General features: G+C 72.0%; 54 protein-coding genes (1 of these 54 only partly in view). 21 read left to right on the top strand and 33 right to left on the bottom strand.

Features of this window, described 5'->3' with window-relative positions:
• The 11 genes from gcl to ACWIX7_RS03770 form a co-directional block, all read left to right on the top strand.
• Positions 1-307 carry the final stretch of a glyoxylate carboligase gene (gcl, locus tag ACWIX7_RS03720; protein ID WP_448620273.1) on the top strand. It extends 1484 nt beyond the left edge of the window, so the window shows 307 of its 1791 coding nt (coding positions 1485-1791); its start codon lies beyond the left edge, outside the window; its stop codon occupies positions 305-307.
• Positions 308-385: 78 nt separating this feature from the next.
• Positions 386-808: an allophanate hydrolase-related protein gene (locus tag ACWIX7_RS03725; RefSeq protein WP_448620274.1), complete on the top strand. Its 423-nt coding sequence runs from the start codon at positions 386-388 to the stop codon at positions 806-808.
• Between the two features lie 57 nt (positions 809-865).
• Entirely contained in the window at positions 866-1543 is a 678-nt protein-coding gene (locus ACWIX7_RS03730; RefSeq protein WP_448620275.1) for a GntR family transcriptional regulator, read from the top strand.
• A 321-nt stretch (positions 1544-1864) separates the two neighbouring features.
• Complete coding sequence (gene rox / locus ACWIX7_RS03735) at positions 1865-3289, top strand: rifampin monooxygenase (RefSeq protein WP_448620276.1); 1425 nt, start codon at positions 1865-1867, stop codon at positions 3287-3289.
• Between the two features lie 749 nt (positions 3290-4038).
• Positions 4039-4815 (top strand): DUF899 family protein, encoded by a 777-nt coding sequence (locus ACWIX7_RS03740; protein WP_448620277.1) that lies wholly within the window; start codon positions 4039-4041, stop codon positions 4813-4815.
• A 168-nt stretch (positions 4816-4983) separates the two neighbouring features.
• The gene (locus ACWIX7_RS03745) at positions 4984-6084 is read left to right on the top strand and encodes a sensor histidine kinase (RefSeq protein ID WP_448620278.1); all 1101 of its coding nucleotides are present in this window, start codon (positions 4984-4986) and stop codon (positions 6082-6084) included.
• On the top strand, positions 6081-6734 hold the full coding sequence (locus tag ACWIX7_RS03750; protein WP_448620279.1) for a response regulator: 654 nt from the start codon (positions 6081-6083) through the stop codon (positions 6732-6734). Before ACWIX7_RS03745 ends, ACWIX7_RS03750 begins: the two co-directional genes overlap by 4 nt.
• 163 nt (positions 6735-6897) lie before the next feature.
• Positions 6898-7431, top strand: coding sequence for a hypothetical protein (locus ACWIX7_RS03755; protein ID WP_448620280.1), 534 nt, complete (start codon positions 6898-6900; stop codon positions 7429-7431).
• 102 nt (positions 7432-7533) lie between these two features.
• Positions 7534-8220: a class I SAM-dependent methyltransferase gene (locus tag ACWIX7_RS03760; protein WP_448620281.1), complete on the top strand. Its 687-nt coding sequence runs from the start codon at positions 7534-7536 to the stop codon at positions 8218-8220.
• Positions 8221-8590: 370 nt separating this feature from the next.
• A complete protein-coding gene (locus tag ACWIX7_RS03765) occupies positions 8591-9067 on the top strand; it encodes a DoxX family protein (protein ID WP_448620282.1) in 477 nt (158 codons plus the stop codon).
• 308 nt (positions 9068-9375) lie between these two features.
• A complete protein-coding gene (locus tag ACWIX7_RS03770; protein WP_448620283.1) occupies positions 9376-10416 on the top strand; it encodes a GlxA family transcriptional regulator in 1041 nt (346 codons plus the stop codon).
• Between the two features lie 442 nt (positions 10417-10858).
• Here the strand turns inward: ACWIX7_RS03770 and ACWIX7_RS03775 are convergent, their stop codons facing one another.
• The 18 genes from ACWIX7_RS03775 to ACWIX7_RS03860 all read right to left on the bottom strand — a co-directional run bounded on the left by ACWIX7_RS03775 (position 10859) and on the right by ACWIX7_RS03860 (position 29388).
• Positions 10859-11755 (bottom strand): mycofactocin-coupled SDR family oxidoreductase, encoded by an 897-nt coding sequence (locus tag ACWIX7_RS03775; RefSeq protein WP_448620284.1) that lies wholly within the window; start codon positions 11753-11755, stop codon positions 10859-10861.
• A gap of 82 nt (positions 11756-11837) precedes the next feature.
• Positions 11838-12224 carry a nuclear transport factor 2 family protein gene (locus tag ACWIX7_RS03780; RefSeq protein WP_448620285.1) on the bottom strand — a complete coding sequence of 129 codons (387 nt, stop codon included), beginning with the start codon at positions 12222-12224 and terminating at the stop codon, positions 11838-11840.
• Entirely contained in the window at positions 12221-13111 is an 891-nt protein-coding gene (locus tag ACWIX7_RS03785; RefSeq protein WP_448620286.1) for an NAD(P)-dependent oxidoreductase, read from the bottom strand. The genes ACWIX7_RS03780 and ACWIX7_RS03785 overlap by 4 nt, the downstream gene beginning before the upstream one ends.
• A 135-nt stretch (positions 13112-13246) precedes the next feature.
• On the bottom strand, positions 13247-14335 hold the full coding sequence (locus ACWIX7_RS03790; RefSeq protein ID WP_448620287.1) for a maleylacetate reductase: 1089 nt from the start codon (positions 14333-14335) through the stop codon (positions 13247-13249).
• Positions 14332-15270 (bottom strand): intradiol ring-cleavage dioxygenase, encoded by a 939-nt coding sequence (locus ACWIX7_RS03795; protein ID WP_448620288.1) that lies wholly within the window; start codon positions 15268-15270, stop codon positions 14332-14334. Before ACWIX7_RS03795 ends, ACWIX7_RS03790 begins: the two co-directional genes overlap by 4 nt.
• Positions 15267-16334: a zinc-dependent alcohol dehydrogenase gene (locus tag ACWIX7_RS03800; RefSeq protein WP_448620289.1), complete on the bottom strand. Its 1068-nt coding sequence runs from the start codon at positions 16332-16334 to the stop codon at positions 15267-15269. Before ACWIX7_RS03800 ends, ACWIX7_RS03795 begins: the two co-directional genes overlap by 4 nt.
• Positions 16331-17311 (bottom strand): zinc-dependent alcohol dehydrogenase, encoded by a 981-nt coding sequence (locus ACWIX7_RS03805; protein ID WP_448620290.1) that lies wholly within the window; start codon positions 17309-17311, stop codon positions 16331-16333. The genes ACWIX7_RS03800 and ACWIX7_RS03805 overlap by 4 nt, the downstream gene beginning before the upstream one ends.
• Positions 17312-17366: 55 nt before the next feature.
• On the bottom strand, positions 17367-18080 hold the full coding sequence (locus tag ACWIX7_RS03810; RefSeq protein ID WP_448620291.1) for an SDR family NAD(P)-dependent oxidoreductase: 714 nt from the start codon (positions 18078-18080) through the stop codon (positions 17367-17369).
• Positions 18077-18508: a hypothetical protein gene (locus tag ACWIX7_RS03815; protein WP_448620292.1), complete on the bottom strand. Its 432-nt coding sequence runs from the start codon at positions 18506-18508 to the stop codon at positions 18077-18079. Before ACWIX7_RS03815 ends, ACWIX7_RS03810 begins: the two co-directional genes overlap by 4 nt.
• 14 nt (positions 18509-18522) lie before the next feature.
• Positions 18523-19725 carry a sugar ABC transporter permease gene (locus ACWIX7_RS03820; protein ID WP_448620293.1) on the bottom strand — a complete coding sequence of 401 codons (1203 nt, stop codon included), beginning with the start codon at positions 19723-19725 and terminating at the stop codon, positions 18523-18525.
• On the bottom strand, positions 19722-20552 hold the full coding sequence (locus ACWIX7_RS03825) for an ATP-binding cassette domain-containing protein (protein WP_448620294.1): 831 nt from the start codon (positions 20550-20552) through the stop codon (positions 19722-19724). Before ACWIX7_RS03825 ends, ACWIX7_RS03820 begins: the two co-directional genes overlap by 4 nt.
• A complete protein-coding gene (locus ACWIX7_RS03830; protein WP_448620295.1) occupies positions 20545-21693 on the bottom strand; it encodes a sugar ABC transporter substrate-binding protein in 1149 nt (382 codons plus the stop codon). The genes ACWIX7_RS03825 and ACWIX7_RS03830 overlap by 8 nt, the downstream gene beginning before the upstream one ends.
• Before the next feature lie 153 nt (positions 21694-21846).
• Positions 21847-22935, bottom strand: a complete 1089-nt coding sequence (locus ACWIX7_RS03835; protein ID WP_448620296.1) for an SDR family oxidoreductase — start codon at positions 22933-22935, stop codon at positions 21847-21849.
• Between the two features lie 65 nt (positions 22936-23000).
• Complete coding sequence (locus tag ACWIX7_RS03840) at positions 23001-23456, bottom strand: VOC family protein (RefSeq protein ID WP_448620297.1); 456 nt, start codon at positions 23454-23456, stop codon at positions 23001-23003.
• Between the two features lie 24 nt (positions 23457-23480).
• Complete coding sequence (locus ACWIX7_RS03845; RefSeq protein WP_448620298.1) at positions 23481-24545, bottom strand: alcohol dehydrogenase catalytic domain-containing protein; 1065 nt, start codon at positions 24543-24545, stop codon at positions 23481-23483.
• Between the two features lie 46 nt (positions 24546-24591).
• Complete coding sequence (locus ACWIX7_RS03850) at positions 24592-27111, bottom strand: ATP-binding cassette domain-containing protein (RefSeq protein WP_448620299.1); 2520 nt, start codon at positions 27109-27111, stop codon at positions 24592-24594.
• A gap of 100 nt (positions 27112-27211) precedes the next feature.
• Entirely contained in the window at positions 27212-28318 is a 1107-nt protein-coding gene (locus tag ACWIX7_RS03855) for a substrate-binding domain-containing protein (RefSeq protein ID WP_448620300.1), read from the bottom strand.
• A gap of 50 nt (positions 28319-28368) precedes the next feature.
• Positions 28369-29388 (bottom strand): ABC transporter permease, encoded by a 1020-nt coding sequence (locus tag ACWIX7_RS03860; RefSeq protein WP_448620301.1) that lies wholly within the window; start codon positions 29386-29388, stop codon positions 28369-28371.
• A gap of 680 nt (positions 29389-30068) precedes the next feature.
• Here ACWIX7_RS03860 and ACWIX7_RS03865 point away from each other — a divergent pair.
• On the top strand, positions 30069-30785 hold the full coding sequence (locus ACWIX7_RS03865) for a helix-turn-helix domain-containing protein (RefSeq protein ID WP_448622128.1): 717 nt from the start codon (positions 30069-30071) through the stop codon (positions 30783-30785).
• A 210-nt stretch (positions 30786-30995) separates the two neighbouring features.
• Positions 30996-31778, top strand: a complete 783-nt coding sequence (locus ACWIX7_RS03870) for an SDR family NAD(P)-dependent oxidoreductase (RefSeq protein WP_448620302.1) — start codon at positions 30996-30998, stop codon at positions 31776-31778.
• 59 nt (positions 31779-31837) lie between these two features.
• Here the strand turns inward: ACWIX7_RS03870 and ACWIX7_RS03875 are convergent, their stop codons facing one another.
• Entirely contained in the window at positions 31838-32692 is an 855-nt protein-coding gene (locus ACWIX7_RS03875) for a fumarylacetoacetate hydrolase family protein (RefSeq protein WP_448620303.1), read from the bottom strand.
• A 59-nt stretch (positions 32693-32751) separates the two neighbouring features.
• Between ACWIX7_RS03875 and ACWIX7_RS03880 the strand changes: the two genes are divergently transcribed.
• Both ACWIX7_RS03880 and ACWIX7_RS03885 read left to right on the top strand, forming a co-directional pair.
• A complete protein-coding gene (locus ACWIX7_RS03880; RefSeq protein WP_448620304.1) occupies positions 32752-33492 on the top strand; it encodes a FadR/GntR family transcriptional regulator in 741 nt (246 codons plus the stop codon).
• Positions 33493-33510: 18 nt separating this feature from the next.
• Complete coding sequence (locus tag ACWIX7_RS03885) at positions 33511-34758, top strand: DUF3500 domain-containing protein (RefSeq protein ID WP_448620305.1); 1248 nt, start codon at positions 33511-33513, stop codon at positions 34756-34758.
• Positions 34759-34911: 153 nt separating this feature from the next.
• On the opposite strand, the gene ACWIX7_RS03890 is transcribed toward ACWIX7_RS03885, so the two are convergent.
• From ACWIX7_RS03890 to ACWIX7_RS03910, 5 genes are all read right to left on the bottom strand, one after another.
• Positions 34912-36273, bottom strand: coding sequence for an FAD-binding oxidoreductase (locus ACWIX7_RS03890; RefSeq protein WP_448620306.1), 1362 nt, complete (start codon positions 36271-36273; stop codon positions 34912-34914).
• Positions 36274-36913: 640 nt separating this feature from the next.
• The gene (locus ACWIX7_RS03895; RefSeq protein WP_448620307.1) at positions 36914-37495 is read right to left on the bottom strand and encodes a hypothetical protein; all 582 of its coding nucleotides are present in this window, start codon (positions 37493-37495) and stop codon (positions 36914-36916) included.
• Positions 37492-39996: a caspase family protein gene (locus ACWIX7_RS03900; protein ID WP_448620308.1), complete on the bottom strand. Its 2505-nt coding sequence runs from the start codon at positions 39994-39996 to the stop codon at positions 37492-37494. Before ACWIX7_RS03900 ends, ACWIX7_RS03895 begins: the two co-directional genes overlap by 4 nt.
• Positions 39993-40679, bottom strand: coding sequence for a hypothetical protein (locus tag ACWIX7_RS03905; RefSeq protein WP_448620309.1), 687 nt, complete (start codon positions 40677-40679; stop codon positions 39993-39995). The genes ACWIX7_RS03900 and ACWIX7_RS03905 overlap by 4 nt, the downstream gene beginning before the upstream one ends.
• A gap of 381 nt (positions 40680-41060) precedes the next feature.
• Positions 41061-41189, bottom strand: coding sequence for a hypothetical protein (locus ACWIX7_RS03910; protein WP_448620310.1), 129 nt, complete (start codon positions 41187-41189; stop codon positions 41061-41063).
• 310 nt (positions 41190-41499) lie between these two features.
• Between ACWIX7_RS03910 and ACWIX7_RS03915 the strand changes: the two genes are divergently transcribed.
• Both ACWIX7_RS03915 and ACWIX7_RS03920 read left to right on the top strand, forming a co-directional pair.
• Positions 41500-42264, top strand: a complete 765-nt coding sequence (locus tag ACWIX7_RS03915; protein WP_448620311.1) for a hypothetical protein — start codon at positions 41500-41502, stop codon at positions 42262-42264.
• A gap of 722 nt (positions 42265-42986) precedes the next feature.
• Positions 42987-43715, top strand: coding sequence for an enoyl-CoA hydratase/isomerase family protein (locus ACWIX7_RS03920; RefSeq protein WP_448620312.1), 729 nt, complete (start codon positions 42987-42989; stop codon positions 43713-43715).
• On the opposite strand, the gene ACWIX7_RS03925 is transcribed toward ACWIX7_RS03920, so the two are convergent.
• Positions 43712-44635, bottom strand: coding sequence for an IS5 family transposase (locus ACWIX7_RS03925; protein ID WP_448620313.1), 924 nt, complete (start codon positions 44633-44635; stop codon positions 43712-43714). The two genes, ACWIX7_RS03920 and ACWIX7_RS03925, sit on opposite strands and share 4 nt — an antisense overlap.
• Before the next feature lie 513 nt (positions 44636-45148).
• Between ACWIX7_RS03925 and ACWIX7_RS03930 the strand changes: the two genes are divergently transcribed.
• Together ACWIX7_RS03930 and ACWIX7_RS03935 are read left to right on the top strand one after the other, a co-directional pair.
• Positions 45149-45352: a hypothetical protein gene (locus ACWIX7_RS03930; RefSeq protein WP_448620314.1), complete on the top strand. Its 204-nt coding sequence runs from the start codon at positions 45149-45151 to the stop codon at positions 45350-45352.
• A gap of 518 nt (positions 45353-45870) precedes the next feature.
• The gene (locus tag ACWIX7_RS03935; RefSeq protein WP_448620315.1) at positions 45871-46116 is read left to right on the top strand and encodes a tetratricopeptide repeat protein; all 246 of its coding nucleotides are present in this window, start codon (positions 45871-45873) and stop codon (positions 46114-46116) included.
• 391 nt (positions 46117-46507) lie between these two features.
• Here the strand turns inward: ACWIX7_RS03935 and ACWIX7_RS03940 are convergent.
• A protein-coding gene (locus ACWIX7_RS03940; RefSeq protein ID WP_448620316.1) for an IS5 family transposase occupies positions 46508-47319 on the bottom strand; the annotation gives its coding sequence in 2 pieces (ribosomal slippage) (positions 46508-46980 and positions 46980-47319; 813 coding nt in all).
• Between the two features lie 1129 nt (positions 47320-48448).
• Here ACWIX7_RS03940 and ACWIX7_RS03945 point away from each other — a divergent pair.
• Complete coding sequence (locus ACWIX7_RS03945; RefSeq protein ID WP_448620317.1) at positions 48449-48955, top strand: hypothetical protein; 507 nt, start codon at positions 48449-48451, stop codon at positions 48953-48955.
• Between the two features lie 1115 nt (positions 48956-50070).
• Here ACWIX7_RS03945 and ACWIX7_RS03950 read toward each other — a convergent pair.
• The 7 genes from ACWIX7_RS03950 to ACWIX7_RS03980 form a co-directional block, all read right to left on the bottom strand.
• Complete coding sequence (locus tag ACWIX7_RS03950; RefSeq protein WP_448620318.1) at positions 50071-50463, bottom strand: tautomerase family protein; 393 nt, start codon at positions 50461-50463, stop codon at positions 50071-50073.
• Between the two features lie 89 nt (positions 50464-50552).
• Entirely contained in the window at positions 50553-52046 is a 1494-nt protein-coding gene (locus tag ACWIX7_RS03955) for a CoA-acylating methylmalonate-semialdehyde dehydrogenase (protein WP_448619379.1), read from the bottom strand.
• A 28-nt stretch (positions 52047-52074) separates the two neighbouring features.
• Positions 52075-53028, bottom strand: a complete 954-nt coding sequence (locus tag ACWIX7_RS03960) for a sugar phosphate isomerase/epimerase family protein (protein ID WP_448619378.1) — start codon at positions 53026-53028, stop codon at positions 52075-52077.
• Positions 53025-53288, bottom strand: a complete 264-nt coding sequence (locus tag ACWIX7_RS03965; RefSeq protein WP_448620319.1) for a Gfo/Idh/MocA family oxidoreductase — start codon at positions 53286-53288, stop codon at positions 53025-53027. Before ACWIX7_RS03965 ends, ACWIX7_RS03960 begins: the two co-directional genes overlap by 4 nt.
• Positions 53289-53334: 46 nt before the next feature.
• Entirely contained in the window at positions 53335-54810 is a 1476-nt protein-coding gene (locus ACWIX7_RS03970; protein ID WP_448620320.1) for a sugar porter family MFS transporter, read from the bottom strand.
• A gap of 241 nt (positions 54811-55051) precedes the next feature.
• Positions 55052-55834, bottom strand: coding sequence for a DeoR/GlpR family DNA-binding transcription regulator (locus tag ACWIX7_RS03975; RefSeq protein ID WP_448620321.1), 783 nt, complete (start codon positions 55832-55834; stop codon positions 55052-55054).
• On the bottom strand, positions 55831-56733 hold the full coding sequence (locus ACWIX7_RS03980) for a LacI family DNA-binding transcriptional regulator (RefSeq protein WP_448620322.1): 903 nt from the start codon (positions 56731-56733) through the stop codon (positions 55831-55833). Before ACWIX7_RS03980 ends, ACWIX7_RS03975 begins: the two co-directional genes overlap by 4 nt.
• A 196-nt stretch (positions 56734-56929) precedes the next feature.
• On the opposite strand from ACWIX7_RS03980, the gene ACWIX7_RS03985 reads away from it, so the two are divergent.
• The gene (locus tag ACWIX7_RS03985) at positions 56930-57472 is read left to right on the top strand and encodes a hypothetical protein (RefSeq protein ID WP_446766019.1); all 543 of its coding nucleotides are present in this window, start codon (positions 56930-56932) and stop codon (positions 57470-57472) included.
• The last annotated feature ends 199 nt before the right edge of the window (positions 57473-57671 follow it).

Raw genomic sequence — 57671 nt, forward strand, 5'->3', positions numbered from 1 at the left:
CGTCAACTCCCCCGAGCTCGGCGGCTACGGCGTGGACCACGTCAAGGTCGCCGAGGGGCTGGGCTGCAAGGCGCTGAGGGTGCACGAGCCGGACCAGATCGGCCCCGCCCTGGAGGAGGCCAGGAAGCTGCTGGTCGAGCACCGCGTGCCGGTGGTCGTGGAGATCATCCTCGAGCGCGTCACCAACATCTCGATGGGCACCGAGCTGGACAAGGTCGTGGAGTTCGAGGAGCTGGCCAGCACGGGTGAGCACGCGCCCACCGCCGTCTCCGCGCTCGACCTCGAGGAGATGCAACTGCTCGACTGAAGGAGGCCCCTGCCGCTCAGCGGCCGGCCGTGCGAGTCGCCGCCGACTGGGTGGCCGACGACGAGGAGGAACCACCACGTGACAGCACCAGCTCGGTCCCAGGGGACCGTTCCCGTCCCCCTCTTCCTCAACGGTGAGGGCATGCGCGGTGGTCGCGTGCACCCCAGCATCGCGCAGTACACGTTCCTCGGTGAGGTGCGGACCGCTCCGCGCTACCGCTTCTACGCCTGCGAGGGCGGCTTCCCGGCCCTGTGGCCGGTCGCCGAGGGTGGGGTCTCCGTTCCCGGCGAGCTGTACGCGCTGCCCCTGGAGGCCGTCCGCGACGAGTTCATGCCCGTGGAGCCCCCCGAGCTGGAACTCGCCGTGATCGAGCTCGCCGACGGGTCGGCCAGCCTGGCCGTCGCGCTGCGTCCCGAGGTGCACGCCCGGGGGGAAGGGCTCGTCGACATCTCCGACTGCGGTGGCTGGCGCGCCCACCAGGCGAATCCAGGGCATCACTGACGACCCGGAGGAGGGACACTACCTGCCACGTACGCCAGCAGAGCGAGGTGGCAGGTGGTGACCACGTTCCGACCGCAGACCATGCAGGAGGCCGTCCTCCAGGAGCTGCGGCGCCGGATCAACGACGGAGAGCTGCCGCCGGGGACCGTGATCCGGGTCGACGCAGTGGCGGCGGCCCTGGGAGTCAGCCGGATCCCGGTCCGCGAGGCCCTCATGATCCTCGAGGGCGAGGGGCTGGTGACGCATCGACCCCACGTGGGCTTCGCCGTCCCGAGCCTGACCGCTGAGGAGCTCGAGGAGATCTACTACCTGCGCGCGCTGCTGGAGGACGAGGCCCTGCGGCGAGCGGTGGCGAGCGCCACGGACGCCGACCGCGCGGCGGCCCACGAGGCCTGCGCGGCGGCCGAGGACGCGCTCGCCCGGGGACAGGTCAACGCCTTCAGCGACAACGGCCGGCGGTTCCACGCCGTCGTCCTCGCCGCCTGCGGCATGCCGCGCCTCATCCGTCTGCTCGACGGCCTGTGGGACGCCACCGAGACCTACCGTGCGGCGAACAGGCTGGACGAGACCGGGCAGAAGGCCCTGCAGGCGGAGCACCAACTCATGCTCGACGCCTTCCTCGCCGGGGACGAGCAGCAGCTGATCGAAGCAGCAGAGCTGCACCGGCAGCACCTCCTCGCCGGAGCCCTCCTCGGCACGTCCGCCACAGCCGACCCGCCCGCCGGCCGACCCTGAGGGCACGGCGCAGACGCAGCACCGGCGCGCGCACCGGAGGACTGTCGCCGCCGCCCGAACCCACTCCCACGGCGAGTCCTGAGGTGGCGTGCGGTTCGGGACCGATCCGCCACGGACGACGAGGCGAGGAGGTCCGCCCTCCCTGCCACTTCCAAGCTATAGCGCGCCCCGGGGCTTGCGGCAAGACCCGGGGCGGGCCGCAGGATCGCACGGCCGAGGTCGACTCCTGCAGGAGTGCCCGTCGCGGGGTGCCGGTCTCGCGAGCCGGCGATCCGCCGGACTGCACGCGGGCCGAGACGCACCTCGTCGGAGGGGGATCCCATGATCGACGTGGTCATCGCCGGCGGCGGACCGACCGGTGTGATGCTGGCCTGCGAGTTGCGGTTGCAGGGCGTGCACGCGCTCGTCCTGGAGAGGGACGCGGAGCCGACCCGGGTCGTCCGAGCCCTCGGCCTGCACGCCCGCAGCATCGAGGTGCTGGACCAGCGGGGGCTGCTGGACCGGTTCCTCGCCTCCGGCACGCAGTACCCGATCGGGGGCTTCGCCGGCATCAGCAAGCCCGCGCCGGACCGGCTGGACACCGCCCATCCGTACGTCCTCGGCATCCCGCAGCCCACCACGGAACGCCTGCTGACCGAGCACGCCGTCGAGCTCGGCGTCGAGATCCGGCGCGGCTGCGAACTGGTCGGACTGAGCCAGGACGACCACGGGGTGACCGCCGAGCTGGCCGACGGCACGCAGCTGCGCTCGCGCCATCTCGTCGGCTGCGACGGGGGCCGCAGCACGGTGCGCGGACTCCTCGGGGTCCCCTTCCCCGGCGAGCCGGCCACGCGCGAGTGGCTGTCGGGCGAGGTGGAGGTCACCGCGCCGCCGGAGGAGGTGACTGCCGTGGTGACCGAGGTCCGCAGGACCCAGAAGGGGTTCGGTGTCGGCCCCTCGGGAGAGGGCCTGTACCGCGTCGTCGTGCCGGCCGAGAGGGTGACCGAGGACCGCTCGGTCCCCCCGACCCTCGAGGAGGTCCGGCAGCGCCTGCAGGTGGTCGCCGGCACCGACTTCGGCGTGCACTCCCCGCGCTGGCTGTCCCGCTTCGGGGATGCCACCCGGCTGGCCGAGCGGTACCGGACCGGCCACGTGCTGCTCGCCGGCGACGCTGCACACGTCCACCCGCCGACCGGCGGCCAGGGCCTCAACCTCGGGCTCCAGGACGCGTTCAACCTGGGCTGGAAACTGGCCGCCGAAGTCAACGGCTGGGCCCCGGAGGGGCTGCTGGACAGCTACCACACCGAACGGCACCCGGTGGCCGCCGACGTGCTGGACACCACCCGGGCGCAGGCCGAGCTCCTGTCCACCGAGCCGGGGCCCCAGGCGGTGCGCCGGCTGGTGTCGGAACTGATGGACCTCGAGGAGGTGAACCGGTACCTGATCGAGAAGACCACCGCGATCGGGATCCGCTACGACTTCGGCGGCGGCCACGAACTGCTCGGCCGCCGGATGCCGGACGTGGGGCTGGGGCAGGGGCGCCTCTACGAGCTGCTGCACGGCGGCCGCGGACTGCTCCTCGACCAGGCCGGCCGGCTCTCGGTGGCGGGGTGGGCAGATCGGGTCGACCACGTCGTCGGCGTCAGCGAGGAACTGGACGTGCCCGCCGTGCTGCTGCGGCCGGACGGCCACGCGGCGTGGGTCGGCGAGGATCAGACGGACCTGCTCGACCAGCTGCCCACGTGGTTCGGCGCTGCCACCGGCTGAGCGCGCAGGTGTGGCTCGGAAGGGAGGACCCGTCCCCGACCGGGTTCGGCGCCGTGGTCCTCCTCCACGGAGGCCGACGTCGGGTCGAGGCCGGCAGCGACGCCACCGGAGCCGGGCGGGTGGCGTCCGGCGGACAGGGATCCCAGGGAATCGGACGACGTGACGGCGGCCGGCTCGGTGCACGCAGCGACCGGCGGCACGCTCGTTCCGTGTTGCCGACCACCCACCCCGCTCCGGCGATGACGCGTCCCCGCGGAGCAGCCTGCGTCCACGGGACCGGGCAGACCTGGGTGCAGACCCGCGGCGCCGAGGCCACCGCGACCACACAGGCCGAACGACCCACTGTTCCTCGACAGGCAGTGGCCGAGCACCTCGCCGACCTCGACGCCGCCGGCCTCGTGAGCAGCAGCGGGGCCGGGCGCGAGGGGAGGTACACGGTCCGGTCCCCGGGCTGGACGCGACTGCGTGCCGGACGGCCGCGCGCGCCGCCGACCGGGACCGGCGGCTGGCGGACGTCGAGCGCATCGCTGAGGCGCCCGCCGGGAGCCGACCCGAGGATCCCGTCGGCGTCGACCGGACCCTCACCTCGGCGCTACGCCTCGACGCATCGACAGGCCCTGACTCGATCGACAGGACACGACCAGGATCAACCGAACCCTCCAGGCCGCCGACGTCACCCACCTGCACGACCGGATCCCACCTGCAAGACGGACACGTCGACGACGCCGGGACGACGAGAGGAGACAGCCATGGAGGATCGAGCACCGGAACCCGGCGGGCCGGCGGCCGGCGCCACCCGCGCACCGGGCGTGCCCGCGGCCGTCGACCGGGCCACCTTCCAGGCCGAACTGGACGAGCTGCGGGTCCGGGAGAAGGCGCACACCCGGGAGGGCGACGCGATCGCCGCGGCCCGACGGCGCCTGCCCATGGTCGAGGTCGACGCCGACACCGAGCTGATCGGGCCCTCCGGACCGGTCACCCTGCTCGATGCGTTCGAAGGGCGCCGCCAGCTCATCGCCTACTACTCCATGTGGTACTCCGGCCACCCCGCGGCCGAGCAGTGCGAGGGCTGCACCTGGGTCACCACCCAGGTCGCGGAGCTGTCCTACCTGCACTCCCGCGACATCACCTACGCGGTCTTCTGTCAGGGGCCCTACGAGGAGAGCAGCCGGTACCGCGACTTCATGGGCTGGGACATCCCGTGGTACTCGGCACAGGGCTCCCTCGACACGCTCCTCGTCGGGCGACGCATCGGCCTGATGCACCTCGTGTGCTACCTGCGCGACGGCGACCGCGTCTTCGAGACCTACTGGACGACCCACCGCGGCGTCGAGGCCATGGACTACAGCTACGCGCTCATGGACCTCACCGTGTACGGACGCCAGGAGCCGTGGGAGGACTCGCCTCCCGGTTGGCCACGGCCGTGGCGGGACGACAGTTCCTACACGCGCACCGACGGACGCCCGATCGCCCAGTGGTCGCGCCTCGAAGCCGGCCGCTCGGACGACATCACCGTCGGACCGTGACCGTCAGGGGAACCGTCCGAGTGGCCACCGCTCGTCCAGGCACCCCACCCGCCGGGACGCCGGACCCCTCGCTCGGGGTCACGGGCTGAGCAGCTACGCCCGCCGACGTACGGCATGCGCCGCGCGCTGTCCGACGCCACTGTGGTGCGGAGCGGTGATCATGAGCCGGTGGGATCTCGTCGCTCGCACGACGTGGGCGTGGCCGTCGGCGTCGGCGTCCTGGTGCTGGTGTGGACGTGGGCGGCGGGCCGGGAGGTGCCCGCCGACCGGCAGCTGGACGCGGGTGGCTACCTGCTCGTCGCCACGTGCGCGGGCGCCCTGGGATGGCGCCGCCACAGGCCGCTGCCCGTGCTGGCCGCGACCACCGTCGGCACGACCGCCTACCTGGCCATCGGCTATCCCTATGGTCCGGTGCTGGTGCCGATGGCGATCGCCGTCCACACGGTCGCCCGGCACGTGCCCTGGCGCGCCGCGGTGCCCGCCGCCCTGCTCGCCCTGGGCGTCCTGCTGCTGCACGTGTTCGTCAACAGCGCCGCCCTCCCCGGAGCGCTCGCCCTCATCCCGGCGTCGGCCTGGGTCGCCGTGCCCTTCGCCGTCGGCAGCACCGCCGCCTCGATCGACGCCGGCCGGCGCGCGGCGGTCGAACGCGGCATCGCCGACGAGCGCCTGAGGGTCGCCCAGGAGGTGCACGACGTCGTGGGGCACGGCCTGGCGGCGATCAAGATGCAGGCAGACGTCGCCCTGCACGTGCTGACCAAGCGGCCCGAGCAGGCCCGCCTCGCCCTGGAAGCGGTGAGCCGGACCAGCGCGCAGGCCCTCGACGAGCTGCGCTCGACACTGGGCATGGTCCGCGGGGCGCCCGTGAGGTCGGCCGGCCCCGGGATCGGCGACCTCGAGGCGCTCTACCAGCGGATGCGCGAAGCGGGCCTGCGGGTGCGCGTCCACGTCCGCGGCACTCCCTCGCCCCTGCCCCCCGCGGTGGACCTGGCCGCCTACCGGGTCGTGCAGGAGGCCATGACCAACGTGCTCAAGCACGCGGACCGCAAGGAGGCGACCGTCGTGGTCGACCACCGGGCCGACGGCACCCACCTGGAGATCTCCAGTCCGCACACCGACCGCGTGCCCACGCCGCCTGTCCCCGACGCGGCCGGCCTGGGGCTGACCGGGATGCGGGAGCGGGTGCTCGCCCAGCGGGGTCGGTTCAGCGCCGGTCCCGAGCCCGACGGCCGCTTCGTGGTGCGCGCCTGGCTGCCCCGAGGTGACCGGTGATCTCGGTGCTGCTCGTCGACGACCAGGACCTCGTCCGGCTCGGGCTGCGCACCCTGCTGGAGAGCGAGGACGGCTTCACCGTCGCCGGGGAGGCCCGCGACGGCCTCGAGGCGGTCACCCTCGCCCGCGTCCTGGCACCGGACGTGGTCCTCATGGACATCCGGATGCCCGGCATCGACGGCCTGGAGGCCACCCGGCGGATCACCGGCACCGAGGGCCTGGACCACACCCGGATCATCGTGCTCACCACCTTCGAGCGCGACGAGTACGTCTTCGACGCGCTGCGGATGGGCGCCAGCGGGTTCCTGCTCAAGGACACCCCGCCCGAGCAGCTGCTCCAGGCGATCACCACGGTCGCCGAGGGTGGCGCCCTGCTCGCCCCGGCCGCCACCCGGGCGCTGATCCGGGAGTTCGTCGAGAAGGGTCCCCGGCGCACCGTTCCGCACCCCCGGCTGGGCCAGCTCACCGAACGGGAACGCGAGGTGGTGTCCCTGGCCGCCGAGGGGTTGAACAACGCCGAGATCGCCGAACGGCTGGTGGTCAGCCCGGCGACCGCGCGCACCCACGTCAGCCGGGCGATGGTCAAGCTGGGCGCCCGCGACCGCGCGCAGCTGGTGGTCTTCGCCTTCCAGTCCGGACTCGCCGGCTGACCGGACCCCCACCGCGCACCCGACGAGCCCCGTCATCGTGGCAGCGCTGTACGCCGCGGGACGTAGACCCGGTGTCGCCCGGCGGCCGACGACGTCCCCGCGCGTGGCGAGCACCGTGACCGGGACGGACTGAGCAGCCGACGCAGGAGGCCCAGTGGTGGACGTGGCGACGAGACCGGTACGGGGGCCGGCGTTCCGGTTGGGCCGGCGGGCCCGCAGGGCCGTCCTCCTCACGCACATCGCCGCGGCCGGCGCGTGGCTGGGCATCGACGTCGTCCTGGGGGTCGTGGTGGGCACCGCGCTGGTGACCGACGACGGGCAGCGGGCGGGCGTGGCGCTGCAGTCCCTCGGCCTGTTCGCCGTCGGGCCCCTGGTCGTCGTCGGGCTGCTCTGCCTGGCCAGCGGCATCCTGCTCGGGTCCGGCTCCAGGTACGGGCTCGTCCGCTACTGGTGGGTCGCCGTCAAGCTGGTCCTCAACGTCGTGCTGGTCGTCCTCGTGCTGGTCCTGCTGCGTCCCGGGGTCGGCGAGGTGTCCGAGGCGGCTCGCGCGGGCCTGCTGGCCGGCACCGGACCTCCCGCGGTCGGGGACCTGGTCTTCCCGCCCCTCGTGTCGGGCACCCTGGTCCTCGTCGCGATGGCCCTGTCGGTCGCCAAGCCGTGGGGCACGATCCGGCGCTCGAGCGACCGCCGCTCGTGACCGCGGCCCAGGGCGCCGAGGTCCTCCTGCCGGTGGCACGACCGCCACACCCACCAGCGCGAGGGACGACCCGTGGACTCGGAGGACCGGCAGGCTCCACAGGTGAACGTGCCGTGCGACTACGACACCGACCCGGAGCGCTACCGGCTGGGGATGCGGACCGCGCGGGCGCACACCGGTGCCGACCTGTACGGCCGAGTGGCGCGGCTGCTCGGCGAACTCGGCGCGGGCACCGTCCTCGACGTGGGGTGCGCGGACGGCGCGCTGCGCGCCGCCCTGCCCGCGCCCGGTCCCTGGCTGGTCGGCCTGGACGCGTCGGAGACGCTGCTGCGCGACCACCCGCCGCCGGTGCTGCGGGCCGACGCGCGCCGGCTGCCGGTGCGCGACCGCGCCGTCGACGCCGTCACCGCGCTCAACGTGCTCTACCACCTGCCCGACCCGATGCCCGCCCTGCGCGAGGCGCGCCGCGTGCTGCGTGCCGGCGGGCACCTGCTGGCGGCGACGATCGCCCGCACCGACTCACCGGAGTTCTCGGCGTACTGGAGCCGGTCGGCGACGAGCTTCGACGCCGAGGACGCGCCCGGGCTGCTCGCCCGGGTCTTCGACTCGGTGACCGTGTCCGCCTGGGACGCGCCCCTGGTGACGCTCCCCGACGCGGCCGCGATCCGCCACTACCTGATCGGCCGCCAGGTGCGGGCCGAGATCGCCGTCGCGGCGGCCGACGAGCTGCCCACACCCCTGAGCGTCACCAAGCGCGGAGCGCTGATCGTGGCCGGCCGCGACCGGTAGCCACCCGCCCCCGTGCCGACCGTGCCGCGGGCCCGGAGGCGGACCAGCGGTGGCGTACGTCGCCGGGCGTAGCGCAGGAGCCGCCCGGTGGCCGACGCGCCAGGACGCATCCGGCAGCAGCCTGACCCGATGAGTCCGGGCCCGCCACGGAGTCCTACCGAGGACCGGCTCCATCGACCTGGTGCGCCAGCGGCGACCGCCCTGGAGCCCTACACCCGGGAGGGGACGACATGCCACCGCACCCGACCGCCCACGCACCGCGCCGGCGCCACACCCCTCATCACCAGACCCGCTCGCTCACGACCGGGACCTGGCTCAGCCCGGTCCCACACGCACCGGACCGGCTCGACGCCACGAAGGGAGAAGGACCATGACCACCGTCGACCGCACCGCGCCCACCCGGCACACCGGCCCCGCCCAGACCACCCGCGACCTCGTCCTGCTCGTCGCACGGGTCGGGCTCGGCGTGCTCATGATCGCGCACGCCAAGCTCGAGTACGACTTCGGCGGCGGCCTCGCCGGGGTGGGACGGCTCTTCGCCGAGGCCGGCGTCCCCCTGCCCACCCTCACCGGGCCGGCCAACGTGCTCTTCGAACTCGTCGGCGGGATCGCGATGATCGTCGGCGTCGCGGTCCCCGTCGTCGGCGTGCTGATGGCGCTGAACATGATCGGAGCCTGGGTCTTCGTGCACACCAGCGGACTGTTCGCCATGGACCACAACGGCCCCGAGCTCGTCATCGCGCTGGGCCTGCTCAGCCTCGTCCTCGCCGTGACCGGCTCCGGCCGCCTCGGGCTCGACCACCTGATCGCCCGGCGCCTCCACCGGGCGTCACGGACCGCGGCCTGACAACCGCTCGACGGCGGGTGCACCGCCCGCTCGTGGTGTCCCTCCTGCGCCGGGCGGTCCCCGGAGGCGCGCAGCCGACCCGTCCACCGGCACGGTGACCGTCGCCGTCGACTCCGCCGTCGACCGGACCGACATCGCCGCTGCCGTGGATGCGCCGGCCACGTCCTCGTCCCCGGAACCGTTGTCTCGTGATCCAGGAGTCCGCCGTGTCCACCGTGCTCCCGACCGTGACGCGCAGATCGCGGCCCGCTCCACGCACCGCACGTGCCCGAGAGGTCCGGAGCCGGCCGCAGACCGAGGGACGTGACATGCAGACCTCCCGGCCGGTCCCGGCCGACCCCACCCACGGTCACGCGGTGGAGGTGCGGCCGGTCGTGGTGGTCGGCTACCCGGTGGCCGAACTGCTCGACATCGCCTGCCTGACCACGACCTTCGACTACGCGAACCGGATCGGGGCCCGGCCGGTCTACCGGCCGCTCGTGGTGTCCCGCGGGGCCGCACCCATCGCCTGCCAGTCCGGGTTGACCCTCCAGGCCCAGGGCGCCCTCGAACGGCAGCACGGCCCACTCGACACCCTGATCGTCTCGGGCGGGGAGGGCCACGAGGCCGCCGCGCGCGACCCCGGCCTGGTGGCACACGTGCGGCGGCTGGCGCGGGAGAGCCGCCGAGTCGCCTCCGTGTGCACCGGCGCCACGGTGCTGGCCGCTGCCGGCCTGCTCGACGGTCGTCGAGCGACCACGCACTGGCTGTGGGCCGACCGGCTGGCCACCAGCTATCCCGCGGTGCAGGTCGACCCCGCACCGATCTGGATCCGGGACGGCGCCGTCACGACCGCCGCCGGGGTCACCTGCGCCCTGGACCTGGCGATGGCGTTCATCGAGGAGGACCACGGCGCGGCGCTGGCCCGCAAGGTCGCCCGCGGCCTGGTGACCTACCTGCAGCGCCCGGGCAACCAGGCGCAGATCAGCATGTTCGTCGCCGCGCCGGCGCCCGACGACCACCTCGTCCGGGACCTGGTCGCCACGATCGCCGGGTCCCTGGACGCCGACCTCAGCGTCACGGCGCTCGCACGGCGTGCCGGGGTGAGCGAGCGGCACCTGACCCGGCTGTTCGTCACCCACCTGGGGCAGACGCCGGCCCGGTACGTGCGCCAGGTCCGCACCGAGGCCGCCACGCACCTGCTGACCTCGACCGACCTGCCCGTGGACCGGATCGCCGCGCGCTGCGGGTTCTCCTCGGCGGAGGGGCTGCGCCAGGCGTTCACCGACCGGTACGGCATCGCCCCGTCGCTCTTCCGCGCGACGCAGTCCAGGACGCAGCCGGGTCTCGCCGCGGCCTCCGGTGCATGAGATCGACCGGCGTCGGTCCAGCGGGCTCGGTGGAGACCAGGATCCCGCAGGAGGGCGTCCTCCTCATCGCGTCCGGCCCGGTCGACAGCGGCCGCTCGCACCAGCCGCCAGGCGCGACCCGACCGGTGGTGCCGCACCTCCCGGAGGACGCCGCCGACGGACACGGACCCGAGGATCCCGGGCCGGTGGACATCGGCGCGGTCGGGGTCGCGGTCGCCGGGACCGTCCTGCTGGGGGAACGGGCCACTCCCGGGCGACTGCTCTTCCTCGGGTTGATCGTCGTCGGCGTGGTCGGCCTCCGAGCGATCGAAGCCTGGACCCTGGCGCCGACGCGACCCTCGGGCAGTTCCATGGCGCCGACGTCATCGGGGTGGTGCCGCCCGCGGTGCCGCCCCGGCGCTCGGACCGACCCCGCGGCCTGGTCGTGCCCGTCGGAGCCGTGTCAGCGGGCGTCCGAGGTGCGGGGCGACCAGGACAGCGGCTCGCGGACAGGGGCGGTGTTGAAGCTCGGCAGGACCGTGTGGCCGCCGTCGACGGGCAGGGCGACGCCGGTGATGTCGGCCGCGTCGTCCGAGGCCAGGAACACGACGGCCCGGCTGATCGTCTCCGGCGTCAGCATGGCCCGTCCGGCCAGCGCACTCCAGTTGCGGCTGCTCTCCACGCGGTCCTCCGGAGTGCCGCCGGGGTGGCCGGCCATCATGTCGTAGCACCCCTGCCAGTCGTTCATCTTCGTGTCCACGAAGCCGGGACAGATGGCGTTGCACCGCACGCCGTACGGCGCCATCTCCACGGCGAGGCTCTTCATCAGCCCGATGACGCCGTGCTTGGCCGCGGTGTAGTGCGCGAAGTTCGGACCGGCCTCGAGTCCGTTGACCGACGACGTGAGGACCACCGATCCGCTGCCCTGGGCCAGCAGGTGGGGCGCGGCCGCCTTCACCGTCCGCCACGGGCCGGCCAGGACGACGTCGACCATCTCGGCCCACTGCTGCTCGGTGATCTCCCACGCCGGGGTGAGGCCCCAGATGCCGGCATTGGCCAGCACGATGTCCAGTCGGCCGAGCTCGCTGACTGCACGCTCGACGGCGGCGTCGAGATCCTCCTGCCGGCGCACATCCCCGTGCACGGCGATGGCCCGCCGGTCCAGGGCCTCGACGGCGGCGACCGTCTCCTCGAGGTCCTCCGCCGTCCCCGGGGAGTAGGGCAGCGTCTCCAGGCTGCCCGGGACGTCCAGGCAGACGACGTCGGCACCCTCACGGGCCAGCGCGATGGCATGCGCTCTCCCCTGCCCCCGCGCGGCGCCGGTGATGAACGCGACGCGACCTGAGAGTCGACCGCTCATGTTCGCTCCCTCTCGAGATCGGGTCCCCCGGAGCTGGGTGTCGGCCGGGACGACGGGCGCAGCGTGCGGTGGGTCCTGCGGATCACGCGGGGATGGGGGTGGGCTGGAACGCCAGCAGCCGCCACCGTCCGTCCTCGGCGACCCAGACGGCGGCGACCCGGCTGTTGAGCGTCTTCGCGGCCCCGTTCATGTGGATGGAGCCCGACATCGTGCCGCCGACGACCACCACCCCGGGTCGGCTCACGACTGCTTCGGTCGTGTGCTCCAGGCTGTGGTAGACGAGCGTCCCGTTGCGCAGCATCTCCAGGTAGGAGGCCTTGCTGTCGACCGACGCGTTGGAGTGGGCGTACCTCACGTCGTCGCTGAGCAGCTCGTCCAGGGCGTCGAGGTCGGCGTCGACCATCGCCGCGTAGCGACGGTCCTCGAGGTCGTCGATCTGGCTGGTCGTGAGCGTGTCGGACAGGGTCATCGTTCCTCCAACTGGTTGTCGTTGCGGAGCAGGCGCAGGACCTCGGCCATGTCCCGGTCGGCCAGGCCGGCTCGCCGGGCGTCCTCGAGGACGCGACCGACCGTGGTCGCGACCGGCAGGTCCAGGTGGTGCTCGCGGGCGAGCTCCAGACCCAGACCGACGTCCTTGTGCAGCAGGGAGACCGGGAACGCGACGTCGACGCTCTCCGGTCGCAGGAACGTCTCGCGCTTGTAGGAGACGTAGGGCGCGGCCACGGCGCTGGCCTGGAGGACGTCGTAGAACACCTCGGGGTCGATCCCGTCGGCCCGGGCGACGACGAGCGCCTCCGCGACGGCCTGGTTCAAGGACGCCAGCGCGAGGTTCACGGCGAGTTTGGCGGCCGACCCGGACCCGACCGGCCCGGTGTGGAACTGGGCCCGGGTCATCGCGGCGAGGAGGGGCCGCACGGCGGCGAACACCTCCGGCTCCGCGCCGACCATCGCCGTGATGGCGGCGGTCTCGGCCATGCTCACGCTGCCGGACACCGGAGCGTCGGCGAGCGCGACGCCTGCCGCGCGTGCCTCGTCCGCGAGCGCCCGGACCGCGGCGGCACCCACGGTCCCCATGACCACGTGCACGTGGGAGGGTCCGCAGTGCGCCAGGATCCCGCGCTCGCCGAGGAGCAGGCTCCCGGTGGCCGCGGCGTCCGGCAGCATGCTCACCGAGACCTCGGTCGCGGCGAGCCGGGACGCGTCCTCGACCACCTCGACGCCGGCGACCTCCAGCTCGGGGGGCACGGCGCCGGCGGGGACCGCGGGGTCGTACCCGACGACCCGGTGACCGGCGAGCGCCAGATGGCGCGCCATGGGGCGCCCCATCCGGCCCAGACCGGCAAACCCGACCTGCATGACTGACCTCCTGGACCTTGGGTTCCGTCTCGCTGCGGCCAGCGAGACGCTGAGACGAGAGGCGACCGGCCTGCACGTCCGCTGGAGACCGGTCTCGGGCAACCGGCCGGGCGTCGCCCGGTCGGTGCCGCCGTGCTAGCGCCGCAGGGCGTCCGGCGGTTCTCCCGCCCACGCGGCACGGAGCAGGGACTCCACCCCGTCCCGGGTGACCGGGCGTGGATTGCGATAGCCCGCCCCGGCCCCCCCGGCGACGGCCAGCTCGGCGATCCGCGGGATGTCGTCCTCGGTCATGCCCAGCTCGGCCAGCGAGCGGGGGGCGCCCAGCCGGCCCGCGAGCTGCCACAGCTCCCGCGCCGGGTCGGGCACGCCGCCGAGCGCCCGGGAGAGCGCGGCGACCGCGCCGGGTGCGGCGGGCTGGTTGTAGGCCAGCGCGTGCGGGAGGACGACGGTGTGGGTCTGGGCGTGCGGCAGGTCCAGGGTGCCGCCCAACGTGTGGCACAGCTTGTGGTGCAGCGACATCGTGGTCGCGGCCAGCACCGCGCCGCACAGCCACGCCCCGTACTGCGCCTCCCCACGCCCGTCGAGGTCGGACCCGTCGGCGACCACCGCCGGCAGCGCGGCGGCCAGTGCCCGGGTGCCCTCCTCGGCCATCAGCGAGACGATCGGCGTCGCGTCGGGCGCGTACAGGCCCTCCACGGCGTGCGCGATCGCGTTCATCCCGCTGGTGGCCGACAGCCCCGCCGGCAGGGTGAGGGTGAGCTCGGGGTCGTAGAGCACGCTCTTGGGCAGCACCCGGAGATCCCGCCCCGTCCGCTTCTGACCGCCCTCCGTGAGCCCCCAGACCGGGGTCATCTCCGAGCCGGCGTAGGTGGTGGGGACGGCGATCACCGGCAGGTCGTGCTCCAGCGCGATCGCCTTGCCCAGCCCGACCGCCGACCCGCCGCCCACGGCCACGCAGCCGTCGGCGCCCAGCTCGCGGGCCAGGTCCCGGGCACGACCCGCCACCTCGATCGGCACGTGCATGCGCGCCTCGGGCAGCACGCCGGCCGCGCGGTCGCCGAGCGCGCCGGCGACCTGCCTGCCGGTGTCCTCCTGCTCGGGAGAGCAGAGCACCAGCACCCGGGTCAGCCCGAGCGCGGCGACCTCGTCGGGCAACGAGGCCAGGGAGCCGGCGCCGAACACCACTCGCATGGGCAGCGCCTGATAGGTGAACGGGGCGATCACGACGGCGCCCCCCGCACCACGGTCGGCTGCACCTCGGCCGGCTGAGCGGCCGGCGGGGCGTCGCCGGCCCGCAGCAGCGTCAGGTCGAACGTGAGCGTCCGGAACGGGTTGGGCAGCCCCAGCTCCGCGGCCCGGGCCGGGTCGTCGACCTCCGACACCTCGCGGATCAGGCTCTCCTTGACCCCGAACACCGCATCGGAGTCCAGATAGGGGGAATCGGCGACGAACACGTGCGTGGTCACCGGCCGATAGCCCGGGGCGGCGACGATGAAGTGCAGGTGCGCCGGCCGGTTGGGGTGCCGTCCGGTCGCGGCCAGCAGCTGCCCGACCGGACCGTCGTCGGGGATCGGGTAGAAGCGCGGCACCACCGAGCGGAACCAGAACCGGCCCTGCTCGTCGGCGGTGAACAACCCGCGCAGGTTCCCGGCCGGCTGGATGCCCGGCTGCTGGACGTCGTAGAAGCCGTCCTCGTTGGTCTGCCACACGTCCACCGACGCCCCGGCCAGCGGCTCGCCGTCCGGGCCGGTGACCTGCCCCGACACCAGGCACGGGGTGCCCTTGCGGTCGAGGTTGATGTCGTCGCCCAGCTCCCTCGCCGGGGACGCCACCATGTGGAACGGCCCGAGCACGGTGGACTCGGTCGACGTGCCGCCGGTGCGGTGGTTGATCGTCTCCACCAGCATCGACACGCCCAGCACGTCGGAGAGCAGGATGAACTCCTGCCGCACGTCGTTGCTCATGTGCCCGGTGCGGGTGAGGAAGTCGATCGCGACGCCCCACTCCTCCTCGGTCAGCTCCACGTCCTTGACGAACGCGTGCAGGTGGTGCACCAGCGAGGTCAGCACCTGCTCGAGCCGCGGATCCGGGGTGCTGGCGAAGCTGGCGGCCACGACCTCGGCCGACCGCTCCTCGCTGAACAGCTGCCGTTCGCTCATGCCGTCACCTCGGTGTCCACCAGGAGCTTCCCCCGCGCGGCCCCCTCGGCCATGGGCACGAGGGCGTCCTCCACGGCGTGATCCAGGGGAACGACCTTCTCGACCAGCAGGGAGGCCAGGTCGCGCTGGGCCAGCAGGTCCAGCGCCGCGGGCAGGTTCGTGTCGCACACGTGCGCGACCGTCGTCATCACGTCGATCTCGCGCAGGATCAGGTCGACGGCGTTGAAGGACACCTCCTTCTTGGGCAGGCCGACGAGCAGCACCGTGCCGCCACGTCGGGTGAGCCGCTGCACCCGGGACATGCCGTCGGCCAGCCCGCTGGCCTCGACGGTGACATCGGCCAACGCGGGCCCGGTCAGCTCGCGCACGACCTCCAGGGGGTCGGCCTCCCGGGCGTCGACGGTGTGGGTGGCGCCCAGTCGGGTCGCGACCTCCAGGCGGCCGGGGTCCACGTCGACGGCGACCACTGCGCCTGCGCCGGCCGCCACGGCGCCGGCGACGACGAAGGAGCCGATCGCGCCGGCCCCGTGGACCACGACGACGTCCCCCTGCCGGATGCGGCTGCGGTCCACGGCGTGGAAGCCGACGGCGAGGGGCTGGGCCAGGGCGGCGTTGTCGTCGGAGACGTGCGGTGCGATCGGGTGCAGCATCGCGGCGGGGACCGTGATGCGTTCGGTGAGGCCACCGTCGGCGGACAGGCCGAAGGTCCAGTAGGACGCGCAGAGGTTCGTCTGCCCGCGGCGGCACCAGTCGCAGCGGCCGCACCACACACCGGCGCCGGCGGCCACGCGGTCGCCGACGGCGAACCGGTCCACCGCGGACCCGGCCTCCTCGACGACGCCGATGAACTCGTGCCCGAGGACGACCGGCCCCTGCGCGCCGCTGGCCGGGTGGCGCCGCTGCAGCGGGGTCATCACCGGGCCGGCCGCGAACTCGGTGGCGTCCGTGCCGCACAACCCGGCCCGCACCACCCTGAGCCGCACGTCGCCGGGACCCGGGGCCGGCGGTTCGGGACGCTCCTCGATCCGGGCGTCCCCCGCGGCGTGCAGGACGAGCGCCTTCACCGCGTGCTCCGGTTCTCGATGTGCACCTTGATGTTCTCCCCGGTCTGCCGGGCGGCGGCGTAGGCGTCGGGAGCCTCGTCGAGAGCGAACCGGCGGGTCACCATCGGCGCGAGGTCCAGACCGGTGCGGGCGAGGAAGCGCAGCGTCTGCGGCCACACCCCCGGTGAGCCGATGCTGCCGCGGACCTGCAGCTGCTTGGACTGGATCAGACCCAGCTGCGCCGGCGCGCTGCGGCCGACGTCGATGCCGATGTTGACCAGCCGCGCGTTCAAGCCGGCCACCTCCAGGGTCGCGGCCATGGCGGCCGGTTGCCCCGAGGCCTCCAGCACCACGTCCGCCCCCCGCCCCCGGGTCAGCTCCATCACCGTGTCGAGGAAGCCGTCGGCCGTCGGGTCCACGACCTCCTCGGCACCCAGCTGCCGTGCCAGGTCCGCCCGCGAGGCGTTGGGCTCAGCGGCGATGACCCGGGCACCCAGGGTGGAGGCCACGGCCACGCAGCTGAGCCCGATCGGGCCGGCGCCGAACACCACGGCCGTGTCACTGGCGTTGAGGTTGTCCGCCCGCATGGCCGCGAAGTAGGCGCAGCTGAACGGCTCGACGAGCGCGGCCTGGGTGTCGGTGAGCTGCTCCGGCACGCGGTGCAGCCACTCCGGCCGCGCGACGAAGTACTCGGCCGCGGCACCGGAGATCGAGAACCCGAAGTGGTCCTCCCCGATGACGCACTCCCCCACCACGCGGTCGCCGGGCTTGAAGTCGGTGACGTCGCGGCCGACCTCCACGATCTCCCCGGCCCACTCGTGGCCCGGGATGATCGGGTAGTCGAACGGGATGATGTAGCGGCCTTCGAGCAGCTCGAAGTCGGAGTGGCAGATGCCGACCGACCGCGAGGCCACGAGCACCTCGTCGTCCTTGATGGACGGGGTGTCGATCTCCGCGAGCGCGAGCTCGTCGACGTCCTGGAACTGAACGGCCTTCATGGGTTGGTTCCTCTCGATGAGAGCAGGGATCAGTTGGCGGTCCTGCCGCGTCGGCTCAGTGCAGGACCTCGCCCCCGGTGACTGCGGCGACGATGCAGGAGGAGGTCGTCAGCCCCGCCAGCCAGACGGCGGCAGCGCCCAGTTCAGCGGGGCGACCCAGACGGCCGCCCGGTATCGCGGCCTCCCGCGTACCGAGGACCTCCTCGTAGGACGTCCCCGCACTGTCGGCCATGCCTTGGAAGGCATCGACCAACAGGCGTGTCTCGGTGGCCCCCGGGCACAGCAGCCGGAGGCGTGGCGCCGCACCTGCGTCGGCACGGGCCTGTGCCCGTGCCCAGCCCACGAGTGCGAACTTGGACGCGCAGTAGACGCCGTTGTTCGCCTCACCCACGAGTCCGGCCTGGCTCGCGACCACCACGAAGGCCCCGGAACGCTCACGCAGCACGGGCGCCACAGCCTCGTACAGCTTGAGGACCGAGACGGTGTTGGCGGTCATCACGAACCGGGTCCGCTCCGCCGAGATGTTGCGGAGGTCCACGGCGCCGGCAACGCCGTGGGCGGCGACCACGCAGTCGATCTGCTCGGTCTCGACGCGCCGGGTGAGCTCAGCCAGGACGTCGTTGTCGGCCAGGTTCCCCACGACGAACTCCTCGGGCCCGTCGGCTGGTGCACGCAGGTCCTGGCGCAGGACCCCGTGACCGCCGTTCTCGAACGCCTCGGCGACAGCAGAGCCGATACCGCCTGCTGCTCCGGTGACCAGGGCTCTCACGAGGTCACCTCCCGCAGGTCGTAGGTGGCGCCCCGCGAGAATGAGCCGGTTGCGCCAGCAAGGTAGTCCCACGTGATCTGACGGTCGTGGTCCTGGTCTGCGCGACTGACCACGACGTTGACGGGCCCGATGTCCTGTCGGCGCTCGAGGACGTACGACTGGACGAGCCCCCGGGTGGCTTCGACGAAGCCCTCCAGCGGGGGAACGCCGTCGTGCCCGTCGCCGAACCGCAGATCCACCACAACCGGGGCCGGGGTGCCCTCGGTGGCCCGGACCAGGTGGCTGACCACGTCCACGACCCCCTGGGTCATGAGGTGGTCCCGGTCGACCGGCTCGCGCGGTGGCTCCAGCTGCACGGTCACGAGTCGCAGTCCGGCCCCGGTCGTGTCGTCGGAGACCGCGTAGCACGGGGTTGCGCTCGTCTGCATCGTCTCCCCCTCCATCACTGACGCGGCCAGCGGAGGGAGCCGCGGCTGATGACGACGTCGGAGAGCGTGGCCAGCACGAGGATCGCGCCCGTGGCGGCCAGCTTGGCTTCGGTCGGGTAGCCGAGGAGGTCCATCCCGTTCGAGATGCTGCCGATGACGAGCGCCCCCAGGAGCGCAGACCAGACGGTGCCGCGACCGCCGAAGAGGCTCGTTCCGCCGATGACGGCGGCAGCGATGGCCTCCAGGAGCAGGCTGCCGCCGCCGGACTGGTTGGAGACTCCCAGGAGGCGGGAAGCCGCGAAGATGCCGCCGAGGGCCGCGAAGAAGCCGGCGGCCGCGAAGCACCACAACAGCGTCCGGGTCACGGGGATCCCGGCCCGTTGAGCCGCCTCCCGGTTGCCGCCCACTGCGTAGATGCGCAGCCCCCACCGGGTCTGCGTCGACAGGTACGAGAGCAGGACCAGCAACGCCATGAGGATGGCCACGACCACCGGTACACCCCGGTAGTTGTTGAGCACGTAGACGGCGACCAGCGTCCCAACCGCCACCGTGGCGATCGGCAGGACCAGGTGCGTGGGCACGCTCGCGTCGAGCCCGACCCGACGGCGAGCCCGGTACTGGGTCCAGGTGTTCAGGCCGTAGCCGACGATGGTGGCGAGGGCCAGGCCCCACCCGGCGCTCCGGTCGAGATAGGCGCCAGCGATGAACCTCAGTGGGCTATTGGCGAGGCTGATCTGCCCGGCCTCGGGCAGCAACCACAGCAGGATGCCCCCCAGGGCGAGCGAGCCACCCAGCGTCACGATGAACGACGGGGCCCCGTACCGGACGACGGTTCCTTGCACCAATCCCCAGAGGACCCCGAAGGCGAGCGCGACGAGGCAGGCCAGAGCGGGGTTCCACCCCTGGTCGGTCGCCAGGCGTCCGGCGATGGCGGCGGCGGCCCCGCTGAGCGCCGCGACGGACAGGTCGATCTCGGCCACCAGCAGGACGAGGACCAGTCCGAGTGCCAGCGTCGCCACGACGACCGTCTGCATCGCCAGGTTCGTCAGGTTGCGCGGAGAGAGGAAGGCGGACTGCTGCACCCAGAAGAACATCCAGACCAGCAGGAGGGAGGCCAGCACGGGGACGAGACGCATGCGTCCCGACAGGTGCTCGAGGAGGTTGAACCGGGCGCGGGGGACGCTGCTGCGGACCTCGGGTGCGTGGGTCGCCGTCATGACCGCGTTCCCGCACTGAAGGCCGAGGCGCCGGTGATCGCGTCGACGATGTCCGAGGAGGAGTACTCCCCGCGTCGGAGCTCGGCGACCTTGCGACCGAGGCGGAGGACGACGACGCGGTCCGCGAGCTCCTGGACGTCGTGGAGGTCGTGGGAGATGACCATCACCGCGCGCCCCTGACTCCGCAGTCTCTCGAGGAGGCCCCGGACCTGCCGCTTCTGCTCGACACCCAGCGCCGCGGTGGGCTCGTCGAGCAGCACCACCTCCGGGTCGGTCAGCACGCTGCGGCAGATGGCGATCCCCTGCCGCTGCCCACCGCTGAGCTGCCCCACCGCCACGCCGAGGGAGCGCACCTTGACCCCGAGCTCGCCGAGGACACCGTGCGCTCGGCGCTCCATGTCCGATCGGCGCAGTCGCCGACCGCCGACGGCCGGACCGATCAGCTCGCGACCCAGGAAGAGGTTCTGGACGGTGTTCAGGTTGTCGCAGAGGGCGAGGTCCTGGTAGACGACCTGGATGCCCGCCGCAGCTGCGTCCTTCGGTCCGTGGAACCGCTGCTCCACGCCGCGGATCCGGATGGAGCCCTCCTCCGGGCTGTAGATGCCCGCCAGGACCTTCGTCAGGGTCGACTTGCCGGCGCCGTTGTCGCCGACCAGGGCCGTGATCTCGCCGGCGCGAAGCGCGAGGTCGATGCCATCGAGGGCGGTGATCCCACCAAAGTGCTTGCTGACCCCTTGGCACACCACGACCGGCTCGCCCACGGCGTCCCGCGCGGCCGCGCCGCCGGTCCCGCCGACGGGCGACTCATGCAGCTCGTCGTCAGCCACAGAACTGGACCCCCGTCAGCCCGTCGCACAGTTCGTCCTTGGTGTACAGACCGGCATCGACGACCGTCTGCATGTTCGACGCATCGATGCTCTCGACGTCGAGATACGCGGTGGGGACCTTCTCGGCGTTGTTGTCGAACTCTCCGTTGATCAGGCCGCCCTCGGGCTCGTTCCCGGTCAGCGCCGCGACGACGAGCTCGGCTGCGGCCTGCCCCTCGACTGGGTAGTTCTTGAACACCGTGGCCGCCTGCTGTCCCTGGAGGATGAAGCGGAGCGCTTCGAGGTTGGCGTCCTGGCCGCCGTACACCGCCACCTGGCCGGCGAGCCCCTGGCCCTGGAGAGCCGCGATGGCTCCGCTCGCCGTCCCGTCGTTCATCGCCATGACGGCGTCCACCTGGTCCTGGGACCTGGTGAGGCACTGCTCCATGAGCTGCTGGGCCTCGGCGGGGTCCCAGCCCGGCGTGTAGTCCTCGCACACCACCTCGACCTGGCCGGAGTCGATCAGCGGCTGAAGGATCTCGTTCTGCCCCTCTTCGTTGCGGTTGGTGTAGTTGTCGCCGCTGTTGCCCTTCAGTCGGGCCAGCCGGATCGGGCCGCCGTCCGTCTGGGGCAGGTGCTCGGCGAAGTACTCGCCCTGTGCGATGCCGACCTTGTGCGGGTCGAACATCACCTGGTAGGTGACCGGTCCGTCCAGCGCCTCGTGCTCGTAGCTGATGACCGGCACGTCATCAGCAGCAGCTCGCTGCAGGACCGCCCCGGACAGCGTCGGGTCCGCGGCCACGAGGACGATCGCCGACGTGCCGGAGCTGAGGGCGGTCTCCGCCTGGGAGACCTGCTCGTCGGCGCTTCCCTCCGCGTTGAGCACCTCGACCTCGACATCGGGCGCCAGGTCCTGCATCGCCGCCTGGAACGCCGGCGCGTCGTGCTCCGTGAAGCGGGTGGTCGTGGTGTTCGGCAGCAGGAGCGTGACGGTGCCGGACAACTCCGAGGCATCGGCGGTGCCGCCACCCCCGCTGCCGCCCGTCTCGGGATTCGTGGAGCAGGCGGTCAGCAGCAAGCCGACAGCGGCGACCGTGGCTGCCGTGGTGGATCGGGATCTCATGCGACTTTCCCCTTTGCAATGCGGATGCGTGAGGAACACCTGGGCGGTGTGCAGGAGGCGCCTGAGCGGCGCGCGCGACCTGGCCGGTGGACGGAGCACTCGGCGGTGGCGTGACAGCCAGTGTGCGGATGTGGTGACCCGCATCACTGTTAACTAAGAGCGTACAGAATCCTGACTCTGTTCACAAGCACTTCACGTAACCGTGGTCGCCGCCGCGGTCGGGATGACCCGCTCCTGGCGGAGCCGGTCGAACAGGTCCAGGAACGAGCGCTCGCTGTCCTGGACGTCGGGGAAGCCGGCCTCCCGGCTCTTGGCCATGTCGGCGTGGGTCTCGACGGTGCGACCGAGGTCGCTGTCGGTGTGCCACCACGGGGCGAGCCGGTCGACGTCCGCCTCGACGAGCCCCTCCCGCTCGGCGATGCGCCGCCAGGTCTGTGCGGCGTCGGTCATCTGCTCGACCAGCGGCGTGGGGTGACCCGGATAGGGGGCCGGCTCCACCCCGAGACCCGAGGCCACGACCTCCCACATGCGACGCCAGTGGAAGGTGTCGCCGTTGACCACGTTGAACGCCTCGTTCGCCGCGGTCGGTGACGTGGCGGCCCAGACGAGGTGCCGGGCCAGCAACCGGGCGTCGGTGACGTCCGTCGTCCCGTCGTACTGCTCGGGGGACCCCGGGAACACGAACGGCCGCCCGGTCTCCTTGGCGATGGTGCCGTAGACGGCGAGCGTGACGCCCATGTTCATGGCGTTGCCCAGCGCGTAGCCGATGACGGTGTGCGGTCGGTGCACCGACCAGCGGAACCCGTACTTGTCCGCTGCGGCGAAGAGGATGTCCTCCTGGTCGTAGTAGAAGTTCTTGTAGTCCAGCCGCGGCTGGCTCTCCCGGAATGGGGGCTTCGCCGGGTTCTGGGCGTACGCCTCGAACGGGCCGAGGTAGTGCTTGAGGCCGGTGACCAGGGCGACGTGCTCGACGGTCCCGACGGCGCCGGTCGCGTCCAGCGTGTGGCGGAGCATGGCCCCGTTGACCTCGATGTTGCGGTCCTCGGTGTCCTGCCGGAGCCACGTGCAGTAGAAGAGGTGCGTCGCCCGGACCTGCTCGGCCACGGCGGTGACCGAGGCGGGGTCGAGCGCGTCCCCGGTGACCGGTCGCACCCCGTCGGCCTCGGCGCCCGGGCGGCGGGACATGCCGTAGACCTCCCAGCCGGTGGCGGCCAGGTGCTCGGCGGTGTTGCGGCCGGTCAGGCCGGTGGCGCCGACGACCAGCGCTCTGCGGTTGCTCATCGGATCTCGCTTTCTCCGCCGCTCCCGCCCGCGAGAGGGATCGGCTCGTCGATGCGGGGACGGGCTCAGGGGTGGCCGTGGGCGGCGCTCTGGAAGAGCTCGAGCGTCACGCCGTTGGGGTCCGTGAAGTAGGCGAAGGCGCACCCCGCGAGCGGCCCCTCGTCGATGGCCAGCGGTGGAGCGAGGAACTCCACGCCCTTGGCCTGGAGGTCCTCGTAGGCCTTCTGCAGGTCCGGGACGTCGATGCACACGTGCGCGCTGCCGACGTCGGCGTTGGACCGGTCGAAGGTCTCCTGGCGCTCGTTGGCGTAGCAGAGCAGCTCGATGACACAGGGCCCGAAGCGGAGGAACGCGAAGCTCAGGTCGGCGTCCGGGACCCCGACCGCCCGCGACAGCTCGGGGCCCGAGCCGGTCGCGACGAACTCCCGTTGGACGTCGAAGACCCGCTCGTACCACTGGAGCGACTCCTCCAGGTCCCGGACGGTGATCCCGACGTGGTGCACGTCGCCGAACGAGGTCATGGCAGTGCTTCCCTTCTCTCCTGCTCAGGAGCCGGCGCGGACGAGCACCTTGAGCTCGTCGCCCTGCGGGTCGATGAGCGTGTCGAATCCCCGTGGCACGACGTCGTCGAGCGCGATCTCGGCCGTGACGGCCTTGGCCACCGGGTACTGGCCCGTGGCGATGAGCCGGATGATCCGCGGCCAGTCGGTGGTGTTCCAGCACCAGCTGCCGTAGAGGGTCAGGTCCTTCTCCGACAGCGCCATCGCGTCGAGGGTGGCCGGCCTGGTGTGCAGCCCGGTCTGCACGATCGAGGCCCGCTTGCGGGTCAGCGTGACGCAGCTGGACAGGCCCGGTGTGCTGCCCGAGCACTCCACGGCCAGGTCGACGCCGTCCCCGCCGGTGAGCTCGCCGACGAGGTCGTCCAGCGCACCGGTGGTGGGGTCGACGACGTGCCCGATGTCGAGTCGCTGGGCCAGTGCGGCCCGGTTCTGGTTGGGCTCGGAGATGATCACCGAGGAGGCGCCGGCGGCGCTGGCGTACATCGCGCTCAGCACACCGATCGGCCCGGCCCCGGTGATCAGGACGACGTCGCCCCCGGTCACCCCGGCCCGCTCCACGCCGTACGCGGCCACGGCGGCCGGTTCCACGACCGCGCCCTCGAGGTCGGACACCTCGTCGGGCAGCCGGGCCACCTGGTACTCCTTGACGACGGCGAGCTCGGCCATCCCACCGGTCTCGGCGCTCAGGCCGGTGCAGGCGAACTGCACGCAGAGGTGCCCCTGACCCCGCCGGCAGTACCGGCACCGCCCGCACACGATCGCGGGCATGATCGCGACCCGGTCGCCGGGCCGCACGTCACGGACCGCGGGGCCGACCTCCACGACCCGCGCGGAGAACTCGTGCCCGAGGGTCTGCGGCAGCGTGACGCCGGTGAGGGGGTGCGGTGACGTGGGGGTGACGATCGGCCCGACCGCGTACTCGTGCAGGTCGGTCCCGCAGATGCCGCAGTAGGACGGGGCGATGAGCACGTCGTCGGACTCGGTGATCTGTGCGTCGGCGACGTCCTCCACGCGGATGTCGCCCTTGCCGTGGTAGCGGGCAGCGCGCACGGGGCTGCTCCCTTCTCGATCGGGTGGAGTGGTTCGGGGGTCGCCGTCAGTGGGCGACGCCACGGCGGGTGCCGCGGATCTGGCTGTAGACGACGGCGGCGACGACGATCAGCCCGCCCTGGAAGATGTACTGCCAGGTCTGGGTGAGGTCGAGGAACGTCGTGGCGTTCAGCAGCTGGACGATCAGGCCCGCTCCGAGGAGGGTCCCGACGAAGCTGCCCCGCCCGCCGAGCAGGCTCGTGCCGCCGATCACGACGGCCGTGATGCTGCTCAGCGTGTAGCCGACGCCCTGGGCCGGGTCGCCGATGCCCAGCTGGGCCAGCAGGATCAGCGCGCCCAGGAAGGTGAACACCGACACCGCCACGTAGGCCAGCACGACGGTCCGGGTGGTGCGGACGCCCAGTCGACGAGCCGCCTCCTCGTCGGAGCCGACGGCGCGCAGCCGCAGTCCCCATCCGCTCCTGCGCAGCAGGAACTCCATGACGAGCGTGGCGACGACGAAGAGGACGAAGGCCACCGGGATCGGACCGACCGTCCAGGTGATCGCATCGGTCACGGAGCGGCTGATCAGGCCACCGGGTTCGCCTCGCAGCAGGAAGCTGAACCCCTGCAGGGCGATGTAGGTGGCCAACGTGGCGGCGACGGCCGTGAACCTCCCGAAGCGGATCAGCGAGCCGTTGACCAGCCCGGTGGCCGCGGCCAGCACCAGCATGAGGACCAGGCCCAGGACGATCGTGCCGGCGGATGACCCGTCGACGAGGAAGAAGGACCCGACGACGACGAGGAAGCCGGCCAGCGGTCCCACCGACAGGTCGATGCCGCCGGTCATCAGGGCGATCGTCTGACCCATGGCGATGAACCCGAGGGCGGTGCACAGCAGCATCACCGAGGTGACGTTGAACGGGAAGAAGTACCGGTCGTTCTGGGTGTAGATGTACGCGGCCAGGCTCACCATGACGGCGGCCAGGATGACGACGGGGGCGTAGTCCCCCTCGAGGCGTCGGCGCAGCCCGGAACTCCGCGGGGTCTGTGCCTCCCGCTCCGCCTCTTCCTTCTTCAGGGTCGTGGAGGACACGGCCGCGTGGACCATCCGCTCCTCGGTGACCTCGTCGCCGCTGAGCGTCGCCACCACGTGCCCGCGGGACATGACGACCACGCGGTCGCACAGCCCCTCGAGCTCCTTGGCGTCGGAGGAGGCGACGATCACCGGGACGCCGCCGGCCGAGACCTCCCGGAGGATGCGGTAGATCTCCGCCCGGGCTCCCACGTCGACGCCCTGCGTCGGCTCGTCCGCGAGGAGGATCGCCGGCTGGGACAGCAGCGCCCGCGCCATGACGACCTTCTGCTGGTTGCCCCCGGAGAGCGCGGTGACCGGCGACTCCATCGACCGGGCCTTGACGTCCAGGGCGCCCAGTTCGGCACCGACGAGCTCGACCTCCCGACGCCTGCTGACCAGGCGGCCGGTGCGCAGCCGGTCGAGGGCCGCGACCGCGGCGTTCTCCCGGACCGACATCGTCATCATGAGGCCCTCGTGATGACGGTCCGCGGGCATGTAGGCGGAGGTGTCGTGCAGCTGCCGCGGGGAGAAGTCCCGGTCGCCGATGCGGACGGTCCCGGTCGATCGCGTCAGGCCGGCCAGGGCACGCAGCAGCTCTGCCTGACCGTTGCCGACGACGCCGGCCACACCGATGATCTCCCCCCGATGGCCGGTGAACGAGACGTCGGAGAACCCGTCGCCGGAGAGACCCTCGACCACGAGTGCGGGCGGCCCGTCCACCTCGATCGGGTGCTTGGGCGGGAAGGTGTACTCCAGCTGGCGCCCGACGATCATCGCGAGGAGCTCGTCGTCGGTGACGTCGTCGACGACCACCGTCCCGCGGTTGCGGCCGTCCCGCAGGACGGTGACCCGGTCGGCGAGCTCCCGCACCTCCGCCATCCGGTGGGTGATGTAGACGATCGCCGTCCCCTCCTGCGCGGCGGAGCGGACCCGGTCGAAGAGCAGGTCCACCGAGTCCTGGCCGAGCGGAGCGGTCGGCTCGTCGAGGATCAGCAGCTTCGGCCGCAGCGCCAGCGCCTTGGCGAGCTCGAGCAGGTGCTTCTGCGCCAGGCTCAGCCCGTTGACGCGGTCCTCGAGGTGGATGGTCAACCCGACGTCGTCGAGCAGCCGGCGCATCGACGCCGTCGTGCCACCGGCGGACTGGAGGTGCTCCCCGGGGACGGCGACGAGGATGTTCTCCGCCACGGTCATGTCGGGCAGCACCGCCGGGTGCTGGTGCACGATGGCGATACCGAGCCCGCTGGCCAGCGCCGGGGTCAGTTCGTCGACGACCTCCCCGAGGACCTCGATGGTGCCGGTGTCGGGCCGGGTGGTACCGGACGCGACCCCCATGAGGGTCGACTTGCCCGCGCCGTTCTCCCCGAGGAGGGCGTGGACCTCGCCGGGCCGCACCTCGATCGACACGTCGGTCAGCGCGGCCACCGCGCCGTAGTTCTTCGAGATCCCGGACAGGGAGATCGTCGGGCGCCCGCCGACGACGACCGGGCTCTGCTGGGTCTGCTCTGTCACCACGGGTCCTTCGATGTCGAGGGTGTGGGAGTGCCGGCCCGGTGGGTGGCGCAGCCGCCGCGCCGGAGCGGACGGCCGGCGCCACCCGCCGGCCGATCGGTCATCCGATGACGTCGGCCTGCTGGTCGCCGGGCATCTCGGCGGAGAGGTAGACGTCCCCGGGGAGTTCCGGGTCGCAGGTGACCTGCTGCGGCTGCCCGCTCACGGAGTCCTCGAAGGGCGACGACGGGTAGACGTCCTCAGCGGGCACCTCGCCGCCGGTCGCGCGCGCGACGGCGTGCTGGACGGCCAGGCGGGAGTGGTCGTTCTGGGTCGAGATGGTGAACAACTCGAAGTCCGGGTTGCTGGCCTCGTTCTCCTCCCAGAAGCAGGCGAGCTCGTTGCCGTCGGAGGTGGCGATCGCGGGGATGGAACGACCGCTGTCCGTGAAGACCGGCAGGGCGCCGACCAGCGAGGGGCCGAAGTCCGAGACGATGACGTCGATCTGCGGGTTCTTGGCGATGGCCGCGGTCAGCACCTGCTGCGTCTCGGCGGGATCCCAGTTCGTGACCTCGAAGGGGTCCTCACCGATGAAGGTGTACTTGCCCGTGGGGTCGAGGACCTCGTGCAGTCCCTCGGCCTCGTCGGTCCCCTGGCTGTTGCCGGGAGGGCCGCTCAGGAACAGGATGTTGCCGCCGTCGGGCAGGTTCTGCTGGATCCACTGGGCCCAGAGCGTCCCGGCCTGCTTGAAGTCGCTGCCGATGAAGACGTCGTAGTCCTCCCCCGGCTCCCCCCCGGGGTCGACCCGGTAGGGCACCGTCACCACGCCGGCCTCGTAGGCGGTACGCAGCGCGGGCAGGATGGCCTCCCCGGCGTCCGGGAAGACGACGAGCGCGTCGACGCCCTTCGCGACCATGCCCTGGATGTCGGCGATGGCCTTCTGGGTGTTGCCCTGCCCGTCCGCGTACTCGAAGGAGGTCACGCTCGGGCACTTGCTGACCTCGTCCTCGGCGGCAGCGGTGGTGACCAGGCGCCAGCTGTTGCCGCCGAAGCCGTCGGTCATGCCGAGGACGGCCTCGTCGGGGCCACACCACGACGGGACGTCGCCGTTGGCGGCAGCGCCACCCGCCGATGTCCCACCGTCGTCGCCACCGCCGCACGCCGCGAGGGTGAGGACTCCTGCGCTGCCGAGCGCCAGCAGCCTGGTGCGGACCTTGGATCGGTTCATGGGTCGGTTCCCTTCTCGGTTCTGTCGGACGATGGGACGGAGCGCGCGTGTCACGTGGCGGTGCGCGGGGTCGGTGACGACCGGGAGAACCTGGCGCGGAGGGTGCGCCAGTTGACGCTGTAGAGCGCGACGCCGACCGTCAGGGCGGCCGCCTCGACGAGGGTGCGGATGGCGAAGGAGACCCCGAGCGCGAGCACGAACTGGTCGAGCTGGCTGAGGAACAGCGCGGCGACGGCCGTCGCCATGAGGTAGCCGCGACCACCGAGCAGCGAGGTGCCGCCCAACACCACCGCCGCGACCGAGGGCAGGAGGTAGGCGTCCCCCTGGAACGCGGTCGGCTGGGCGATGATCCCCGCGAGCAGGACGCCGGCGAGCCAGTAGAGGACCTGGGCCCACACGTAGGCGGCGGCGCGGTGCCGGGTCACGGGCAGGGCCGTGGCGAAGGCCGCAGCCGGGTTGGCCCCGACGGCCTCGAAGCGCCGTCCGGCTGCGGTGGTCTTCACCACGACGGCAGCCACGGCCACGACGACGACGGCCACGTACACCGAGTTCGGGATGCCCCACGTCAGGCCACCGGCGACGCTGCGCAGCAGATCGGTCGTGCGGCGCGGTGACCCCCCGGAGATCCCCAGCACGCCCGCGTACAGCAGGGCGTTCATGCCGAGCGTCGCGACGATCGGGTTGAGCCCGAGGCGGCCGATGAGCACGCCGTTCCCGATCCCGGCCACCACGGCGACCGCGAGGCCCAGGGCGAGAGCCGGCAGCAGCTTGCTGTCGTCGCCGTTCGGCTGGTGGGTGCTGATCACGACCGCCAGCGAGATGGCGCCGGGAACCGACAGGTCGATCCCGCCCTGCTGCACCACCAGGGTCTGACCGATGGCGGCGATCGCCAGCACGGACGCGAACGGCAGCATCCCGAGCAGAGCGCCGCGACTGATGCTCGTCGGCGCCAGCAGGCCGCTGGCCACGAACAGCGCGACCACCGCGACGGTGACGGTGATCAGCCCGCGGGAGACGGCGATGCGGGGCCCGGCCTCGATGGCGGGGCGAGCTGGTGCGTCGAGGGTCATGGCCTCGGCCTCCTCCGGTGGTGTGGCCTGCCGGATGCCGTGACCGGCGTCACGGCGTGATGTGGGACCGTACAGATGGTCCAGCATGTTCACAAGCACTTCACAAAATCTGGAGATGGGTCCATGCTCGTCCGCGATCGGGTGAGGCAACCCACGTCCGTCACCACGGCGTACGCCCGGCCGGCCAGCACTGTTAAGCAAGGTCGATCGCTGTTAAGCGCTGAGCCGCTCGTGGACGGCGATGGGAGGGTGCTGGTGGGGATCGACGCCGTCACCAAACACGTGAGAAGGGGAGGAGGCGTCCGTGACCAGCGCATCCCGGCCGACCCGAGGAGCGAGCAAGGGGGCACCACGCGGGACGGCCGGCCGTCCGAGGGGCGCCGGCGGCTACAGCGAGCGAGAGGAGGTGCGTCGGCAACGCAGATCGCGCGGAAGGCCGTGTCGGACTCCGCCGCGGACGCCCGCGGCCGGCCCACCGCGCCCGAGGACGTCATGGGGACGGCTCGGCGCCTGGTCCGGTCCGACCCGGATCACCCGACCGACCGGGTGGTCATGACCGACGGGGCGTCGTCCTGGTGGGAGGCGTGGGGGCCGTGGACGCAATGGATAATCGAGGGATCACCGCCAGCGACAGGGGAACCAGCATGGGCACCAACGCGGAACCGCCTGCCGCCGCGGAGATGGACCCTTCGGAGACCCTCGGTGGTCGGCTCCGGCAGGCGCGGCTCCAAGCCAATCTGTCACTGCGTGAAGTCGCTCGACAGCTCGGGGTCTCCGCGTCCTTCGTGTCACAACTCGAGAACGGCAAGTCCCAGCCGTCCGTGGCCACGCTCTACTCGTTGGCGCGGCTGCTCGGGGTGTCCATCGACCGGCTCTTCGACGAGCAGGACCACGCCGCACTCCCGACAGGGACCTCCTCCGTGACGCCGCAGGCCGAGGAGCACGCCCGCCCTCCGGCACCCGTGGCCGACACCACCCCTGGGGAGGCCGATCCCCTCCACCGCGGCAAACCGGGCTTCCCGGCTGTCACCTGGGGTGAGCAGTCCGCCGAGCCGCCGCGCTTCTCCGTCACGACGCCCGGCCAGCGGAGCCGGTTGGTGCTGGAGTCCGGGGTCTCCTGGGAGCAGCTCGTCCGCAAGTCCGACGAACTGGACTTCATCGAGCTCGTCTATCCCCCGGGCAGCAGCTCCACCATGGACGGCCGCATGCTCCGCCACGACGACTACGAGTACGGGATCCTGCTGGAAGGGGAGCTCGAGGTGACGCTCGGGTTCGACGTCTTCGTCCTGCACGCGGGCGAGGCCATCGGGTTCGACTCGACGATCCCCCATCTCTTCCGGAACCCCGGGACGACGCCGGCCCGCGGGATCTGGGTCATGCACCACAGGCACCAGTAGGCGCGGCCAGCACCAGCACCAGCAGCGCGGCGCCAGGACATCGCGGACGCCGCCGAACACCTCGTCGGGGCCCGCTCGCCGTACGCGACCGAGCGTGTCGCCGATGGTCGATCGGCGGTGCCCCCGTTCGACGAGGGATGCCATCCACCCGGCCCGACGGTGCCGACAACGGTCACCCACGGGCTCACCACTCTCCACCGAGGAGGATCCATGGACGCTCTGAACGGGCGGGTCGCCGTCGTCACGGGGGCCGCACAGGGCCAGGGCGCGGCAGAGGCGCGGCTCCTGGCCGCACACGGCGCCCGCGTCGTCATCACGGACCTGAAGGACGAAGGCCGGGCGCTGGCCGAGGACATCAGCGACGCGACGCCCGGTGGTGCCGAGTTCATCCGGCTCGACGTCACCGACGAGCAGGGCTGGGGCACCCTGGCCGACGACCTGCGCCGGCGTCACGGGCGCCTGGACGTCCTCGTCAACAACGCCGGGGTGGCATTCCGCTACGGGTTGATGGAGACCACGCGCGAGGACTTCGAGCGCGTGCTGGACGTCAACCTCGTGGGTCCGTTCCTGGCGATGCGGACTCTCGCGCCGCTGATGCGGGACAGCGGCGGCGGCTCGATCATCAACGTGGGGTCGGCCGCCGGCATGACAGGGCACTTCTCCGCGGCCTACTCCGCGAGCAAGTGGGGCCTGCGGGGGATCACGAAGGTCGCCGCCATGGAGTTCGCACCGTGGGACATCCGGGTGAACGCCATCCACCCCGGGATCGTCAACACGGCGCTCGTCCCCGGGGACACCGCCTTCCCCCAGGCCATGACGCGCTTCACCCCGCTGGGACGCGCAGCGGAGGTCGATGACATCGCCCCCCTGGTCCTCTTCCTCGCCGGCGACGGATCCCGTTTCATCACCGGCTCGGACCTGCCCGTCGACGGCGGACTCGTGGACCTGGGCGTCTACGACGCCGTGGCCAAGGAGTACGCGGACCTCAAGTGAGGCCCCGGGGCTGCCCGGGCCGCTCGCGCCGTCGAGCGGCCCGGGCAGCCCCGGGCTCGTCATGCCGGGCGGACCCGGGCGTCGTTGCCGACGACGGTGTTGCGCAGGAGGCCGAGGCGCTCCACCTCGACCTCGACGACGTCGCCGGGCTGCAGCAGCCACGGGGGCGTGCGCGCGTAGCCGACGCCCGACGGGGTGCCGGTGGCCAGCAGGTCACCGGGCCGCAGCGTGAAGGTGCGCGAGATCAGCGAGAGGGTGTCGCCGACGGTGTAGACCATCTCGTCGGTGCGGCCGTCCTGGACGACCTCGCCGTTGACCCGGGTCCGCACCCGCAGCCCGTCGCGCAGGTCACCGACCTCGGCCGCGGGCACCATCGGGCCCAGCGGGCCGGAGTTGTCGCCGTTCTTGCCCAGGATCCACTGCGACGTGAGCTTCTGCGCCCGCCGCGAGGTCAGGTCGTTGAACGTCGAGTACCCCACGACGGCGGCCAGCGCCTCCTCCGGGGTGGCGTCGACCAGCCGCGCGCCCACCCAGGCGACGACCTCGCCCTCCCAGTCCAGGCCGTCCTCGTCGGCCGGCACCGGCACCTCGGCGCCGTCCACGGTCAGCGAGGCGGTCCAGCGGGCGAACAGCGTGGGGTGGGGCGGCAGGTCCTGGCCGGAGAACGAGCCCTCGGCGACGTGCTTGAGGTAGTTCAGCCCGATGCACACCACCCGGGCGCCGGGCAGCACCGGCGGCACCCGCTCGACGTTGGCCAGGGCGCGCGTCGGGCCGGCCGGTGTCCGGCCCAGGTACCCGGCGGCGTCGGCCCAGAACTCCTCCACGGGCGCGACCACGGTGACCTGCGCGCCGTCGTCCGACAGCGTGGCGACCTCGACGGGTCCGCCGTCCCGCCGGATGCCCACGATCCTCATCTGCCATCTCCTCGCGTCGGTCGACAAAACTGTGTAAAGGTTCGGAGGTTTGTGATTCGATGAGCAGCATGTCGCAGAGCCCCTCCGCCGGACAAGCCCTCGGCGACGTCGGCGTGCTCACCGGCATCGGTCGCGCCGGACGCACCCGCGCCGAGCAGCTGGCCGCTGCGCTCGACGCCCGGATCCGCTCCCGCGGACTGGCGGCCGGCGAGCCGGTCGGCACGCTGGACTCCCTACGGGCGGAGACCGGCTTCGCGTACGCCACGGTGAGCGAGGCCGTGCGTCTGCTCCGCGACCGGGGAGTCCTGGAGATCCGCCCGGGGCGCGGTGGAGGCCTGTTCGTCGCTGACCGCGGTCCCGTGGTGCGACTTCGCCACACGTTGTTGAGCGTCGAGGAGGAGCCCAGGACCGTGGCGGACGCGATCGAGCTCCGCGACCACCTCGAGGTCCTCGTCGACGTCGGCGCCGCCCGGCACCGGACCGAGCAGGACGTCGCCGATCTGCGGGACCTGCTGCAGCGCATGCGCACGGCGCCGGACTGGGACGGCTTCATGCGCGCGAACTGGGCGCTGCACGAGCGGATCGCCGCCCTCAGCCCCAACGCGATGGCGCGGGCCGTCTACACCAGCACCCTGGGCCACCTCACCGCCGCGTCGTCCCGCTTCGCCGAGGACGACCCGGCCTCGGTCCGCTATCGCACCGAGCGCTACCAGGTCCACGTCGACCTGGTCGAGGCGATCGCCGACGGCGACGAGCCCGCCGTCCGGGCCGCCGTCGCCCGGCACAACACCACCACCTGAGCGCCGAGAGGGCCCGTCATGTCCGGTGAGTTCCGCCAGTACCTGTACCCGCACGACCACCCGCGGCTGGCCGAGGTGCGGGGCATGGACCCGTACGCCTACGGGGAGGCCTCGAAACAGCTGGGGACGTTCACCGGCGGGCTGGTCGAGGGCTGGACGCCGCTGTACCGCAACGAGTTCCGCGGCGTCACCGAGGACGGCACGCTGCGGGAGGGCCTGTACCCGCTGGAGCCGGCGCGGCCCGGCGAGGAGGCGCCGGTCGCGGCGATGGTCGCCGCCGCCGAGGACCTGCTGTCGGCGCTGGACGACGAGGATCGCACGCGGATCACCCTCGACGTGGACGCCGTCGAGTGGCAGACCTGGGCCAACCCCGAGTTCCTGCAGTTCGACACCGGCCTGCGGCTGGACCAGCAGCCGGAGGTCGTCCGCGAGAAGGCGCTCGCGCTGGTGCGCGCCTCGCTGTCGCCCGAGGGCTACGAGATCGCCCACGCGATGATGCTGATCAACGGCTTCCTCGGCGAGGTCGTCGACCTCGAGACGATCCTCAACGAGTTCAGCTACAACATCGCCCTCTACGGCACCCCTGACCTGCGGGCCCCGTGGGGCTGGCAGCTCTACGGCCACCACTGCGCGGTCAACTGCCTGGTCGTCGAGGGCCGGATGGCGCTCTCCCCCGTCTTCCTCGGCGCCGAGCCCGACGAGATCGACGCCGGCCCCCACGCCGGGTTGACCGGGCCGTTCGCCGACCGCATCGACCACGGCCTGCGGCTGATGGCCGCGCTGCCCACCGCGCAGCGGCGCGCGGCGACGGTCTACGAGCAGATGGTCGACCCGGCCATGCCCGAGGGGCGGGTGCACCCCGGCGACGAGCGGCACCTGGCCGGTGCGTTCCAGGACAACCGGGTCATCCCGGTCGAGGGCATCCGCGTGGCCGAGATGCCGGCCGAGGCCCAGCAGCACGCCCTCGCCATCGCCGAGACCTTCGTGGAGCTGCTGCCCGAAGGGCCGCGCGCCGCCCGGCTCCGCGAGATCGCCGACCACCTCGACGAGACCTGGTTCTCCTGGATCGGCGGGTCACGGCCCGGCGACGTCTTCTACTACCGGTTGCAGTCCCCGGTGCTCATCGCCGAGCTCGACCACCACTGCGGCGTCTTCCTCGACTACGACACCCCGAAGACCTTCCACATCCACACGGTGCTGCGCACGCCGCACGGCAACGACTACGGCCGGGCCTGGGTCCGCCAGTGGCAGGCGGATCGGGCGTGACCGGCCCTCGGGACCCGGAGCGCGCCGTGGTGCGGCACCGGATCGCCAGGTCGGGAGGCCGCGAGCCGGCCGGCGTCCCTCCGTGACGGGGGATCGACGCGACCAGGCGTACTCCGACACGGCCCGGGACGCGGCTGCCCGGCTCTCAGGCGCTCAGCCGGCCGGGGCGATGTTGGAGTTGAAGCGGAAGACGTTCGACGGGTCGTACTCGCTCTTGAGCGCAGCCAGCCGGGCGTACGTGCGGTCCCCGTAGGCGGCCTGCACCTGCTGCGCCGGTTCGTCCGACAGGAAGTTGACGTAGACCCCCTGGGCGAAGGGTCGCAGCGCTGCCCACGCCGTCCGCGCCCAGGTCCTGTGGCGCTCGGGCTCCGGGTCGTCGGGCAGCCAGGAGGCGCCGACCTTGATGTCGTGCGCTGCGGTCCGCCCGGTGAAGGCGGTGGCGTCGTCGTCGACCCGGGCCACGGCCCCGCCCAGGGTGAAGACCCCGATGGCCGAGAGCGGCGAGGTGACCGCGGCAGCCTGCTCGACGAGCACGTCGATGGCCGGGTCGGTGAGTGGCGGCAGCTTCCAGGACTTCCAGTAGTAGTGGCGGCCGTGGGGGTAGGCCGGGTCGAACGCCGCCTGGTGGGCCACGTAGGGCTTGGGCGCGACACTGTCGAGTGCCGGCGTCCGGAACGTGCGGAGCGGGCGCAGCACCTCCTCGCCCTCGTCGACCGGTCCGGCGTAGCAGACGGCGAGCGCCACGATGGGGCGCCCGTGCAGCTCCTCGGGGAACACGGGGAGGGGCGGGGCCAGTCGCAGATTGGCCACGATCCCGACCTCGTCGGGTGCGTCGGCCACGAAGTCGCGGAAGCAGCGCAGCACCGCGCCCGCCTCCTCCATGGGCCACGCCAGCACGCCGGCGAGCACGGTGGGCCCGACCGGGTGGAGGCGGTACTCGAAGGACGTGACGACGCCGAAGTTGCCCCCGCCGCCCCGCAGGCCCCAGAACAGATCGGGGTGCTCGTCCGCACTGGCCTCGAGGAACCGGCCGTCGGCGGTGACCAGGTCGCAGGACGCGAGGCTGTCGACGGTGAGCCCGAAGCGGCGCATGAGGTGGCCGATCCCGCCGCCCAGCGTCAGGCCGCCGATCCCGGTGTGGGTCACGATGCCGCCGGTCACCGCCAGCCCGAATGCCTGGCTCTCGCGGTCGACGTGGCGCCAGAGGCATCCACCCTGGGCACGGGCCGTCCGCCGCAGCGGGTCGACCCGCACGCCGGTCATGGCCGACAGGTCGACCACCAGACCGCCGTCGCACATCGCGTGCCCGGCCACGGCGTGACCCCCACCGCGGATCGCGACCGGCAGGTCGCGCTCCCGGGCGGAGCGCACCGCGGCCAGCACGTCCGCGGTCCCGGTACAGCCCGCGATGACGGCCGGCTTGCGCTCGACGTCCCGGTTCCATATCTGCCGGGCGGTCTCGAACCCCTCGTCGCCCGGTTCGAGCACGGTTCCCGAGAACCCTGCGATCTCCATGACGCTCCCCCTCATCGGTTCTCTCGAGGTGGATCGAGCGTGTTCGGCGGAGCCGCGCCGGAGAAGTGCAGGGTGTGGACCCCGTGCGCCGTCCTCAGCCGCGCGCCGAGGTCACGACGAGTTCCGCGCCGTGCAGCGGTCGAGGGCCGAGCACCTGGTCCCGGCGCCAGATGGGGGAGCCCCGGGCGTGGCACCCCACCGCAGCTCGTGCGGGAGTGGTGCACCGCGACGGGTCCGACGATGTCGAGGAGTCCGGCGTCGCCCAGCTGGGCGGCCATGGTCGTGGCGTGCTCTGCGGACATGTCATTCCTCTCAGGGACGTGCACGAGTGGTCGACGCGCCAGCCGGATCGGGACCGCTGTCGACCGCCCACCATCGCGGGTGTCCGACGTCGCGTGGAGGAGCGCACGGCTGTGCGGGTGACCCGCCTACCGACGACCTCTACGGCACCAGGGTGCCGGTGCGCCATCACGGCAACATCACGCGATCATCACCACTGAGGCGCCACGACGGAGGACCGGAGGAGTTCGGGGCCGACCGCCCGGGATCGACGCGGTGACGTCCTGCCCGAGGATCGCCAACGCCGCACCCGCCGGTGCCGCTGAGGGTGCGGCACATCCCCTGCCTCCTCGGTTCCTCGTCACGGGAGCCGCCACCCCCCGTAGGGCGCGTCCGGGGTGAGCGGCGGGACCTCGGTCCCCGTCCGGGCGGTGAAGGCAGCGGGGTCGACCAGGTGGACCGACCACGGCGGCTCCGGTGGCGCGCCGTCCCGCTGCGCCCAGACCTCCAGCCCGCTGCAAGCGGGGGCATCCGGGCCAGGGGGGACACGGGTCAACGACCACCATCCCCCGACGGGTCGCGCGATGCCCTCCAGGGCGCGTCGCGGCGGCACCGGCAGGCCGGTGAGGTCGCCGGCGGCGTCCGTCGCCGCGCCACCCGCCACGGCGTCCGTGGGTCCGCCCGGTCGCAGGTGCGCGAGGACCCGCACCGCCCACGCGGGCGCGTCCAGCGGCCGGGACAGGCCGACCCACAGCGCTTCTCCCTCGGGAACCGGGACGACCAGGCCGCGCGGACCCTCCTGGACGACCGGCAGCGCCCCCCAGCTGCGGGGCAGGTCCCGCACGACCGCCGGTCCTGGGCACGGGTACCGCTGGAAGGACATCGACAGCGTGTCGGCGATGGGAAACGCGTACAGCACCTCCGGCACTCCCCCGGCGATCATGGGGACGCGGCCCGCGCCTCCCAGAGGCCAGCCGTGGCGGTCGCGGGGATCCCGAGGCGTCGGGCGGCCTCCCGGACCCCCGACGGGACGGCCGGTGCCTCACCGCCCCGGCCCGGGCCGGACCGCAACGCCTCGCGCCCGCGGTCGGCGGACGCGGGGGGCGGGGCCGCCCCGTCGCTCTGGCCGAGACCGTCGGCCCACTGCCGGAGCTGACGGTCGTGCGCCTGCTTGGTCGCCGCGTCCGCTGCCCAGACGAGGAGCGGCCCGATCCGGGTGGAGGCGTGGACCCGCGCCCAGGTTCGCACGGGCACCAGTTCGGGACGGTCGTAGGAGGCCACCACGACCAACTGCCAGCTCGCGCTGAACATCGGCGGGGCGCCGAACGGCCGGGTGGCACGCAGGGCCGGGTCCGCGCACCGCAACGACAGCGCTTCCACGTCGGGGTGCTCGTCGACCAGCAGGTCACGCAGCCGGGTCACGGCCCGGTCGAACACAGCGGCGCGACCGCTCTCGCTCCCCGCGGGGCCCGCCATCGCCCGCAGCAGCAGGTGACAGCCGATGATGCCGGCGATCGGGTCCTCGTACTCCTCGAGCAAGGCGCGGCGCAGTTCACCCCCGCGTCCGCCGCTGAACGCGTCCCGCCCCTGGACCAGCGCCAGCCGTGCGCCCTCGACGACCTGGTCCTGTTCGGGTGCGGCCGGGGCTGCCGGACGGCGCATGAAGAGCGCCACGTCATCCGGCTGGACCACGCCCTCCGCCCCACCCTGCTCCTCGTCGCGCCAGCCGCCGCCCAGACCGGTGGTGCGCCGCAGCACGACCTGGGTGACCCACCCCGGGGAGACGACGACCGATCCCTCGAACGCGCCGCGACCCAGCTCCTGCCGCAGGGTGTACGTCCCTGGCGCGACGGGCCGTTGCCAGACGGCCACCGGCTCCGGGCCCGCGACGGCCGGTCCACTCCCACCGAGGTCGGCCACGACCTTCCCCGCCGGGTCCAGCAACTGCAGCCCGCCCAGCGGGTGCGGCAGGGCCGGGGTGGCGTCACCGGGGTGCTCGATGCTGTAGCGCCCCATCACCGACATCGCCGACGCGTCACCCGCGGCGCTGACGCCGGGACCCTCCCGCGCGGCGGTGAACAGCGCGGAGTGCTGCTCGTCCGTCCCGGCGCCCCCCGGCAGGGGCGCAGCGGACAGCAGCGCGGGTCCGTCCGCGGCGACGACCAGGTCCCGGTCAAGGAGGACCACCTGCTCCGCGGCGGTGGTGAGGTCGCGGCCGAACAACGTCCGGACCTTGTAGACCCCGGGCGCCTCGGTCTCCCTCAGCTGCCCGGTCTGGGTCAGCACGCGCTGGAACTCCGGATCGACGACGACGACCGTCGTGGCCGGATTGGTGACGTCCACCTCGAGGCAGAACAGCTCCGATCCGTCGCACGGGACCACCGCCGGGCCGGAGCCGTCCACGGTGACCTGCACGGCCCCTGAGCCGGCCACCTGGAAGCCCTGGCGGAGCCCGGCGTCGGGGACGTCGACCACGTAGAGCCCGCGCACCAGCTGCCCCGTCCACTCCGGCCCCGTGAGCTGCTGGCCGACGACCTGCCGGTGCGGCGCCCCTGACCAGAGGCGCAGCTCCTGCCCGGTGGACGCCGTCGGGAGCGAGAGGGTCACGTCGTAGACCGGCCGGGCGGGGAACCGTGCGAAGTCCATGCCCTCGTCAGCCCGCACGAACGGCTGCAGGTCGACCGCGGCGGTCCGCTTCACCGCCGGCGGCAGGTACTCGGCCATCGCGTTGTGCAGGAAGTCCTGCAGGCTCTCCCCGGTGACCCGGCCGCGGCGATCCGCAGCCCCGCCCCGCAGGCCCGCCAGCAGCGTCCAGGTGAAGACCCCGTGCACCTCCCCGTCCGGCATCGCGACCTCGAGCGCGCTCTTGGTCTGCGCGGCCACCGAGATGAACACCGGTCCCGGGACCGCCGTCCCCAGCTGGACCCGCAGCGGCACCGGCTGGACCGGGATGGACTGCTGGTAGTTCATGCAGGCGTCCACCCACAGCACCGACTGCTCGAACCGCTGCGCCTTACGGAACCAGCGCAGCCAGGCGTGCACGTACACGTGGGAGGGGCTGAGCTGGCTCGCCTCGGCGGTGAAGACCGCCGCCTCCTCCAGGTCGGGGGCGAACCCGTGCCCGGAGAAGTACAGGTACAGGCGCCTGCCGGGGCTGCCGCGCGTCCGCTTCTCCAGGTCCTCCAGCGCCTCCTTGATCCGTTGGCTGGCCGGCTGGGGGTCGGCGTCGTCCGCCACGCAGTCCGCAGTCCGGAGCAGGACGACGTTGTCCGCCGGCAGCCGCCCACCGGCCTCGTCCACGAGCCAGTCGCGGACGGCGCGCGCGTCGTGGTCGGGGCCGTGCAGGTCGGCGGCGACCCCCTCGGCCGCCAGTTGCGGGTAGTGCGAGATGCCGACGACCAGGGCGTGGTCGCCGACCATGAGGCCGCCCGGGGCAGCCGTCACCAGGGATAGGCCTTCTTGATGAAGTCCACGTCGGTCGAGGACAGCTCGCGGTTGAACCCGACGGAGAAGCCGTCCGTCGTCCAGGACGCGGGGATCGGATACATCATGATCGAGTTTCGGTCCACCGGCGTGCTCTCGAGCTGGGCCGGGTCGTAGCGCGCGAAGATGTTGTTCTCGATGGTCTGCGGGTCCCAGTTGTTCGGCGGACCGGAGAGGTCGGCGATCACCGCATCGCGGTTCCAGGCGATGGGGTGGTTGGGGTTCTGGTGCTCGTGGATCAGGCCGAGGGCGTGCCCGAACTCGTGGAGGACCACGCGGCGCAGCTGGTCGTCCGGTGAGTCGGGGGTGAGCCAGCCGTAGTTCATCGTCGGCTGGCCGACGTCGATCTGCTGCGCCACCGTGCCGAGGTAGGACCAGGACCCGTCTCCCTCGGTGAAGGCGATCCGCACGTCGCCGCGGCCGTCACCGCCGAACCGGAGCCCGACGTTGGCCATGTCGGGGCCCACCCACTCCTCGGCGACGGCGCGGACGCGGTCCTGGAGGGTTCTGTCACCGCCGAGGAACTGCACGCTGATCTGCGTCCCCAGCGGCCACTTGAACTCCTCGACGAGGGCCGCCCTCGTCGCGAGCTCGGTCGGCCGATCCGCGATGGCGATGCAGTAGTGGCGGGCGTTCTCGGCCATCAGGGCCTCCTACGGTCTGCGCCCGGCCGTGCCGCCGCGCACGTGAGACGACGGCGGCCGGACGGTCCTGAAAGGGTGTCCGCACGCTAGGGCCGCGCCGTCACCGCACCGTCATCGGCGACAGCCGCGTCGGCACTGCCCGCAGGCGGCCGGCCGAGGCAGCCGTCGAGGGAACCGGAACGGGATCGGCATGCCCGCGTCCTGGTCGTACCCCGGCATCGTCACGGTGCCCTCTGGCCTGCCTCCATGACCAGCGACGTCCACTTCGGCCGCGAGGTCGCAGTCGCCGGCGCAATGGTGGTCGGACGATCTCGCCAGGCGGCGGAGCCCTCGGCTCGATGGGGCGGTCGCTCACGACCTGCCCCGCGGGTCGGAGTCAGCTCACGGCCGGTCCGGGGTCTGCTCGTCCGCCCGGTCGAGGGCGACGGCGACGTCCATGCCCAGCGCCCGGCGACGCGGCCGGGACGTCCCGATGCCGAACGCCGCGATCTGCCACGGCCCGTGGGGCACGCCGCGATGGCGCGCTCGGTGATCGGCGGCGCTGACGGTGCTCGCGTGCACCCGGATCAGGACATCGCCCCGGCCACCCGCGGCCGCGGCACCTGCTCGATCCGAACGGTCCCCGAGCCACGGAGCCGGCGGTGGACGGCGGCCCGCATCGGACGGCCCCCGCGGACCGATCGACACGACGGCGACGACCGCGACACCGGTCGGGGCTTCGCAGCAGTCGGTCACCGGTCCACGGGTCGGACGCGGCTGTCCCCCTCCCGGAGCCGCCCGCTGGCATCCTCCGTGCGTCGCCAACGGACAGGAGACCGACATGACCGGCGGATTCGCCTTCCCCAAGCCGGAGTTCGACATCGAGTCGACCGTCGAGCGTGCGATGGCGCTGATCAACCGGACTCTGCAACCCTCCCTCGAAGAGGCCCAGAAGGTCGTCGACAAGGTCCGTGCGGGCAAGCCCCTGGTCGCACCGGGGAACCTGGTGGGCGAGGTGACGCGCGGGAATCGGATCAGGGCGGCGCGAGCGGTCTCCTACTCCCTGCCGTCGATCCTCCCGGGTTACGGAACGGCGATCTCGGCCGCCGCGCTCCCGGTCGCCTTGAGGGAGGTCCTGAAGGAGGCGGTGAGTGCGGCCATCAAGGTCGGACTGCTCCATGACAGGGACCTCACCGACCCCGAGCTGACCCGTATCGCCGTCCTCCTGGTCCTCACCGACGGCGCGGTCAGGCTCGACAAGACCGGGCGGATCCGTCCGGACGCGATCCTGGGACCCCACGCGTCGCTGCTGGGACAGGGCGCTGCGTACGACGCCCTGGCGACCCTGACGGCGACGGAGCGGCAGGAGATCGCCGCCTCGCAGTCGGAGATCCTCCGGGCATGGGCGCTGGCGGTCGGACCGCCACTCCTCGCCGGGCTGTTGCCCTTCGGCTTGGGTCCCATGGCCGCCGCGAACTACATGCAACACGTCCTGAAGGGCACGATCACGGCCGCCACGAGGATCTTCGGGCCCGCCACACCCGCGACCGTGACCGTCGAAGAACTCCCCGCACGCGAGGTCCAGCAGGACCGTCCCGAATCCTGAGTCAGCACGTCAGCCGGCGTCCTTCGTGCCGGTCCGGGTCACGACTCCGCGATCCGGACCCCTCCGGGGGACGCCACATCGCGCTCGATCTCGACGACGCCGCCCCTGGGCACCGGCGGCTGAGGGGCTCAAGCCCCCATCCCCACACTGCCAGGCCGTCATGATCGCTTTCGTGGCGGTTCGCCGCCGTTCCGTGAGCGTCCTGAGCTGCAGGTGTGGACGACGGGGGCCGTGCGCGGCCACGGCGAACGACGCCGATGCCGACCACAACTGCGATCACGCCAGCGAGCTGCTTCTCACCGGGCTTCCACTCGACCAGTCGAGACCTCCTGTCCCCCAGGCGTCGGCCTCGGGAGCATCGGAGTACGTGCCTGTCCGTCCGTGCCGGTCAGGCCGCACACCGAACGACTGCGTGCATCAACGGATGGCCCCGGACGACCCCGATGGAGGTCGACATGGTGGTCACGATGCGCTGCGCGACCGCGCAGAGCTCGGGCCACGAGCCCGCGGCCGCGTGGCCCCGGTTCGTGGATCCCCGACCTCGAGCCCTCGACCGCGAGCCGGGAGAGCGACGGTGGCGCTGAGGGCGTGAGGCGAACCAGCAAGCGCCTCCTGGCCGCCGCACGATCACCTGATCACAGGCCCTTCGACGAGGACCGCCGAGACACCTGCCAGTCGTTCGCGTCGCCGGCACCACACCCCGATCCGTGGATGATGGCCCGATGCTGATCACCGAGGATCGGGGCGAGGTTGCCGTTCTGCGCATCGAGCACGGCCGGGTCGGCGCCCTCGACGTGGAGCTGCTCAACGCCCTCACCGAGGCCGTCACCGCGTCCGACCGGGCACTGGTCATCACCGGCAGCGGCTCGTCCTTCTCCGCCGGGGTGGACCTGCGCCGGATCCTGGACGGCGGCCGGCCGTACACCGAGGAGCTCCTGGCTGCGCTGTCCCGCACGTTCCGCGTCGTGTTCGACCATCCGCGGCCGACGGTCGCGGCGGTCAACGGGCACGCGATCGCCGGTGGCTGCGTGCTGGCCCTGGCCTGCGACCTGCGGCTGATGTCGGGCGGACGGATCGGGTTGGCCGAGCTGGCGGTCGGCGTCCCCTTCCCGACGTCGGCCTTGGAGATCGTCCGGCACGCGCTGGGTTCCCGTGCCGGCCAGGTGCTGCTCGGCGCGGAGACCGCGGACCGCGAGCGGGCGTTCGCCCTCGGGATGGTCGACGAACTCACCGAGCCCGGCGAGCTGCTCCCCCGGGCGGTCGCGCTGGCCGCTGAGCTGGCCGCCCGGTCGCTGGAGTCCTACCGGCTGGCCAAGGTCCAACTCCACCGCGCCGCGAACGCGGCGATCGAGGCGACCGCCGGCGGCGACGCGACCGTCCTCGCCGGCTGGACCTCCGACGACACCCGGCGGCGGATCGAGGCCGCGCTCGCGGCGCTGGCCCGGCGCTAGGCCCTGTTTGAAAGGTCGCGCAGCCAGATGTCGATGTCGCTGATCTGGACGGTGGCCTCGTAGCGGACGGCGAGCTTGTCATAGCGGGTGGCGAAGCCACGGTGCTGCTTGTGCCGGTTGATGCCGCACTCGACGGCGTGCCGCTGCCGGTAGCGGTCCAGGTCGAACGTCGGCGGTCGCCCGCCGGCGGAGCCCTTGTTCCGCCGGTGGACCTGTTGGTCGGCCTTGACCGGAATGGTCGCCGGGATGCCGCGTCGGCGCAGATAGGCCCGGTTGGCGCGGGCCGAGTAGGCCTTGTCGGCCAGCACCCGGTCCGGGCGGGTGCGCGGCCGTCCCGGACCCGACCGACGCGGCACCCGGATCCGGCCGAGCACGGCGGTGAACTGGGGGCTGTCGGCGGCCTGCCCGGGCGTCAGCGCCGTGGCCAGCGTCTTGCGCCCCTGCTCGACCGCCAGGTGCACCGTCGTCGACAGGCCGCCGCGGGAGCGGCCGAGCGCGTGGTCGGCCGGCTCCCCGACCGGGGGTTCGGCCTGGTCCTCGGGATGGCGGCGGGCGCCGGCGGCGTGCTGGTGGGCCCGGGTGACCGTGGAGTCCACCGACACCACCCACTCGATCAGCCCGGCCTCGGCACCGGCCGCCCGCAGGGCGGTGAGGATCGCCGCCCAGGTGCCGGCCAGCTGCCAGGCGCGGAACAGGCCGTAGACCGACTGCCAGCTGCCATAGCGCTCGGGCACGTCCCGCCAGGGACAGCCGGTCCGGGTACGGAACCGGATGCCGTCGACGAGCTGGCGCAGGGTCCATTTCCGGGGTCTGCCGGGCTTCTGGCCGACCGGGAGCAGAGCCTCCAGCACCGAGGCGAGGATCGCCCACTGCTCGTCGGTCAGGTCATGGCGGGCATCGGCGGGTAGGGTGCCGTCCACGAGGTCTCCGTGGTGAGGGTCTTCTTGGTCGTTGATCCCTCTACCGGAGACCTCGCCTTCTTTCCGGCACCGACACGCCAGCCCCGCCGCGCGAGCGACTTCTCAAACAGGGCCTAGTTGCACCCCTCAGGCAGGTTGGTCGATGAGTCGATGGACGGAATCTTGAGATCGGTCATCAGCCCCCGCGCTGCCAGGGCGGCTGGTGGGGGTCCGCGGACCTCCGCCGGTGTCCATTGCTGCAGGTCAACGCCGGGTGTGGTCGTCAGGGAATCCCTGCGGACGCCCGGGAACGACACGGCTTGGCCACCGCCGTGGCACCACGCAGAGGTCGCCTGACCAGGCCCTGGCGAGAACAGGAGCGGGAACGCCGTCTTCGCCGAGGGACGTTCTGCGGTGCACAGTGGACTCGAGTTCCGACCCCGCGGTGGCGATGTGCTCCGCTGGCTGGAGCCGGCTGTTCACGGACAGGCTGCGTCGTCGATCCGCGCCAACTGACACGACCGAGGAGACGCCATGGACTACCTGCGCCGACTGCAGGCTGAGCAGCCTGTCATCTTCTGGGTGCTGGTGGCGCTGGGCCTCTTCCTCGGCTTCCAGCTCGTGCTCTCTGTCGTGGGCCTGCTTCTCGGACCGTTCGGGCTGCCGTCGTGGGTGCCCATCGTGGTCGTCGTGGGCGGCCTCGTCCTCATCGCCCGGGGCCAGCAGAGGTCCCGGTGAGCACGCCTGTCTCCCTCCGCTCCTGACCCGGGGCTCCCTGACGACCTGCTGTGTTCGGGTCGAGCCCGGGGAGGGCGCTCGCGGTCCTCTGCAGTCGACTGGCCACCGACCGGGTCGGCCCTCCTTCGCCGCAGCTCACCGTCACATGCCGAGGAGCGGGATGTGGGCAGGGAAGGTCTCGACTCCTGCGCCGGGCCGGGAGCGGTCGAGACACGCCTGCAGACTCCCAGTCACATTCGCGGGGTTCGCCATCGTCCGCGGTTGTGCTGTTGGAGCAAGTCACAAGGCCGCAGCGTCCGCCGTCGTCCGGCCGGGTACGGGCTCATCCGGACCGCTTTGCTGTACTGGTTGCCGCCTGCGCGGCGGCCGCCCTGACTGATGCCCTGGTTCAGTTGCGCTAGGCGGAGCCGGCCCGCGCCCCGGGCGAGGACATCCTGCAGCGCTGCCGGCGAGTGCGCGGCCCGGACCATCCTCTCACCCTGTTAGCGGCTGCCGCCCTGACCGTCGCCCTGGGCCAGGTGGGTGAGTCCGAGGCGGCCTGGGCTCTGGGCCAGGACACCCTGGACCGCTGCCGTCGGGTGCTCGGCCCCGACCACCCCAGAACCCTGTGGGCGGCCGCCGCCCTCACCTCTGTACTGGCCCATCTGGGCGAGGCCGAGCCGGGCCGCGCGCTGGGCCAGGACACGCTGCAGCGCTGCCGCCGGGTGCTCGGCCCGGACCACCTGGTCACCCTGGCGGCGGCCGCCGCCTTACCCGGGCCTTGATCCGGCTGGGCGAGGCGGGAGCCGACCTGCGCCCTGAGCGAGGACACCCTGCAGCGCTGCCATGAGGTGCTCGGCCCGGACCACGCCACCGCCCTGACGGTAGCTGCCGCCCTGACCGCCGCCCTGGCGCCACTGGGCGAGGTGAGTCGGCCCGCGCCCTGGGCCAGGCACGCTGACCCACTGCCGCCGGACTCTCCGCCCGGACCACCCATTCACGCTGTACCTGACCCAGGCTGCCCGCGGCGGCCGTCCCATGCCCGGTGGCGACGCTGTGGCGGACCGCCCGAGTCGGCCGCTGTGAACGTGGACCTTCGGAACTCAGACGCCTCGTCATGGGAACGGTAGGTCCCTACTACGGCTCCAGCCGGGGCCTACGACCCGGCTTAAGAACTCATTTCAGAACGACGGTCAGCTGCCGGTAGCAGATCAGCGCACAGGCCAACTGGAGCAGGCCCAGGTGCAGGTCGCCGCGGCGCTCGTAGCGGGTGCGCAGCCGCTTGAAGGCGTGCAGCCAGGCGAAACTGCGCTCGACCACCCACCGCTGACGGCCCAGGCCCGAGCCGTGCGCGACGCCGCGGCGGGCGATCCGCGGGGTGATGCCGCGGGCGCGCAGCTGTCGGCGGTAACAGTCGTGGTCGTAGCCGCGATCGGCGAACAGCTCCCGCGGTCGGCGGCGGGGTCGGCCGCGCCGGCCCCGGATCGGCGGAACGGCATCGACCAGCGGGATGAGCTGGGTGACGTCGTTGCGGTCGCCGCCGGTCAGGCTGACCGCCAGCGGAATGCCGCCGGCGTCGCAGATCAGGTGGTGCTTGGAGCCCGGCCGGCCGCGGTCGACCGGCGACGGGCCGACGTGGTCCCCCCTTTGAGCGCTCGCACGTGGGAGCCGTCGACCGCGCACCGGTCCAGGTCCAGCTCACCGAGCGCGCGCAGCTGCGCCAACAGCAGCTCGTGCAGGGCCGGCCAGACGCCGGCGGCGGTCCAGTCCCGCAACCGGCGCCAGCAGGTCACCCCGGAGCAGCCGACGAGCGACGTGGGCAGCTGGTTCCAGTTGATCCCGGTCTTGAGCACGAACACGATGCCGGCCAGCGCGGCCCGGTCATCGATCGGCCGCCGACCCGGATGGCGGTAGCGGCGTGGCTTCCGCGGCGGCAACAGGGGAGCGACCCGCTCCCACAACCCGTCAGGTACGAGCTCCTCGATCACCCACCACAGCCTCAGCAGGTCGGCCCGATCCTCGCGGGAGGCACGCCGAGTTCATCTTGAAACGATCTCTAAGAGGGTGTTGCTGAAGGTCATCACTTCCCCGGCCGGCTCACCGACACCAGCCCGTGACGCTTGCCGGGCCAGATCGGGACCTCCTACGGCTCACGCAGCGCCGTCACCCGCCCTCAATGTCACGGGCTTGTTGCGACTCCGATGAATACTGGTACAGGGCCGGAGGCGCCCACGAGCCGCTGACCTGAGGCTTTGCTCCCCCGATTGGACTCGAACCAATAACCCTGCGATTAACAGTTCCCCGGTGCGGGGTTCGTGGACGTGCGCCGTCGTACGGACACCCAGGTCAGACGGATGGTGCGGTCGTCCGCGCATGGCTGCGAACAACTGTAAACGCCCCGCGGTGGCACACACGCTGGCACACAGCATCACCTGCGAGTGAGGGAACACCCGGTCGGCCGGTCGAAGCCGAGCCCAGCATCGATGACGACGATCTCCAGCTGGCCAAGCTGGCCATGCGGGTTCGATTCCCGTAACCCGCTCCACGTCCGTATCAGGTCAAATGCCCGTTCTCGGAGCTCACTTGGGCAATGCCACTCCTTTCGTGCCTTAGCAGCGCTGACCTCTGTTGGACGCTGAGCATCGGCTTTGGCCGGTGCTTGAGGCACGGATAAGGCACAACCCACGAGCCGCCCAGTCGGCCAATGGGAGAACCCGGTAAGCGCGACCTCGGCCACTTAGCCGAGGGCACTCTCCCGGGTGCGCGGGATCCTCGCCGACCTGATCGACGAGGCCGACGCCAATCCCGACGAGTACACCGACGACCCTGACCGGCTCGACGAGATCGCGGTACTCCTGTCCTGAGCACGACGAAGGCCCGCCCTCCAACCCTGGAGAGCGGGCTCTTGCGTTCCAGAGCTCCTCAAACCTCCGGGACCGCCTCGCCGGCGGCCATGGCGGCGCTGACCGCCCGATCGACGAGGGCGGCGAAGAGAATGGCGTCGATCTGGGCGCCGCACAGGGCGCCAACGGCCCGCACAGCGGACTCCACGGTCAGGGCCAAGGGCAGGGCTGACGAGGTCGTCACACTGCGTAACACACTTTCCGTAAACTATCCGTGACCACCCGTAACCTCCGCTTCATGGACTGGAATCTCGACCTCGTGGATTGGGAGGCGATTGGCGTCTTCGCGGCGACCGTCATGTCCGGCATCGCCTTATACGTCTCGACTCGCGGCCAGCGGAAGGCGGACGCGCTGGCGACCCGCTCCGCTGCGGCGACAGAGCGCATGGCCGTCACCCTCGAACGCTGGGCAATCCGGGAGGAGCGCCATGCCCCCGCCCCCGGCGTCGCTTGGAGCCTGGAGCACTTCCAGAACGACGGCTACCTCCTCACCAACGCAGGCCGCGCCATTGCCCACGACGTACGCGTCGAGGCCGCGGACATGTTCCTCAGCCATGAACCCGAGGACGCGACAGTCGCCCCGACGGAGGCCGTCAAGTTCCTGGCCTCCCCGACGCTAGCCACCCGGGACGACTCAGTGACCGTCTCTTGGGCGGAGCGGCCGGGGAGCGTCGAGCGGTCGATGTGGCGCCGCCCGCTACCTCCGAAGCCTCCCCGGTGAATGCTGACTCTCGGCGCCGTTGCTACACGCGTTGCTACAAATCGCCCGTACAACGGCTCAGGGGCCGCCTCCGGTGTCTCAGAAGCGGCCCCTAACCTGCGCTTTCGCGTGTCGGGCTGACAAGATTTGAACCTGCGCCCCCTTGACCCCCAGTCACATTCCCGGGGTTCGTCATTGTCCACGGTCGTGCTGTTTGCACAGGGCAGCCGCCAGCAGCGTCCGCTGGCGTTCGTCCGGATGCGGGCTCGTCCGGACCGCGTTGCTGTACCGGTTGCTGTAGTCCTCCTCGCCCCCGGGCGTGTCAACTGCTGTGTCAGCATTCAGTGCTGAACTCGGGGGACGCCTGAAGCACCGCCAGCTGGCAGGACGAAAGGTCCTCCAATACTTTTCCAGTCGGCTCTCCGAAGTCGTTCGCTACTCCGACACTGCATCGCGGTGACGTGGTCCTAGGCTGAAGTCGACGACACCGCTGAGGCCCGACGACTCATCCACGGCCACGACCTCGTCGCTGGTGCCCGCTGGCCCAGCGCTGCCCTGCCGACGTCTAACTGCGGCGGGCGACCCACCAACTGTGCACAGGCGAGATCCTCAGGGTCGAGAACACAGATGACCTGCGATTTGATCTTAGGTCGATTGATGGGCGTTGACACTGGTTGACTATGCAGCTGGACCTGCGGTGACGTAATGGAGGTCGATAAGTCCTGACGCACGCAGACGGCAGTATTGGATGCATAAAGGATGCACGACGCGCCGGTCATCAGGGGGTCCTTGGACCGTACCGCCGAGGCCGTGGCATGTCGGGATTGCTCCGTCGACGCGGTCGGGGAAGCGCTCGACGATGGCCCCGGTGATGACACCTCCCAGTGATTCGCCCCAGGCGATCGTCCGCTCGGGCTCCCCAACCTCGGACTCGAAGACGTCGAGGGCCGCCATCTGATCGGCCGGCCCCTCCGCGACTGCCCACCCGAAGTGCGATAGGTGGACGCGAGGAGGGCGTACACCTGGTCGAGCAGGGTCGCGCAGGTCCTCGGGACCGGGCTCCGGCATCGGCGGCGACTGCACCAGCCCACCCCGGGCTCAGGTCAGCAGCGTGCCGTTTCGTCGACGGTCTGAGATCAGAGGTCGCCCTCCAGGAACTGGGCGCGACCCAGGCCGAAGGACCAGTCCTCGCGGGAGTTGCCCATGACCGACACGATCAGGTCGCTGGGTGCCAGGCCGATGGCCTCCTCGAGGCTCTTCGCCAGCCCGGCGTAAAGCGCGCGCTTCTGCTCCTCGGAGCGGCCCTGTTGGAACACCTGGAGCACGACGAGGTCGGCGGTGCGCTCGATGCCCAGGCCGGTGTCCTCGCAGATCAGCTGACCGGGGCGGTGCTCGGTGACGATCTGGTACCGGTCGCGCGGTGGCGCGGCGAACACGTCCAGCATGACCTCCTGGACCGTGTCGGCCAGCAGGCCCAGCTGCTCGGGGGTGCGTCGTCCCTCGACGACGTCGATGCGGACGAGTGGCATGGATCCGCCCTTCGATAACGGCAGGACGGCGAGGCCGCTCCCACAGTGGTGGTGGCCCCGGTCCGGGGTGGCGCCCGAGCCGGCCGGTCTCAGGCGTTCTGCGGGAAGCCCAGGTTCAGGCCGCCATGGCTGGGGTCCAGCCAGCGGCTGGTGATGACCTTGCCGCGGGTGAAGAAGTGCACGCCCTCGGCGCCGTGGGCGTGCGTGTCGCCGAAGAGGCTGTTCTTCCACCCGCCGAAGGAGTAGTAGGCCATCGGCACCGGGATCGGCACGTTGATACCGATCATCCCGACCTGCACCTCGTGCTGGAACCGCCGGGCGGCGCCGCCGTCGTTGGTGAAGATGGCGGTGCCGTTGCCGTACTCGTTGCGGTTGATCAGCTCGACGGCGTGCTCGTAGGTGTCCACCCGCAGCACCGACAGCACCGGGCCGAAGATCTCGTCGGTGTAGACACTCATGCCCGGCTCGACGTGGTCGACCAGGGTCGGGCCGAGCCAGAACCCGTTCTCACCACCGTCGGGGGTCACCTGGCGGCCGTCGACGACGAGCTTGGCGCCCTCCTTCTCGCCGGCCTCGACGTAGGACTCGACCCGGTCGCGGTGCCGCTTGCTGATCAGCGGACCCATGTCACAGCCCTTGCGGCCGTCACCGGTGCGCAGGGTGTGGGTGCGCTCGGCGATGCGGGCGACCAGGTCGTCGCCCACCCCGCCGACGGCGACCACGGCGCTGATCGCCATGCACCGCTCGCCGGCCGACCCGAACCCGGAGTTCACCGCCGCGTCGGCCGCGAGGTCCAGATCGGCGTCGGGCAGCACGACCATGTGGTTCTTCGCCCCGCCCAGGGCCTGCACCCGCTTGCCGGCCTTCGTGCCGGTCTCGTAGACGTACTGGGCGATCGCGGTGGACCCGACGAAGGACACCGACTGGATCTCGGGGTGCTCCAGCAGCCGGTCGACGGCGACCTTGTCGCCCTGCACGACGTTGAACACGCCGTCGGGCAGCCCGGCCTCCTTCCACAGCTCGGCCATCCACAGCGCCGCCGACGGGTCCTGCTCGCTGGGCTTGAGGACGACGGTGTTGCCGGTGGCGATCGCGACGGGGAAGAACCACATCGGCACCATCGCCGGGAAGTTGAACGGGCTGATGATCGCCACCGGTCCGAGCGGCTGGCGCACCGAGTGCACGTCGACGTTGGTCGAGGCGTTCTCGGTGAAGCCGCCGCGGACCAGCGAGGGCACGCCGCAGGCGTACTCCACGACCTCCTGGCCGCGGGAGACCTCGCCCAGGGCGTCGTCGAGGACCTTGCCGTGCTCGGCGGTGATGATCGCGGCCAGCTCGGGCTTGCGGGCGTTGAGCAGCTCGCGGAAGCGGAACAGCACCGCCGTGCGCTTGGCCAGCGAGGTGTCGCGCCACCCCGGGAAGGCCGCCGAGGCGGCGGCGACCGCGGCGTCGACCTCCTCGACGCTGGCCAGCGCGACCTCGCCGGTGACCTCGCCGGTCGCCGAGTCGGTCACCTCTCCGGTGCGGCCGCTGGCGCCCTCGCGGCGGGCGCCGTCGATCCAGTGCGGGATGTGGGTGGGCATGGTGCCTCTCTCGGGGGTCGGTCCGACGTCAGGGAGCGGTGTCGTCGGGGAGCGGGGTCTGCGGGAAGTTCGGCCGGGAGGTGCCGGCGTCGGGTCGGGCGCCGACGGAGGCCGGCTCCGCGCCGCCGAAGTGCTTGCCGACCAGCCGGCGGATCCCGTCGAGCATGCGGATCCCGGACTCGCGGGCCTGGTCGTCCCAGCCGAAGACGCAGGTGGTGAGGACGCCGTCGAAGCCGATCCCCGCCAGGGCGGCGAAGGCCTCGTCGAAGTCGACGTCGCCGCGGCCGATCTCCATGTGCTGGTGGACGCGGGTGGTGTTGCCCGGCGGGTTGGTGATGTAGCGCAGCCCGTCGGAGGCCCGGTGGTCCATCGAGTCGGCCACGTGCACGTGGGTGAGCAGCTCACCGGCGTTCGCGATGATCCCCGGCGCGTCGTCGCCCTGGTGGAACGTGTGCGGCAGGCAGTACAGGAAGGACACGCACGGGCTGTCTATGCCGCGGATCATGTCGAGCGCCGGGAGGCCGAGCTCGATGAAGTCGTCCGGGTGCGGCTCGAGGGCCAGCTTGACGCCCTCCCGCTCGAAGACCGGCAGCAGCTCCTCCATCGACCGCCAGAACATCGCCTCGGCGAGCTCCGGCGCCTCGGGGCGGCCGTTGAACTCCGAGTTCATCGTGTCCACGCCGAGCTCGACGCACATCTCGATGGCCCGCTTCCAGTAGCGGACGGCGGCCTGCCGCTCCACCTCACCCGGGCCTGACCAGCGCATCACCGGCAGCAGCGAGGTGACGCCCACGCCGGCGTCGGCCAGTTTCGACCGGAAGGCGCGCACCGTGGCGGTATCGACCCGCGGGTGCTTGAAGAACGGGATGAAGTCCTCCCGGGGTGAGAGCTCGATCCACTCGTAGCCCATGCCGGCCACCACGTCGGGCAGCTCCAGCAGCGGCGTGGTCCGCAGCATCTGCGGGTCCAGGGCGATCCTCATGACGGCGTGCCCTCGCGCAACTGGAGCCGGACCTCGGTGCGCTGACCGCTGCGCAGCGCCTCGACGCCGGCCGCGCACACCGCCTGGGCGGCGTAGCCGTCCCACGCGCCGGGCCCGTCGATCTGGCCGCGGCGGGCGGCGTCGACCCACCGCTGCAGCTCGATGTCGTAGGCGCGGCCGAACCGCTCCTTGAAGCTTGGAGCGATTGTGCTGCTGCGTCTTGGGCCCGTAGGGCCGCCGCTCTGCCTGACGAGGCTCACATCGACCCCCGGGGTGCTGCGCGATAGCAGTAGCTCTGACCCGACCTCAGCCGCCGCGGACGCCGGCTGGGGCCTCGTGGACGAAGTGCCCGGCGTCGTGCGTCCGGAAGTCGTCCTCAAGCTCCTCCAGGGTGCGGCCGCGAGTCTCGGGCGCGAACTTCTTGACGAAGAACCATGAACCGACGTTGATCAGTGCGAAGAGACCGAAGGTGGGAGTCGCACCCAGTGCCGCCACGAGCGGCGGGAACGCGAAGGAGATGGCCGCGTTCACCGTCCACAGCACAAACACCGCGATGCCCATGGCGAACCCTCGAATGGTCATCGGGAAGATCTCCGAGAGCAGCAGCCACACCAGTGTGCCGATGAATGTCTGCACGAAGAAGACCACGAACAGCATCGCGGCCAGGATGAGGTAGCTGCGGAAGGCGGTCTCGGGCAGCAGGAAGGACAGCGCCAGGATGGCGTGCCCTGCCGCCACACCGGTGAACCCGGTAAGCAGCAGGGTGCGGCGGTTGAAGTGCCCGATGAGGACGATGCCCAGGATGGTCCCGATGATCGCCACCACACCGACGGTGATGGTCAGGATCAGCGACGCGCTCGCCCCGAGGCCGGTCGACTCCAGGATGGTCGGTGCGTAGTAGTTGACCGTGTTGATGCCGGTGGCCTGCTGCACCGTCGCCAGCCCGCAGCCGATCCACAGGATCCGGCGCATCCAGGCGAACTCCCGCAGGTCGCGCATCGCCGCGCCCTTGTCCTCGGAGACGTCACGGCGGGCGTGCTCGGCGATGACGTTGTACTCCTCGGCAGCCTCCGCCGGGCCCCGGCTGAGGCCGAGGACGCGCCGGGTTTCTTCGAGTCGCCCGCGAACGGCATACCAGCGTGGGGAGTCCGGGAGGAAGAACATCCCGACGAACAGCCCCACCGCAGGGATCGTGGCGACGCCGAGCATCCACCGCCAGACGTGCGGGTCGTGGATGAGGGCGTCGAGCAGCGCGTTCATCGCGAAGGCCAGGAACTGCCCGGTCACGATCATCAGCTCGTTGATGGTGACCATGCGCCCGCGCCGGTCGGCGGGGGCCATCTCGGCGAGGTAGAGCGGACACGTCACCGCGGCGGCGCCGACACCAAACCCGAGGAGGATCCGGCCGGTGGTCATGATAACCACGTTGGGTGCGATCGCGCAGATCAGCGCCCCAACCAGGAACAGCCCGGCGCAGACCAGGAGGCTGCCCTTGCGGCCGAGGGCGTCGGCCAGCTTGCCCCCGAGAAGCGCACCGAACGCCGCACCGGGGAACAGCAGGGAACTGACCACCACGGCCTCGGTCAGCGGGGTCAGCGCGAGGTCGTCCCGCATGTACAGCAGCGCGCCGGAGATGACCCCGGTGTCATAGCCAAACAGGAGACCGCCGAGCGTGGAGATTACGGTCAGCTTGACGAGGAACCGGTTGTTCGCTTTTGACCGCCCGGATCCACCCTTCGTCCTCAGGGAATGGCCGCTCCCATGACCGTGACTCGCCACCATCGCGCCTTCCTTCGATGTTCGGCCCCTTACTGGGCCCTGCGCCTCGAGGGTGAGCGGAGCGGACGTCGTGACGCCGGCCACTCACCCAGATGGCGTCGAGCACGTTAAGCGCGGGTTGTGAGCGTCACAACGGGCGTTCGCGTTCGACATTGCACATTCAATGTTCGGTCCAGAACACCGAAGTAGGCGGTCGGCACGAGGATCGAGACCTTGCCGAGTGGCGAGCCGCGCACAGGACGGGTCACCCGTCCACGACGTGCGGAGGCACTCCCACCCGTCGCAGGGCACAGGCCAGCTCCGCAGGAGGCCGCTGATCCGTGACCAGTCTCGTCAGTCGGCCGAGCGGCGCGATCCGCGCCGGCGCCGAGGTACGGAACGCCTCCTGCGTCACCACCAGGACCACGTCGTCGGCGATGTCCATGAGCTGCCGCTGAACACTCGCCTCAGCGGGAGACGCGGCGTACAGGCCACGGGCGTCGATCCCGCACGGGGTGAAGAAGAACGTCCGGACCCGCAGCTGGGCGGTCGCAGCTTCCGTCGTCGGGCCGACGAACGCGTGTCGGCCGGCTAGGAGTTCGCCTCCCAGAGCGACCACCCGCTCGAGCCCGCCGGTGGAGAGGCACTGCAGCACGGGCAGGGAGTGGCTGATGACACACCCGCGGAAGGTCTCCGGAAGCGCGCGGGCCACCGCGTGACCCGTCGCCCCGGCATCGATGGCGATCGTGTCCTTATCGCCCACGAGACCCACGGCAAACGCGGCCACCCGTTCTCGGGCCTCAGCGTCGTCGTCCTCGGGAGAGCTGGAACGCAGCGGAGCGCCGGGCGTGAGGCTGGCCCCGCCGTGCACCAACCGGACGTGACCGTCGTCCTCGAGGGCGTGCAAGTCGCGGCGGATGGTCATCTGCGAGACACCGAGCTGGCGGGCGAGGTCGGTGACGGACAAAAAGCCCACCGTTCGCAGCGTCGAGAGCATCCAGCTCCGACGCTCGGTCGCCGCCTCGTAGCGCAGTCCGGTATCGGTCATGCTGCGGACCCCTGGTCCGGATCGGGCGAGGTGGGGGCCGGACCAGTGCTCGACCGGACGACCAGCTCACCGCAGACTTCCAGCGGACTGCGCAGGGCCGCCTCATGGCCCCGAACGAGGTCCAGCAACAGCTCGACGGCGGCGGTCCCGGCCGTTGCGGCCGGGATCCGCACTGTGGTCAACCGGGGCGTCACCATCTCGGCGAGCTGAGTGTCGTCAAAGCCGACGACGCTGATGGCGCCGGGCACAGCGACCCCACGGTCGGCGAGCCGGTTCACAGCTCCCACCGCGATCTCGTCGTTGTAGGCGACAACAGCCGTCACGGACGTCGCGAGGACGAGATCCGCAGCACGCACGCCGTCCTGGAACCGGGCCGCGAAGGGGCCGAGCTCGGATCCCTCCACGCCCAGTCGGCTGCAGGCGTCGCGGAATCCGCGCAGCCGGACCTCATTGGGGTAGCCGTCCGGGCCGGCCAGGTAGACGACGGCGCGGTGTCCGAGTGCGTGCAGGTGCTCGACGGCGTGACCGGTCCCCTCGTAGAGGTTCGTGAGCACGGCCGGGATGCCGTCGAGGAGGCGGTTGAGCATGACGACTGGCGTCATGTCGGCGAGTGCCAGCAGGGCCTCGTCCGGCATCCGCGGCGACACGAGCAGCAGCCCGTCCACCTGCTGGGCCAGGGCTCGTACCGACGCTTCCTCGTCGGGCACGACCTCGTCGGAGCCGGCGACGAAGAGGGCGTAGCCGTCCCGGCGCGCCTGCCGGTCGACCGCCTTGGTGACCAAGGCGGAGAAGGAGTTCGAGATGTCGGGGACGACGATGCCGAGGTTGCCGGTCCGCCCTCGCGCGAGCGAACTCGCCGCCGGATGGGGGGCGTACCGGAGCTCCTCGGCCGCCGTCATGACCCGGCGCCGAGTCTTGGCGGCGACCGCCTGGGGCTGCGTGAAGACCCGGGAACGGTGGCCGGGGAGACCCCGGCCCGAGCAGCGACCTCGCGAATGGACATCACGCCTCCTCACGGATCTTGAAACAGTATGAAACCGGTTTCAGAAACAGTCAACCCCCCGTCGCTCCTCCTCCGGCTACATCAATGCCCACGTGCTCGACGCAGGCGCGCTGTCAGCCCTCCTCGGTCTCGGCTCGCGGGTCGCGTCGGCGGATGCCGATGGCGAGCGCGGACCCGGCTTACCGCCCCTACGATTCGTCATGGCGCCTGAGCGGTCGCATGCGCACGTCCAACTCGGCCACCAGCTCTACCCGATCCTCGAGCAGTGCAGGAAGCCCGAGGCACTCTGGGCCAAGCTCGCAACCGGGAACTACGACTGGCTGGGTGTCCGGCGGAACGGGAAGTACGTCCTGGGCCGGCCGCGCTTGTCCACCGTCATGCCGGAGGAGCCGGCCGTCTCACCCGACGACACGAAGGATTCCCACCGCGTCGAGTTCGTCAGCCCCCTGCAGCGCACCCCGCGATGGGAGTCCTGCCAGAGCCCCGAGGAGGCCCGGGAAGCCTTCCAGCGGATGGTGGACGGCGATCCGGTCACCCCGCTGCGCAGCTCGGGGGTGTGGAGGGTTCGGCTGGTATTGGACGGCCGGTCGGTGGAGGAGCGACTCGTCATCCGCCCTCTTCCTCGGTTTGTGTGACCGGACGGGACAGCACTGTCGAGTCATCGACGACACAGGCCCAGTGCCACCACCATGCCGCCTGAGGCGCCTCAGGTTCTCCCCCTGACGGGAGGACGGCTGATGAACAGGGTGGAGCTGAGGGGACTCGAACCCTTGACCCCCAGCCGTCGGCCGCGGGTTCGCGCGCGTCCGCCTGAGTTCGTCTGCGCAGGTCAAG

This window comes from Geodermatophilus sp. URMC 65 (assembly GCF_053502545.1).

What these genes read in the sequence shown, in the direction of transcription:
- rox (WP_448620276.1), top strand. Translation starts at nt 1,865, where the DNA reads ATGATCGACGTGGTCATCGCCGGCGGCGGACCGACCGGTGTGATGCTG.
- ACWIX7_RS03740 (WP_448620277.1), top strand. Translation starts at nt 4,039, where the DNA reads ATGGAGGATCGAGCACCGGAACCCGGCGGGCCGGCGGCCGGCGCCACC.
- ACWIX7_RS03765 (WP_448620282.1), top strand. Translation starts at nt 8,591, where the DNA reads ATGACCACCGTCGACCGCACCGCGCCCACCCGGCACACCGGCCCCGCC.
- ACWIX7_RS03770 (WP_448620283.1), top strand. Translation starts at nt 9,376, where the DNA reads ATGCAGACCTCCCGGCCGGTCCCGGCCGACCCCACCCACGGTCACGCG.
- ACWIX7_RS03775 (WP_448620284.1), bottom strand. Translation starts at nt 11,755, where the DNA reads ATGAGCGGTCGACTCTCAGGTCGCGTCGCGTTCATCACCGGCGCCGCG.
- ACWIX7_RS03780 (WP_448620285.1), bottom strand. Translation starts at nt 12,224, where the DNA reads ATGACCCTGTCCGACACGCTCACGACCAGCCAGATCGACGACCTCGAG.
- ACWIX7_RS03785 (WP_448620286.1), bottom strand. Translation starts at nt 13,111, where the DNA reads ATGCAGGTCGGGTTTGCCGGTCTGGGCCGGATGGGGCGCCCCATGGCG.
- ACWIX7_RS03795 (WP_448620288.1), bottom strand. Translation starts at nt 15,270, where the DNA reads ATGAGCGAACGGCAGCTGTTCAGCGAGGAGCGGTCGGCCGAGGTCGTG.
- ACWIX7_RS03805 (WP_448620290.1), bottom strand. Translation starts at nt 17,311, where the DNA reads ATGAAGGCCGTTCAGTTCCAGGACGTCGACGAGCTCGCGCTCGCGGAG.
- ACWIX7_RS03815 (WP_448620292.1), bottom strand. Translation starts at nt 18,508, where the DNA reads ATGCAGACGAGCGCAACCCCGTGCTACGCGGTCTCCGACGACACGACC.
- ACWIX7_RS03820 (WP_448620293.1), bottom strand. Translation starts at nt 19,725, where the DNA reads ATGACGGCGACCCACGCACCCGAGGTCCGCAGCAGCGTCCCCCGCGCC.
- ACWIX7_RS03835 (WP_448620296.1), bottom strand. Translation starts at nt 22,935, where the DNA reads ATGAGCAACCGCAGAGCGCTGGTCGTCGGCGCCACCGGCCTGACCGGC.
- ACWIX7_RS03840 (WP_448620297.1), bottom strand. Translation starts at nt 23,456, where the DNA reads ATGACCTCGTTCGGCGACGTGCACCACGTCGGGATCACCGTCCGGGAC.
- ACWIX7_RS03855 (WP_448620300.1), bottom strand. Translation starts at nt 28,318, where the DNA reads ATGAACCGATCCAAGGTCCGCACCAGGCTGCTGGCGCTCGGCAGCGCA.
- ACWIX7_RS03860 (WP_448620301.1), bottom strand. Translation starts at nt 29,388, where the DNA reads ATGACCCTCGACGCACCAGCTCGCCCCGCCATCGAGGCCGGGCCCCGC.
- ACWIX7_RS03865 (WP_448622128.1), top strand. Translation starts at nt 30,069, where the DNA reads ATGGACCCTTCGGAGACCCTCGGTGGTCGGCTCCGGCAGGCGCGGCTC.
- ACWIX7_RS03870 (WP_448620302.1), top strand. Translation starts at nt 30,996, where the DNA reads ATGGACGCTCTGAACGGGCGGGTCGCCGTCGTCACGGGGGCCGCACAG.
- ACWIX7_RS03875 (WP_448620303.1), bottom strand. Translation starts at nt 32,692, where the DNA reads ATGAGGATCGTGGGCATCCGGCGGGACGGCGGACCCGTCGAGGTCGCC.
- ACWIX7_RS03880 (WP_448620304.1), top strand. Translation starts at nt 32,752, where the DNA reads ATGAGCAGCATGTCGCAGAGCCCCTCCGCCGGACAAGCCCTCGGCGAC.
- ACWIX7_RS03885 (WP_448620305.1), top strand. Translation starts at nt 33,511, where the DNA reads ATGTCCGGTGAGTTCCGCCAGTACCTGTACCCGCACGACCACCCGCGG.
- ACWIX7_RS03890 (WP_448620306.1), bottom strand. Translation starts at nt 36,273, where the DNA reads ATGGAGATCGCAGGGTTCTCGGGAACCGTGCTCGAACCGGGCGACGAG.
- ACWIX7_RS03895 (WP_448620307.1), bottom strand. Translation starts at nt 37,495, where the DNA reads ATGATCGCCGGGGGAGTGCCGGAGGTGCTGTACGCGTTTCCCATCGCC.
- ACWIX7_RS03905 (WP_448620309.1), bottom strand. Translation starts at nt 40,679, where the DNA reads ATGGCCGAGAACGCCCGCCACTACTGCATCGCCATCGCGGATCGGCCG.
- ACWIX7_RS03915 (WP_448620311.1), top strand. Translation starts at nt 41,500, where the DNA reads ATGACCGGCGGATTCGCCTTCCCCAAGCCGGAGTTCGACATCGAGTCG.
- ACWIX7_RS03920 (WP_448620312.1), top strand. Translation starts at nt 42,987, where the DNA reads ATGCTGATCACCGAGGATCGGGGCGAGGTTGCCGTTCTGCGCATCGAG.
- ACWIX7_RS03930 (WP_448620314.1), top strand. Translation starts at nt 45,149, where the DNA reads ATGGACTACCTGCGCCGACTGCAGGCTGAGCAGCCTGTCATCTTCTGG.
- ACWIX7_RS03950 (WP_448620318.1), bottom strand. Translation starts at nt 50,463, where the DNA reads ATGCCACTCGTCCGCATCGACGTCGTCGAGGGACGACGCACCCCCGAG.
- ACWIX7_RS03955 (WP_448619379.1), bottom strand. Translation starts at nt 52,046, where the DNA reads ATGCCCACCCACATCCCGCACTGGATCGACGGCGCCCGCCGCGAGGGC.
- ACWIX7_RS03960 (WP_448619378.1), bottom strand. Translation starts at nt 53,028, where the DNA reads ATGAGGATCGCCCTGGACCCGCAGATGCTGCGGACCACGCCGCTGCTG.
- ACWIX7_RS03970 (WP_448620320.1), bottom strand. Translation starts at nt 54,810, where the DNA reads ATGGTGGCGAGTCACGGTCATGGGAGCGGCCATTCCCTGAGGACGAAG.
- ACWIX7_RS03975 (WP_448620321.1), bottom strand. Translation starts at nt 55,834, where the DNA reads ATGACCGATACCGGACTGCGCTACGAGGCGGCGACCGAGCGTCGGAGC.
- ACWIX7_RS03980 (WP_448620322.1), bottom strand. Translation starts at nt 56,733, where the DNA reads ATGACGGCGGCCGAGGAGCTCCGGTACGCCCCCCATCCGGCGGCGAGT.